This window comes from Alishewanella longhuensis, from assembly GCF_014653435.1.
GTDB lineage: Bacteria > Pseudomonadota > Gammaproteobacteria > Enterobacterales > Alteromonadaceae > Alishewanella > Alishewanella longhuensis.
In genome coordinates, this window is record NZ_BNAO01000001.1 from 405931 (window position 1) to 449929 (window position 43999).

Below are 43999 nucleotides of genomic sequence, written 5' to 3' on the forward strand. Positions count from 1 at the left end.
AAACAGCCGCTCGGCACTGACGGGTTTTAACAGATAATCCACTACCTCCAGTTCAAAGCCTTCCAGTGCATACTCTTTGTGGGCGCTGATAATAATCACTGCGGGTCTGTTGTGCAGCACCCGCAACAGTTCGATGCCCGTCAGCGCTGGCATATTAATATCCAGCAGTAATAAATCCACCTGTTGCTGTGCCAGATAACGTAACGCTGCAGTGGCATTGTAGCAGCCAGGCAGCAGGGCAATATCATCGCAGCCTTGCAGATGATGTTTAATGACCTGATGCGCTAGTGGCTCATCATCAATGATGAGTGTCTTTAACACGGCTCCAGCTCCAGCGTTAACTCGGCACACCATAAACCCGCTTGTGGTTGTGCACTAAAACGGTGTTTACCGCTATACAGCAGACTAAGCCGTCGGCGCAGATTATCCAGCCCGATACCCGGCGGGCGCTGCCCGGTTGCCTCTGGCACGCTATTAATGCAGCGCATCTGCAGCCAGCCTTTTTCCACGCTGATGCTTAGTGCGATGCTGCAATGCGACTGGCTTGGCTCCACGCCATGTTTCACGGCATTTTCCAGTACGGTGATGAGCAATAATGGCGCGATCTGCCATTGTTCTGGCTGCGTTGGCCAGACAACGTCAAGCTGGCATTTATCACCGCTGCGAATGGCTTGCAGCGCGAGAAAGTCCTGCAAATACTGCATTTCCTGCGCCAGGCTTACCCGCGCATTTTGCCCTTCGTACACGGTATAACGCAGTAAGTTTGCCAATTGTAGCACCAGTGTTGGCGCTTGCGCCGAGCCAGCCAGGGTCAGGGCATATAAGTTATTTAGTGTATTAAATAAAAAGTGCGGATTAACCTGTTGCTGTAACAGTTGCAGCTCAGTTTGACTTTGCCGCTGTGCCACTTCAGCCAGCGCATTTTCTTGTTGCTGGCGCTCAAACGCCAGAATAACCGGCGTGCTGACAGCCAAAACCACAAAACAAAAGCGAAAATTATCCGCGGCAAAAATGTTGTAATCCTGCGAGGGCAGGAAAGTAAATTCCGGGATATTCATCGGTAAGCATAACACGATAGCAGACAGCAGCGGCGTCAGCAGAATGATGCCGATCAGGCAGCCTGCCATATAAGCAAACACGCCACTGCGCGCCAATACCTGGCGGATCAGCAGATAACGGTTGAGCCAGCAGATCAGCAAAATACAGCTGCCCATTAGCAAAAACTGCCATAGGTAGCTTAGGAAATACTCAAAATTCACGATAACCGTATGGCTGTTAATAACGGCCTGCAGCGGCTGATTGCGCACCGGGTCGTCGGTAGAGGCGAAGATACCCGCCATCACCACCGCCCATACACTCATCAGCAGCAGCAACACCGAATTTAACGAAAACAAGCGGGAAATCAGTTGAAAACCCGCACTGGCATTGCGCTGCGCTAACCAGCGACTCAGGCCATAACCGCTACTGGCCAGCAGTAACAGTAGCCAACCCTGCACCGAGAATAATGCCGAAACAGCGTAAGCCTGCCACTGCTCAGCCAGCCAAAACAAGCATAGCGGGTACAACACAAAACCCGCGACCCAAATCAGGCCTGCCCAGTAACGACTGCGCAGATTGGTAGCGCAGGCAGCGACACGCGCGGCAAAATAATGCGCCAGCAGCAGCGGCGAGCTTTCTGCCAACAATTGCAGCACTATGCGTAAAAATTCCGCGGTACTTTGACTCTGCCAGGAAAAGTGCCGGATAGCCGCTTCCAGCAACAGCGCCGCCAACAACGGCAGTTGGTTGCCGGCTAGGGGGTTAAACCTGAGTTTAGCTTTAGCGAAAGCTGGGTTAAGCATGGTGTTTTCCTGCCAGAGTTTTGCATAGCATGGCGCAAAGTGTCTGAGGTGTCAGCCAGTGAATGACGAAGTTAGCGCTTTTACGGACCAAAGTAAATTTGCACGCCCTAAGCCATTAGCGTCTTTTATCATCGCAATCAGTCACTTTGTCATTGCTTGATTGTAGCGAAGCGGTGCCCGGTCTAGCCTGAGGGATATTTTTTAAACAGGAACCGCTTATGCTGACAATCAACCAACTTTCAGTTACTTACGCAGATGGCACCCGGGCACTACAGGATATCAACCTGCAGTTGCCTGCCGGTATGGTCGGCTTATTGGGCCCTAATGGCGCTGGCAAATCAACACTGATGCGCACTCTGGCTACACTACAAACACCCGATAGCGGCCAGATACACTTTGCCGATCTGGATGTACTACAACAACCAGATAGTCTGCGTCAGCAACTGGGTTACCTACCCCAGTATTTCGGGGTTTATCCACATATGAGCTGTATTGCTTTATTGCGGCATATGGCGGTATTAAAAGGCATTCATAATAAAGCCGAGCAACAACAACAGATTGACTCCCTGCTGCAGCTGACCAACCTGAGCGCAGTGGCAAAAAAACAGGTCGCTAGCTTTTCCGGTGGTATGCGCCAGCGCTTTGGTATTGCTCAGGCTCTGCTGGGTAACCCGCGATTATTGATTATGGATGAACCCACCGCTGGGCTGGATCCGGCCGAGCGCGAGCGCTTACACGCCTTACTGGTCACTCTCAGCCAACAAAAACTGATCCTGCTATCGACTCATATCGTGGAAGACATTGAAAATCTGTGCCCCTTTGTCGCGCTAATCAATCAAGGGCAGATTGTGCAAAGCGGCCCAGTATCAAGCCTGCTTGCACCGCTACAAGGTCGGATCTGGCAAAGCCCGCTGCGACCGGAAGATAGCAGTATCCTGCTCAGTGAAAGCTACCGCTTTGGGACGCCGACCTACCGGCTGTTAAGCCAACAACAGCCCTGTGCCGCAGCCGAGCCGGTAGCGGCGACCCTGCAAGATCGCTATTTCTTTGAGCTGACAGCTAAGGCGGTTAACCATGTTGCTGCTTAAACTGCTGCATAATGAGCGCCGCTATTTGCAACGCCAACCTTTGGTGTGGTTGGCGCTAATACTACTGCCAATAGCGGCCTATATTTTTGCTACCGGTGTTACTGGCATGGACACCCTTGCCGACAAACGACTGCAAGCGTTACAGATGACCCTACTGATGTGCTACCTACCGTTGCTGTGCGGCGCACTGGCACCTTTGGTGTTGCTGCGCGATCACAACCACGATATGACGGAGCTGGTCCACAGCACACCACTTAAGCCGTCACAGCGCTTGCTGGCCCGGGTTGCTATATTAGCATTATGCTGTGCCGGATTAATGCTGATAGGCTTTTCTGTCATTTATTATCTGCTGTGCCGGCATTTTGGTTTTCAGGCCTCACTTCTGCTGCTACACCTGTGGGACTTTGCTTTTATGGCCTTACCCGCCTGTGCCTTTTATGCCATGCTGGCCGCTTGCTTGACGCAGCGTTTCTGCAGCAATGTGGTGCTGTACGCCATATTTGCCAGTGTGTGGCTACTGTATCTGGTATTGGCCAGTATGACCGGCGCTCCCATGTTAGCCGGCAGCACTATTAGCAGCGATCTGCTGTTTAATGTTATGCGTCTGCTAGACCCATTTGGCAATACCGCGCTGCTAGCCCTGTATCAGCATAATCCGCCGCAACTTTACGGCGACAGCATTTTTTATTTGAATCGACTCCTTTATTGCCTGCTGAGTGTCGGGCTGTTTTATCTTAGCCTACGGTTAAAACCCTATCAGCACAGCGTCAAACCGCTGCCAGACGACAGTAGCCATAAGCTGGTGCAAAAACAGCCTTATCGCCCGGTTACCCCTAAAGCTGTCGGCGCGCTGCAACTGTGGCAGCTATGCCGGATGGCGCTGCTTGGCGTGCTAAGACAGCGGCTAAACCAATTTATCCTGTTGGGCTGGACTTTACTGCTGGGCAACGAAGTGCTGTCGGGCATTCACTATGCCGAGCCGCTGGCGGTGCTAAGCCCTACCAGCCTAGATGCAATTAATCGCATTGCCGATGATGTGCTGCCCTTTCTTGGTTGTTTGTTAACCCTGTTCTGGAGCTACCAGCTTAACTGGCGTAACCGCCATAGCGCCATGGCCGAGCTGATTGCCGCTGCGCCCGTGCGCTCTGGCATACTGCTGGCGGGCAATATGCTGGCATTAACCGCGCTGATTCTGTTACTTATACTGCTAAGTGCCCTGGCTTGCCTGTCGGCAGAATGGCTGGCCAGCAGTGAAATTAACCTCCGTCTTTACCCCGAGGTGCTGGGCAAGGTCGCGCTGTCATTAACCTTACTTGGCGCCCTGTTTAGCGTGTTTCATACCATTTGCCGCTCGCCGCTAACGGCTGCAGTCTGGTGTGTTGGCATCTTGCTACTGAAATATACCCCACTAAGCGGCAAATTAGGCTTAACCCATACTATGTGGAATATCGCCGGCTCTCCGCTGCAACCAGCCGATGCTTTCTGGGGCTTTGAGCAAAGCCAGTCGGTATTCTGGCCCTTTATGGTGTTCTGGTTGTTATTGGTCATTAGCTTACTGTGGCTGGCGGCACCTTGGTCGCACCGCAGCGGCAGTTTTACTAACCCCAAACGCTGGAGACTAGATTTGAGCAGCAGCCTACTGCTGACACTGGCGTTAATAAGCGGCGTGCATTTGCACCTTAATATCAGCGCCGAACGGCCACTTATGAGCTCAGATCTGCGGGAACAATGGCGGGCCAATTACGAACAACGCTATGCCAGTTGGGGCAGCGTTGCCCAGCCGACTATCAGCCATATTGTCGCGCAAGTGGATATCTATCCACAGCAGGGCGAGGCAGTTTTCTCGTTAGATTACACACTGCAAAATCGCACAGCTGAGCCGGTCAGCAAATTGCTGGTAGGCAATTACTCGGCTACCACTATTGATGAGCTTCGCCTGTCGGTGCCACATAGTATTGAGGTAGATCAGCAGCTGGGCCAATATACATTGACGTTAACCCAGCCACTGACACCCGGCGACACAGTGCAAATGCACAGTAAACTACACTTTATACAACCCAGACACTGGCCGGCAGTGTTACCACAACTGGTTAAACCCTCCTTTAGTTATCTGCGTGGCATACCGCTGTTACCTACTATCGGTTTTCAAGCTGAATACCTGCTGCGTGATACAGAACTTCGCCAGCAATATGGTCTGGCCTCACTGGAGCTGGCTAAGCCTTCTCAGCTATTTGCGACAGCGCACGGCAACACGCCCGCTCATCCGCAGGCAACAGCACAGTACGATTGGCTCAGCCTGCACTCGGTGGTGTCGACCGATGCCGGGCAAACGCCACTGGCCCAAGGTGAGCTATTAAGGCAATGGCAACAGCACGGGCGGCAATACGCCGAGTACCAAACCCGCGGGCCCATCCGTAACGCAGTGGCATGGTATTCGGTTACCGGGGAGACACTCAGCCGGCAACACGGCACTACCCGTCTTACGCTATACAGCCCGTTAATAAATGCTGCAGCTGAGCTGAATATGCAGGCAATGCAAGATACGCTGGACTGGATGACGCAACATATCGCGCCCTATCGCGGCACACAACTCAGTTTGCTGGCGATGCCCGATATGGACACAACCGGCTACGCCCTGCCACAGATAATCATGATCAATCATCGGGTCGGTTTTCGTGCTGAACCTGCAGCAGATGCTGGCTTTGATCAGCGCTATCGGCGTGCTGTGCATGAAACCGCACATCAATGGTTTGGCCACGATATTGGTAATGGCGTACTGGCAGACAGCGCCTTCTTAGTTGAGTCGCTGGCAAAATATATCGAGCTGGTGCTGATAGAGCAACGCTATGGCACCAAGGCGATGCAAGCGTTGGTAGAGTATGAGCGAGAGCGCTACGCGTTAGCGGTTAGGCGCAGCACTCAACCACTGTCAGCTCTGGTCGATGCGACGGCAAGCCATGATCTCTATTCCCGCGCTACCCTGGTTTTTGCCATCTTGCGTCAGCAATTGGGTGATGCCGTCATCAGCCAGGCGCTGCAGCAGTTGTGGCAACAGCACGCTTATCCAAAAACACCCGCCACTTCCATGGATTTTGTGCGGGCGCTACAGGCGCAGGTTAAGCCAGCACAGCAACAACTAATACAAGAGCTATTACTGGGTACTAACAACGCCCTATTGTTACCTTAAATATTATCTAAGGAAAAGAAGATGATAAATACTATAACCAGATTAATAGCTTGTGCTCTACCTATCTGTTTCACTGCAATTGCCCAGGCAGCATCCGCAGAAACTAATTATGGCGAGCTGGAGCAAGCTTACTATCACCGACAATATAGTTTGCTTGCCAGTAAACTTAACACCTTGGATGCTAAAGATGTGCGAATAGAAATTCTTGAAGTTGCGCTCGCTGTGGCCACCAATCAACAAGACAAAGAAGCGCAACTGGAAGCCTTGGTAGCGCGTCATCCCGACACCGCGCAAGTACGCTATGTTGCCGGTAAGCTTTGGTACCAAATAAAACAGCAGTCAAGCCTTTTTAATAAACTTGGGCTGGTGGATAAATCCAACGAAAACTATATTATTGCGGCGAAATTAGAACCTGAAAATCCGCAATATCTGGTTGAGGCCGCAAAAGCACTTGCGATTAAAAGTGGCTTTTTTGATACGAAAAAGCAAGCATCTAAAGCCATTGTCGACAAGCTGGCTCAACTTGATCAACGCAGTTACTACCTGGCATTGATGGATTACCTGCAGAATACGCAAAATGCAGCGGACGCGAAAAAAACGGTCACTATTATCCGCGCTGAGTTTAATGATGATGTGGTGTTGTTAAATCGTGCGGCAAATTTATTGTGGACCTTTGCCGAAAAACCTCAAGCTCAGCAATTGTTTGTGGCTAGTTGTAAAGTAAAAACGCTGGCGATAGCACAGTTCCCGCAGTGGCGTGAGGCTTGTCTGTCTGCTGCCTATCTAGCATTACAAGATTATGGCGACAAACAGCAAGCTCTTGAGGCGTTAGCTTTATTGCTCAGCGAAGATAAAGTAAAAGATGAGCAATACGTCGAGTATTTAATGCTTTATGCCGAGCTTAATAAAGCGATGGCAGATAAAGACGCTGCTATAAGGAGTTACCAACAAGCGTTAGCGTTAACGACCACAGGCTCAACCCAAAAAGAGATCCGCACTAAATTGAAAAGGTTAACTAATTAAATCTTATACAATTCCTCTTGCCATAGTTGAGGTATTCATCAGCTTTGGCAAGAGTAGACGTCGCCTTTGCTAACATTGTGTCCTGCATGACCTTTATCGTTGGGCTCTGTACTCTGCGGGCGTCAGGCCGGTGCTGCTTTTAAAAGCTTTGTAGAAAGATGAGCGGGCATTGAAGCCGACGGCCATAGCAATACTCAGCACACTGTCTTCGGTTTGCTGCAGTTGTTGTTTTGCTGCGACAATTCGCGCTTCGTTAATATAGTCATAGAAGGATTGCTGCAAAGTTTGATTTAGCGTCTGCGATAAATACTGTGCTGAGACGCCAAGATGCTCTGCCAGTTTGTATAAGGTGAGTGCCGGATCCAGATAGAGTGCCTCGTCATATACCGCGGTTCGCACTTTGTTGGCAATGCGCTGTGCCTGCGCCTCACCTAAAGCCGAGCGTTGATATTTATCTGTCGCCGCTGCAACAGGCGTCTCAAAAGGCGTGGTTTCATTTGGCGCTTTATAACATTCCGTAAACCCCGGCAGCTGATTTAAGCCACAGGAACACAGCAACCACACCAAGATCAGTGCCAATAGCAGCACCCCAGTTTCGTTTAACCACGGCGAACCCATCGCGTCTTCTATCAATAACACCAGCACCGCATAACCCCAACTTAACACAAGTATCGCCATCAGGCCGTTTAGCCAGTACAGGCTTTTCCCGGCATCCGCTGCAAATACCTGATGCAGTTTATCTCTGTACTGTTTTAACAGCAGGGTAATACGTACCAGATAAAACAGGCTTAAACCCAGCCACAATAAGGTTGCTAGTAAAAAGCCGATAGCAGTGAGTAAAACTTGCCCTTGCAAGTCGGCTTCGTCAGCGAAGAATAATGCCTGCTGCTGAGTTTCCGGCAGGGTGTAAATAAGTAATGCCAAGGGAATAGCAATCAGCTGTGGCCAATAACCTTTGCTGTAGCGCCACTGCCAATGCCATGGCTCAACGGCGCTAAGCGCTTGCGCATATAAGTACAAACTCACTGGCAGTGCAAAAAAAGTGATGGGTAACGCGGCGATATACAGAAAAATGCCTGCAGGAAACAGCTGAAAAACCGCAGGGCCGCTGATAATTACTGCCATGCTCGCCAGCGCGATAAGCAGTGGCAGCAAAAAGCGCTGCTGTGCTACCCGTAGCAGCAGTAACTGTAGTGTTAGTAACAGCATACCCAGTGCCAAGAGGCTTAAGAGCAGTTCAGTCATATTATTAATCTGCATTTTTACATAGTCCCAGTTTACGGCCTTTTTGTGGTGGGTAACAGCAAAAAGCTGTCCGCGCTTATCGTCACGGACGACATAAAAGTTTTAATTACATAGCCTTAGATAAGCTGTCTCCTGCAAATGGTGGGAGGCGCTTAACAGTGAATGTCAGAAGAGCAAATGCAGAGGAGATTTTATGCGCGACAAGACAATAGCAAGTCCAGCAATACTTCAAGCCGGTGGCGTGGCCGCCTTCGGTATGGCGTTTTGCTATATTAGTGTGGCGGTCATTTTCTTTGGCCTGATCACGCTGCCGCCAGATTTAGACAGCCTGGGCCGGCTACAGTATTTTTTGCAGCAGCAATATCTGTGGGGCGCCATCGGTTATGGTATTGGTTATCTGGTCTTTGGGGTACTGCTGGCAATCTTGTTACAGGCGCTACGTCAGGCGATAGCCGAACCGCAATCTGCTCTTGCCGGTTTAGCGGAGCGCTTTGGTAATGTCTGGCTGGTGCTGATGATGGCATCTGGCATGGTGGCATTATTAAGTATGGAAATGACATTACGCTTGCTCGACACCAACACTGAGCAGGCATTGGCACTGCATAACACCTATCAATTGCTTACCAATGCGCTGGGTGGTGGCATCGAACTAGTAGGAGGGCTTTGGGCATTATTGCTAAGTATGGCAGGGCTTAAGCACAATGTGTTTTCTAAGTCGTTATATAGTTTAGGTATTATTGTTGGCAGCCTGGGTATTGCTACTGTGCTCCATACCCTGCCATACCTGAAAGACGCCTTTGGTATAACGCAGTTTATTTGGTTTATCTGGCTGGGCGTGACGTTACTGCGACTGGCGCGTGAGCTATAAGTTTGAGTGAGTTTGAGCTGCGCCTGTGGCATTGTGTTCTAAGTACACAGGCGCAATCAAGCCGTATGGTTAATGCAGCTTCAACTTGGGCCGCACGGCCCGGTTCATTTTTTCCACCAGCACCAGCAACATGCCTTTCCACCAGCCATGAATGGCAATTTGGTGCATGCGGTATAGCGACATGTACACAAAGCGCGCCAGCTTGCCTTCAATAAACATGCTGTTGCCGGTCAGGTTGCCCATTAGGTTACCGACGGTACTGTAGCGGCTTAAATTGACCAGTGAGCCGTGGTCTTTGTAGACAAAAGCTTTGAGCGGTTTTTGCCGGCGTTGCCGCAAAATATTCTGTCCCACCAGACTGGCCATTTGATGGGCCGACTGTGCGCGCGGAGGCACCCAACTGCCATCCTGCTGTTGGAAGCCGCAACAATCACCCAGTACATAAATGGCTTCCTGTTTTTTGGCTTTGAGCTCTGGCGTGACCAGAATTTGCTGCAAGCGGTTCAGCTCAAAAATGCCAAGTCGGGCGATAAAATCGGGTGCTTTCACTCCTGCCGCCCAGACCATCATCTCGGCGGTGAGTAGCTTACCATCTGCCGTGATAAAACCCTCTGCATTGGCAGCACTGACTTTGGTGTCTTCCCGTACTTGCACCCCGAGCAAACTGAGTTCTTTACGCACCGCATCGGCAATGCGCTTGGGCAGCGCGGGCAAAATACTAGGGCCAGCTTCCAGCAAGTGAATGTTGAGTTTTTTAGCACTCATGCCGGATAAACCGTAGCGTTTGGCCAGAGCTGCTACATGGTAAAGCTCGGCAGCCAATTCGACCCCGGTAGCACCGCCGCCGACAATGGCAATATTGAGCGCCCGCTCATCGTTTTGTTGGCTGAAGCGGACAAAGTTGTTCATTAAAGCGCGGTGAAAACGCAGTGCTTGCGGGGCTGAATCCAGAAAATAACAGTGCTGGCTTACCCCTGGGGTGTTAAAGTCATTGCTGACACTGCCAATGGCCAGCACGAGGGTATCGTAGGGCAGGGACCTTTCGGCAACCAGCAAGTCCCCTTCATCGGTATAGATGGCCGCTAGCTTGATGGTTTTTCGCTCGGCATCTAAGCCAATCAATTCGCCATGCTGGAAGTGGTAATGATGCCGTGCAGCGTGGGCACTGTAAATCACGCCGTCGGTGTCGGTATCCAGCGAACCACTGGCTACTTCATGCAGCAAAGGCTTCCAGATATGACGGGTGTTCTTATCCACCAGGGTGATCCGTGCTTTGCCAGATTTCCCCAGCGTTTTCCCCAGCTTGGTTGCTAGTTCAAGTCCGCCGGCGCCGCCTCCAACAATCAAGATAGTTTGCATGGTGATACTCCATTTTTTTAAACATGATAATTCCTTCTGAGGCGGCCTTTGTGATTGGCGTAGGTGGCAGCAGCTAATGCCTTATAATAAACTTTTCATGTTGGTAACACTATGTTTTTAAAAAACAGCAGCTGTGTTTCGAGCGGAAAATGTGCGCTGGCGGGAGCGGTCGGTTGTTTGCTCAAGTGGCGATTGTAAGTCCCCTTGGTGATTAGAACTGAATCGCAACACAAGAACCAACAGTCTACCCTTGGTTAGCGGTTAAGCTACTTTCTATAGTATTAGTATTGTGCTTAAAATCCTATTATTTTAGGACTTTAATGCAGGTATTGCTATACATGACATATAATCCTTTTTTTTTAGGATTATATGTCATGTATAGCGTGTTGCTGCTATTAATCCTAACTATTTAGGATTAATATAGAGATTAGAGCGACAATGTTTAAGACAGCTATCGAGGTGGATGTATGGCGAAACGGGTTATGCCAACTGATAAACCGAATATTCAACAACCAGTAACGTTGGCTTCGTTAAGTCAGTTAGTGCGATACAAACGTACTACTTTGGGGGTGTCTATAGCTGACGCCGCTCTATTATTTGGGCTATCCAAGCAGACATATCAAAATATTGAAAAAGGTGCGGGTAATGTTCGAGCTGAGAATTTATTTACTGTGCTGGCGTTATGGGGCATAGAGCTACAGGTAAAAGCAGCGGAAGACAATAATGACTGGCTCTGATAACCTGCCCAAACTAAACGTCTATGCCAATTCTAGTCTGGTTGGCGAGCTGATATTCCTTTCACCAGGCAAGTGCCAGTTTCATTATGCAGCCAGCTGGTTAGCGCAAGGCTTTGCCATCTCGCCGCATATAGGTTTTCAGCAAACAGTATCATCTGAAACCTTGATCAACTTCCTGAAAAACCTGCTCCCAGAAGGCGATGCTTTAAGTAGTTTGCTGAGTTACGAACGCTTATCCAAAGAACATGTGTTTGCCATACTAAAAACCATTGGGGCTGAAACCGCCGGCGCTCTATCGTTTCATAACAGCCAGCCTGCAGATGCCGTTAGCAAACTTCGGCCAATTACGGACGCAGAACTGGCTGAGCGCCTTAGCAGCCAGGACACGAGTCAGCTGGTGTACTGGGACGGTAAGTTCCGGCTATCCGTTGCCGGTGTGCAAAACAAGCTAAACGTATATGTTGATGAAAACCAGCAGCTATCGCTGGCCGACGGCAACTACTCCAGCACACATATTGTAAAATTCTCTGCTGCCAACTATTGCAGTATCGTCGTGAATGAGTTGTTTTGTATGCGGCTGGCTGCAGCAGTTGGCATTGATGTAGCCGAAGTACAACAAAGGCATTTTGGTGGTCACCATGCTCTGCTGGTTACCCGATTTGACCGCAAACGTTCTGAACATGGCATCAGCAAACACCATATGATTGACGCTTGCCAGGCATTAGATTTGCCTCCTGAGTATAAGTACGAACGCCAGTTTGGCGATGATCGCGACGTTGCCAATATCAGAGATGGCGTAAGCCTGAGTAAGCTCATTTCATTTGCCCGCCTTACTGCAGTGCCATTGCTAACTATCCAAAAAATGCTCGACTGGTTACTGTTTAATCTGATTATTGGCAACAGTGATGCTCACGGTAAAAACATCAGCTTTTTTGTTGGCCGCAACGGCATTAGCCTTAGCCCCTTTTATGATTTAGTTTCCATACTGCATGAAGCGCAACAACACCGTCAACTTAACACTGATTTGGCAATGGCAGTTGGCGACAACTTCGATATCAATACTATCACTGCGTACGACTTACTGACATTTGCAGACGAGGTTGGCCTCAAACCGGCTCTGATTAAGCGTCGTCTGGATTCACTGGCTATACGCTGCCAAAATCTGGCCAACCGGCTGGATTTTAGTACAGACCAACTTACTGCCGAACAGCAAGCTCATATAAAAAACTTAACCCAGCTCACTTTGCAACGCTGTGACTACTTTCTACAACAAAGCCGCCAGTTTAACGCTGTTTTACGGTCAGCTTTTTAGAGCAGAGCGCTACCTGCAGTGGCAAAGTCGATACACAGAATAAGAACAGCAGATTAGCGAATTGAAATGGGCTTAAGCCGCATACTCTGCATATTTTGCTGTCTTAGCCCTACGAGTTGCTGGCACAGCAATTGTTGGTAGGGTAAAAACGCGGCAGCGACCGTGTGCTCCGAAATCCCTGCAATAAAGCTCAGCTGCGTGTTTGGTAGCATGGCGGTGCTGGCTTGTTGTTGCAGTGTTGTCAGTTCTGGCAACAGTATGGCGCTGTAGTCTTCGTTTAAGGCGATACTGACGCCTTTGGCATCAAAGTCGCCAAAGTACAAAATGGGTTTGTTCTGCTGAAAGCAGAATGTTTTCAGGGCTTTACAACCTTTGCTATATAACTTGTCGCCACGATAAATAATCAGCGGCTGCTGGTACAGCAGTGCCAGGTTAAAGCGTTCAAGCTGATAAAAACAGTCCAGGTTTTCTACTACTAATAAAGCATCATAGTTGCTAAGGGGTAACTGTTGCCAATCGATATCCGTAAAGGTAATGGTTGGTAAGGCAGTGGATTGAATGGGGTTATTAAGCTTAACTAACACCCTATGCTGGCGCGGGCTTGGGCCAAGGCTTTTTAGCTCTTGCTGGTGAACAAGGGCATTATCTAAGCGGCTCTGTTGCTGAATCTCATCCTGAAAACAGGCCTGTTGTAATTGCCGCTGTGTGGCGGCAATGGCTTTTAGCAGCGGCAGATCAAAACTAAATTGTGGTAATTGCAGGCTGTTAGCGGGCACTAACTCATGTTCTGTGCACCAGCGCAGCACGTCCTGCACAGATTTAGTATGCGTTTTTACCCGCTCGCTGCCACTGGCATTAAGCCGCTGTTGCAGTTGCTGCAAGTAGCGTAGCGCCTGCGCAGTGAGCGGCGGGTAATGCATTAGGCCGCCTGTAAACCAATACTAATATCGCGTATCAGCAGCAAGCTATTAAAATCACTGGCTGGCGCTTCTTCGCGCAGAATGGCAAACATTTGCTTTTCGTCAACCGGCAAGGCTTGGTATTCGGCGATAATCTGATAGAGCCAGATTTCGCTATCCCATTCCAGTGCCTGCTGCTCCAGATAGCTTAGCGCACTGAGTTTACCGCCTTGATCAATCACCCGCAGGTAGAAATTCTCCACATCGGTTTTTAGGGCCTGTTGCCGCGCAGCTATTTCCTCATCCTGCAGTAAGGCACTAAAGTTGGCGCTTTGCGTGTCTAACAAGGTTACGGCTGCAGGGCGCGGTAGTGACCGCACCAGTTCGGCTAATACCTGGCGCTCGCTGGCTTTATCCAGGGCGATGGCGGCGTGCGGTTTAATGGCGGCAGACTGATTAAAGAGCTCTGGCACCTCACTGCGATTCGGGTAATCTGCCGGTTGGTATTTCGGGTGCTGGCGCAAAAACGCTGCCATATTGGCAATTAACAGAGAGCGGGATTGCTGCTGGCGGAATTTAGCTAATAGCTCAACCAGCCGTTTTTGCACCTCTAATAAACTACTGTGATGCGAGCTTAGCTGGCTTTGCAGCTGACTTACCAACAGTTTGCGTAAATGGTTATTACCTTCAGATAGCTCAATTAACTCGGTAAAGTCGAGTAAATCCAAGCCATCTAGCAAGCGGCGTAATTGCTTTTGCGCCCGTTCGTTTTCCCGAATTTTATCATCCAGGCTGCTGACAAAGCCAAAGTCGCTGTTCAGCCGGTGCCATAGGCTGTCGATGGCCTCTTCAAACTGGCCGCTTAAATCATGCACATGTTCGGTCAGGCGTTGCAGCTGCAATTCGGCCACGCTGTAATCGCCCTTATACTGGGCATCGCGATAGGCTTGGACCCGGTTACGAATTTGCTCCAGCTTTTCGGCCACGTCAGCGTTAATCTGCCGGCGGTTTTCATCGGCCACCATACTGGCAATCAGCTCGCTGACTAACGGCCGCAGTGCCAGTGGCTGCTGTTCATCTGGCCGCCATAAAATCCGGGCGGCAATTAACTTTTTTAGCGCCCCTTCGCTAAAGGCACTTTCATCAATAAAGCCATCTAAGTACCCCTGCATCAACTGCTTATGATGCTTACCCAATAAGGCTAAGCGTTCTGCGCCTATGGTAAAGAGGTTAGAGGCGGTGGCAGTGTCTAACGGCGCCATCAGAGCAGCGCCTCCTGCGTGGGGGTGTCGTCAACCGGCAGATGCTCCTCGTCGCGGATAAAGCGAATCACATCAATTAAATAATCAATTTTACCGGTCACAATATAGTATTGGCGCTCAGCATGGGGTTGCAGCAAATAACCATGCTCTTTTAAGCGCCGGAAAATTTGCTTAACCTGGCTATCGAGCTGCTCGCTTTGGCTGTTAAAAAAGCGATCGCTAGCGAGTTGGCTTAAGCGCTGGCGCAAGCTTTGGTTATCTTCAGTGCGTAGCACAAATTCTTGCAGTTTAATGGTATCGCCAGCGGTTAAGGCGCTATCGCGGCCCATGGTTTCTTGCACCAGTTGCAACCATTCCAGCAAGGGCAATAAGGATTGTACTGTTAGGGCAAACTGGCTGCTTAACTGCTCCCGCGCGTCTTTGTTCAGTTCGTGATAACCCAAAAAGTACACACTGTGATCATCATTGCTGACTAACCGCCGATTCAGCGGCCGCAGATAATGGTTAATATCCTGCTGGGTTTGCTCCAAACTTAAATGCCGATAGGCATCTTCTTCGGTAATCTTACAAATAAAATCACCGGCCAGCAGGCGCTCGAGTAAAGGTCCGTGTTGTAACATCAGCTTGCCTCCTGCTGTTTCTGGGCTAAGCGCTCGGCTAAGCGACTGACTTTAGGTTGAATGCGTTTGAGCTGGCGCTTGGTAGGATCTTGCTGGCTGGGCTCAATTAAATAGCGATGCTGGAACAGCATTAATACATCTGACTCTGGGTTCGGGAAGGCACCGACAATCACAATATTATTGCTGCTACAGGCCGTAAATAGCTTTTCGACGTTGTGATAGGCGAGCGTACCAATTTCATCGATGGGCCAGTGAATGGTGACTTTGGCTTCGCCACGCAGTAAGCGGGTAAAGGCCAGTAAGTACTTACATAAAATCAGGTAAGCCATACCGTGGCTGGACGATTCCAGCAATTGCCGATCGTTTTTAATCACCAGCTCGGAGCCACCTTCACTTAGATGCAGCTCTAAGCGCAGCAGCGATTCAATAGTGTATTGCTCATCGGCGCGCAATAAATCGACCACATCGGCCAGTGCATTCAGGTATTGCTCTGAGGGTAGGGCTTTACCCGAGGCGCCCCAATCATCATACAGCTTGGCAAAATGTTTGAGTGGTTGCCAGAAACCCAGCTCATCAATGGTAGATAAGATGCGTACTTCCGAGCGGCTAATGCCTTCCAGCACTAAATCGTCGGCTACGGCTTCGCTTAAGCGGCGGCTTTGCAGCGCAATACGGCGGTTAATATCACTAAATACGGTGAAGAATTTCTTCAGATCGCCACCGATATTTTCACCCATTTCCAGTAATTGTTGCTGCTGGCCTTTTAGGATCTCCAGCAGGTTTTGCAGAATCGGCAATTGCTGGCGTTTACCGGCGTAGTCTGGCAACTTGCGTTTTTCGTGCTCTAAGCGATCTAAAAACTCCGGGCCGGCATCTTTACTCAGCACGCTTTCAAATTGCTCTAACGCCAGTTTTAAGGCGCTGTCCAGTTTGCTGCGTTGCTCTAAGGCTTCATTGGCGCGGGATAGCCGTTCAATGCTATCGGCCGAGCTTTGCAAGGTCGCGGGGGTAACGCTGGCCAGATGTAGCTCCAACAGCTTGGCGAGCACCGGTTTTAATTGCAGCAGCAATTGCTCGGCTTGGGTCATTAGCTCTTGTTGCTGACGTTTTTGTTCTTCCAGCTTTTTCTGCTGGTTGCTGTAATCGGTTTTTAATTGCTCCAGCGCCTGCTTAATGCTGCGTTGCTGTTGTTTCAGCTCGGTTTCTTGTGCCAGCAATTGTGGCCGCAGTTGTTGCCAATCCAGCGAGATAAACTTCTGCCAGGCCGTTAGTTCGTCTTGGCGGTTTTCGGTGGCTTTAATCTCGGTTTTTAACTGATCTTGCTTCTGTTTTAACTCGGTTAAGCGCCGTGGATCAATGCCTTTGGCTGATAGCTCTTCGTTAAAGGCTTGCTGCAGCTCTTTAATTTGGTTTTTATTGTCTTCGCGTTTGTGTTCTAACTGGCGTTCTAACTCATCAATTTGCTCATCAAATACCTGTAGCTCGGCCTGCCAGTCGGTTTTCAGCTCCATTTTTTGGTTATTGTGATCGTCTTTTAACGCCTGCAAGTCTTGCTGTTGCTGCTGTTTGAGCTTGTCCAGCTGCTGTTGCTGGCTACTGAGTTCACTGCGCACACTGCTCTGGCGCTGTTTAATTAGCTCGCGCTGCTGCGCCTGTAAGCGGTTGCGGGCATCGCGGGCATACTCAATATTTTGCTCCGACTGGGTAAATTGCCACTCAGCTTGTTCTACTTGCGCCCGAATTAGCTCGGCTTGTTCAAAACGTTCTTTTAACAGCTTTTCTGCCTGGGCTTTGTTGGTTGTTGCTTGCTGTGATTGTTGCTCGGCAGCATGAATACGATGGCGGATCGCTGCTTCATCTTGCGCATAGTCCGGTGTATCAATGGCGCTAAGCTCTAGCGTTAAACCATAGACACTGTTGGTCAGATCTAAAAGCTGAGGCTGTAAATCCTGCCGCTCTAGTAACCGCTCGTCTAGCACCTTACCCAGCTTTTGCTCCCAGCCATTGTAGTGCAGGCGCAAATAGTGACGCAGGCTACCTTGCTCGGGCGTTAGCTGGCGATGTAACTGCTGTAACTGTTGCTCGGCACTGTGCAAGGCTTTACGGCTTTGCTCTAACTGTTGGTCGGCTTGCTCGCGCGCTTGCCGCGCTTGTTGATACTGCTGCTGCAATTGTTGCAGCTGCCGTGCTTGTTGCTGCGCTTGTTGCTGCGCTTGCTCTAAGCGTAGCTCTGCCGCACGCAGCTCATCGTGTTCTACTTCGGTTAGTGGCGAGCTGGTGAGCTGACTTTGCAATACCGCAATAGCGCTGCTTAATTGGGTTAGCTGCTCGGCAAACTGTTGTTGCGCTTGCTGTAGGCGGCTTTGAAAGGCTTGTTCTAATAACGCTAGTTTGCCGTCTTGCTGCTCGCGGGTGGCGTCTTTTTGTTGCTGTAATTGCCGTGCTTTGGCGCGGTGTTGCTCGCTTAAGCGGTTAAAGGCTTCGGCCAGTTTGGCTTTGCGCTGCTCTAGCTGACGCTCTAAATCGCCATGTTGCTCTACCATCAGTTGGTACTGTTCCAACACTTCCTGCAAGGTTTCACGCCACAGTGGCAAGGCATCGGTATCGCGCTGCAGTTTCGGCATATCTTTGGCGTCATAGTCGTCAAAGCGTTGCTGCAGTTGATCTAAGCGCGCGCTGGTTTCGTGTAAATCGGCTTCGGCTTTACTGAGTTTGCCATTTTGCTCTAATTGCTGGGCGTTATACTGCTCTTTTAACGCCAATAATTGGCCGCGCAGGGTGTTTACCTGTTGTTCGGCATCGGCTTTTTTCAGCTTTTGACTGCTTTCGTCTTGTTGCAGCAAGGGTAGTAAGGCGGCCAATTGCGCTTCGGCGCCATCTAATTGCAGGGCTAATTGCTTTAAGCGTTCAAAATCCTGCTGCAGTTTGTCCAAGCGCATCGATTGGCGCATTTGCTGGATCCACTCTCGCGCTTTGGTGTTTTTCACTTTAGTGGTGGGCAAGGTAACGCCATCTTCTTCAAAAATGGCGGCCAGCATGGCTTTTAGCGTGTCCATTTTGCCTTCTTTGGCATGGACGGCACTGACCAGTTTTTCAATATGCCGTAGTTTATGGCCGCTGCTGACTAAACTAAAGGTCGCGGCTAAGCGGCGTAGTTTGACGCTATCGGCATTATTGCCACGCAGGGCGGCGGCATCGTTTTGAATAATACTGCGGTATTCGCTGGTGGCACTGACTTTGGCTGACACTTGCACATCGGGGCGGGCGCGCATCGCAGCGGCCCAATCGCTATAGCTTAGGGCTTTTACGCCTTCACTACTTTGCGTTAAGTAAAAATCGCTTTGATAAGGCGCCGCCACAAAGCGATAATCCACGCCACCTTCGCTTTTGCGCGTTAATACGACCTGACAGACATCACCGCCTTCGCGTTGATATTCGTAAATGAGGTAGCTGTTGGAAAACGGCAGATAAAACTCATCGAATTTCTTACGTGTTTTCGGCACTACGCGGTTGGGCTGCTCGCCATAAAATACGGGCACTAAACGTTGTAACGTGGTTTTGCCCGAGGCATTGGTACCACAAATATTGGTATGCTGATCCAGCTGTAATTCGACCACACCCGGCAGGTGGGTATGGATAAGCACAATACGGAGTAATTGAGACATAGCGCATCCTGTCGGCGGCGCTAAGAGGCAGCACCGCTATCTTCTATTTTCTGCGGCTTATTATCCATGGAATGGCTGAAAATGCCAGTTGCAAATGTGGTAGGTGCAACTGGCAGTATTGGTTAGTAATGCAGTTTATTGATTAGAATGGAGCGCCTTCGCCTGATCGGGCTCTGGGCGTTTACTTAACCGCCGCCACAACCATTCCATCGGACCTTGCTGGAAATAGCGCGTGTAGAGTTGACTAAACAGCAATTGGGCGCCAATCATCATTATGGCTATGCTTAGCAACTGCAATCTATCTAAAGTCGCGAACCAGTCTGGCTTGATGACTCGGAATAGCAGCACCATTACTAGCGTTTGGCTTAAGTAAAGGGTCAACGCTAAGCGGCCACAGGGTGCTAGACATTGCTGTAGCCCGGGTGAGTGCCGGAATTTAATCAACAGACTGGCAAAGCTTAATGCCATCATCACCTCAGCGATATAAGCCCAAGGCAGTATGCCACTAAGCGTTAGCATATAGTGACTTATGCTATCTAACCAGATGACAGTGCCGCTTAAGAGTAAGCTACCGCAAAACAGCAAGGCGATTTGCTTAGTGTTATAACCTAGCTCAAACCAATGGGTTTTATAAAGCGCAATACCTAGCAGCATGAGCGCCGAGGTATACCATAAAATACCCAAAACAAAAGCTAGCGCCATAAATGCACTTAACTGAAGATTTTCTATGACTTGCGGTAAGTAAGATCCAGTCCAAATGGCGATCTGTTGCGCTACCATCTCAGCGTTAGCAAGCTCCACTTCTCTAGCAACAGCAGAGAATAAATACATTAAGCTGATTAAAGTAGGGAAAATCATACCAATGCAGAAAAAGCGGATGGCCTTGCGCCAAAGCTCAGCAGCAGTAAGCTGAAAATAACCGCGTTTCAACAAAAAAAGCCCAGTTAATGCATACCAAAGCAAAACATCACCAAACCAAATTAGCCAGCCGTGAATTAGCCCTAATAGCAGCAGCCAATATAGGCGGCGCTTGAGATAGTCGGCACCGTACTTTTCTGCGATTAAATATAAGCCCACACCAAATAAGATACTAAACAGGCTGATAAAACGACCTTTAATAAAGAGCGTTTGAATATTGTAAAGCAAGGTGTCGGTGCTGCTTGGCGCAATTTCTGTCCATTGCAGACTGTGGGCATAATCGGGTGGGAAGGCAAAGGCGAAGATATTCATTAGTAATAACGCTAATACTGCCAGGCCGCGGATCATATCCAATTGTTGCATCCGTTGCATGTTAACTCCTGATAAATGTTTAAATAATGTTTCTTTTAGGTATCCACAATAGCATGGTGTTGATAAATCACAATGGCTTAAACAAGGTGTTGTGTGGGGAATTGCATAAAAGGGTAGTGTGATTAAGCCGTGTTTTCCGGCGCGGTAATCTGGATAGCGCCGGCACTGATGTTTTGCAATTGCTGGGTAAAGGTATCACTGCTTTCAGCTGGCAGTAACAGCTTTAGCAACACAGTTTGCTGATAGTCTGCGCTTAGCAGTTCGCCGCCATATTGCGCCAGTAGTTGGCGGATGCGGGCCTCAAAGGCAAAGTCGGTGTTGATACTAAGCTGCACTTTGGGGCTTAGCGTAACAAGGGTGGCCAACTGACTGGCTTGTGATACTGCAGCCGAATAAGCCCGTACCAAGCCGCCTGCACCAAGTTTAATACCACCAAAATAGCGCACCACTACGGCCAGGCTATTGCCCAGCTCTCGCTCAGTTAACACATGTAGCATAGGCTTACCGGCGGTACCGTTTGGCTCGCCATCGTCGCTAAAGGCTTGAGTTTGCGGTTGCCGGGTATTGCCAATAATATAGGCCCAGCAAACATGGGCGGCATCTTTATAGCGCTCACGATAATGCTGCACCCATTGCATCGCCTGCTCGCGGTCCGTCACCGGCTGCAAAAAGGTTAAAAACTCACTGTTTTTTTCCGTAAGGCTATGTGCTACCGAGGCGGCTAGTACTGTATAGGAGCTCATCGGTGATCATTCAAGCTTTATTGAGAAATAGGCAGGTATTATAAACATAAAAAACCGGCAGCTGCGCAAAGCTACCGGTTTTGTTCGATAATAACTAAACTCAAGCTATCTAATTTGTCTCAATATACTTAATGGCTCTGTCCAATACCTCGTCTTTACCTGCCTTGATGCCCGCAATTGTTGGTAACACTTCTATATCGGGTACTATGCCAATACGTTGCGTAGGAGTTTTGTCTGGGTAAAAAACGCCGATGCCAGATAACACAGTGGAATTGCCACCAGGCAACAGAATCTCTGAAACATTACCGTCGGCACCTGCCGTGGTGCTGCCAATAACTTTGGCTTTAGGCGCACCGCGAAACGCCATAGTGGTATATTCCGCCTGGCTTTGTGTTTGTTCGTTGATCAGAATAGCTATTTTACCGTTATAGTATCTGGGGTTTACCTTACCAACACTAACGGGTGCGTTCCAATTGAACTGGCCAGGATTACTCGGGTGCATTTTGGTAAAGCGTGCAAAAGCATAAGGTCGTGGATAGAGATATTCACTTAAACTAAAGACCACAAACTGCGACGGATAGTTACGAATATCAATAATTAATCCCTTAGTATCAGAGAATTGCCGCATCATTTTATCAAGATTTACTCCAGCAATTTTATCTAAACGGATATAACCGATATCTGGCGTAATTCGCTGATAAGCGGTAGAACCATGCTCATGATAATAACGTTGACGCTCAATCGCATTTAAAGCAACTAAAGGCAGTTGGAGTTGTATAGCTTGTTTGTCACGCTGTACTTGCACAGTTAATTGTTCGCTGTTGGCACGGAGTAACCACCTGGCCCAATTTCGCAGGCGGGTTGGCTCGTTGGATGCAGCAGCAAGTGGCCGCAGATACTCTAATCTTTCGCTGATGGCTTTGTTGTCAATCTGCGTGATTATATCGCCGACTTTAATAGGTAAATCTTCCTGATAAACTTTGTAAACCACGGCTTGTTGCTCGACAAAGCGCACATCAACTGGTGCAATATTATTTCCGATATATTGCCGTAACAGACTAAGATCTGCGGCACCGAATTGGCTATGCGTATCATGTATCGCATAAACCACTTTTGCTAATGCCAATTGATAATCCAGCTCCGACTTAGCTAAAACGACTGTGGGAATGGCATCTAGCAAAACTTGCTCCCAAGGTTGCTCTGCTAAATCACGATAGGGCGAGTAATAGTGAATAATATTCCATAATCTAAATAAGGCCAGTAATCTAAACCCCGAATCCTCAGCGCTTATGCCTAAGTACGGTTTTTCATTGAATATCGGATTACCCACGCCTGGCGCGGGCTTAACCCAATAGTGTAAGGTGGGGAGCTCTGCGGCAAAAATATTAGCCAGCTGCTCGTTTAGTTCGCCCGATAGTCCCCAACTAAGCCAAAATTGTGCGGGGTGTACCAAAGCAGCCCCGTTGCTTTGTTTACACTTAGTACAGGGTGTTAGCTTACCAAGTTGACTGATCCATGTAACCAGTAGTTGGTCTCTCTCGGTATTAGATGCAGACAACAACTTAGGAATGAGCCGGAACAGCTCCGCATCCATACTGATATTGCCCTTGGCAGACTCAGGGTGGTAATACTTAACAAAGCCCCATACCTTAGCTAGTATCGCCAGATGCTGTTGTTGTGTAGTGGAAAGCTGGCTGATTCGAATGCCCGAATCTTGCTCAAATTGGTGGAGTTCATTGGCAAAAAAGGTACGTCTGGGGGCTTTTTCAAGAGGCACACCATCCAGTGTTAGGCTTAAGTCAGCAAAATAAGCTTCACCGGTACCATCTAACATAGCACCGAAAGCTATACGGTCAACACTAGATGAAACATCGATGGGCAGTTCAACCTGTTGCCATGCTTGGCTGCCGGTAATGAGTTTGTCTTGCATGTTATTGATTGCCAACATGCTTTCACCACCATCCAATCGGATCCAGAGCCTGGCACCACCATCAGCACTAACCTGGTCTGTTTTAATCCAGCCGCTCAACGTGAGCGTTTTTCCGACAAAGTCAAATGGCATGCCCTGCATAGCAAAGGTATAGTTCGCTGATGTATCGGCAGTGCGGCTTAAACGCAGGCTTTGACCGGTTTTCAAAGGGTGCGCAGTGTTAATAACACCTTGTTCAGAGCCTTCAATATACCAGCCTGTTGGCATTTGCTCGGTGGTCTGTGAGAAATCAAGATTTAATGAGGACGCTTTTGCCGTAACAACTTCTGAAACAAATAACAGCGATGCGATTAGCAGCAGACGAATAACAAATCCTGTCATGGGGTATCCCCTTTAGCAAGCGGTACAGATTTTTTGAGTTATTGTTAAGCATCACCATAAAATAATGTTTTTAGGATTGCAATAATGTTTTACCTGTAAACTAATTGTTTTATCTTGCTATGCTGTGGGTGAGGATACTCAGCACAGCAAGAGTGTATTTGTAGCCCTCGTCTAGTTCTTTGTAAGTTTCGCCGGATCTAACAATTGCGCTAGTTCATCACGGCTAATATCGGTTTGCTCGGCGGCAACATCTAAAATAGGGCGTTGCTGCTGATAGGCCAGCTTGGCAATAGCGGCGGCTTTGTCGTAACCAATACGGCTATTTAATGCGGTAACCAGGATAGGGTTTTGCGCCAAGCTTTTCGCAATATTCTGCTCGTTTACTGTAAAGCTGTTAACGGCCTGATTCGCTAATGCCCGGCAGCTACCACTGAGCAAACTTATGGCTTGCAGCAGGTTATCGGCCACCAAGGGTAGCATTACATTAAGCTCAAAATTCCCTGATTGTGCGGCAATACTTATAGCGGTATCGCAGCCAAACACCTGAGCGCAGGCCATGGCAACGGCTTCCGGTATTACCGGATTCACCTTGCCCGGCATAATAGAAGAGCCGGGCTGTAACGCGGCTAAACTAATTTCCGCTAAGCCCGATAAAGGGCCTGAGTTCATCCAGCGCAAGTCGTTTGCTATCTTCAATAACGCTGCAGCAAGTGTTTTTAAGCTACCCGAGAGGGCTAGGGCGCCGTCTTGTGAGCTTAAATTAAAAAAGAAGTCTTTGCTTGGGCTTAGCGTTAAGCCCGTCTGGGCGCTAAGTTGGGTGGCAAAACGGTGAGCAAATTCAGGATGGGCATTAATGCCTGAGCCCACCGCTGTGCCACCCTGTGCTAACTGGCTTAATAGCGGAATGTGTTGTTTTATCAGGATCTGTGCATGACTAAGCTGGCTGTGCCAGCCACCTAACACCTGCGCAAAAGTGACCGGCATCGCATCCATTAAATGGGTACGACCGGTTTTCACGATATGACCAATAGCGGCAGATTTAACATCAAGCGCCTGCTGTAATTCCGTTAATGCTGGCAGTAGCTGGTGTTGTAACGCGAGTAAACTGCTTAATTGAATGGCAGTAGGAATGGTATCGTTGCTGCTTTGCCCAAGGTTAACATGATCATTAGGATGCACTTTATGGCCACTGAGTTTAGTGGCTAAGGTGGCCAGCACTTCATTAACATTCATATTACTGCTGGTGCCAGAACCGGTTTGGTAAACACTTACCGGAAACTGGCTAAAATCTGGCGTATTTAATAGCTGCTCTGCCGCCTGGGTAATCGCTTTTGCCTCTGCTTCAGGCAATAAGTGCAAATTGGCATTGGTTAACGCGGCGGCTTTTTTAATCTGCAGTAAGGCCTGAATAAAACCTACCGGCATTGGCTTGTTGCTAATTTGGAAATTCTGCACTGCGCGCTGCGTTTGTGCCTGATACAGTGCCTCGGCTGGTACCTGTAGCTCACCCATGGAATCACGTTCGATACGATATTGCATACTTACTCCTGGCAGTAAAAAATTTGATTAAGGCTGGCCTGCAGCGCAAGTTGCCGTTTTTGGCCGTTGCGCTGCACAGTATAAAGCTGGTTTAACGCCAGCATGGGGCGATAGAGCTGATCCAGGCAACATTGATAAACTGGCTGCTGAGCTTTATGAAACATGGCGGCACGCGCCAGGTTAAACAAGCCCTGACGTAAACACCATTCTTGTAATAACAGATTATTACTTTGTTGTAATTGTGCGGCGATACGGCAGCAACTGGCGGTATAGTCGGCAATCAGGCGTGGATAATGTTGCTTGGGGTCAAAAGGGGCCAGTAACTGTTTCTCTAGTCGAAACAACGTATGCCAGGGCGAAGTGGTTGTGGTCATAAAACCTCCGGAACTTTATGTAAATGATAATAGTTATCATTATTGCAAAGTCAAGGGTTAATAGTAATGTTGTTGTGATGACTGCTAATACAGCATCAAGTCGCAAAGCGAACCAAGGGGGGAGTTAAAAGGGGCTAGCGGTAGAGCGATAACAAATTGACTGAGCAAGAAGGTAAATCAGGGGGCCAACGCCCCCATATTAAACGTAACAGCGGTAATAGGTTATTCTGCAGCAGGGATAATATAGCTAATATGCTGATAAAACCTTACCAGCAGATCTTGCCGCTCGCCGGGTATTTCCAGCTGACGGGCAAAGCTGCGCAGTGCCTCTTCGACCTGATTCATAAAGCGGCCATAGCCAAACTCGGTATTGTCGTCTTTATCAGCCACAATAATAAAATGTGCGCTCTCAACCAGTTTGTCGGCTTGCCAGAAGCTCAGCAGTTGCGGCTCGCTGCAATCTGGGTTAAAGCTTACCTTTTGTAGCTCGCGGTTATTTTCGACTTTATCCCATTTACTACTGCGTACCACCGGTGTTAAACCATTAGCAACCACTGCGAGCTTATCCAGCTTTTTGCCAGCGCACGCCGCGGTAAAGCGTTGCTCTAACTGTTGATACAGTAAACTGAAGTCGGTGGCATCCGCCGTTAAAAAATGCTGCTTGAGCTGGCGGGTCAGTGGCAGTGTTACCGTGACATAAGTAATTTCGCTATGTTCGTCTGGCAGTGTGCACTGCCGGGCTTTATAGCGCGGGTACAAGCCACGTAGTTTATAACCATAGCTTTCTTTAAGGCCTTTGGCTTTGGCAAATAAATCATAGGATAACTGCTGATGATCGCGCAATTTGATGGCAGGCCTACCCGGCAACTGCTGCTGCCAGGCCGTTAAAAGTTGCACCACTTTACTGTGGAATAGCGCTGCCTGCGAGCGTAACTCTTCGCCTGTTGCCAGGAACACCACTCTAAGCTTACGCGCTTGATAGTCTGGTGTAGTGAATATGCCCTGACCTTCATGGTACTTAGGATTGTAGAAAAACAGAATTTGCTTTTCAGTTTGCAGGCTATAGGCTTCTTCATGAAAGCGTACTACCGGTAATTTATCATTAGCAATCAGCTGTACATTGCGAAGTTCATGCTGCGTCATTAACGCAAATAGCTGCTGCGCCAACTGCTGATAGCAGTCTGCCGCAGAGGCAAAGCCGGCATAGAAAGCAGCATCAGGCTTGATTTCGGCTAATAAATACTGATTAGAACGGGCATTAGTAGGAATATACACGCGATGTGGATTATGACTGGCCATAGCACCTCCGAGACAAGTAATTGCTGCGCAGTCTACTGATAACAGCGCGGCGTTTTATTGTTCTGGATTAAGGTTTTGGCCGATTTGATAACGTGTTAAGGCTCGTTTAGTTCCTGATGGTGCTTGCCAAAAACGGGGATGGTAATATGCCACTTAATGGCCGCTAAACGTAACAATAGCAAGCCTAACATCCCTGCCACCATGGCATAAAATTGCGGCACGGCCAGGGCTAATAAGCTGGTGTAAATAATACCGCCAAAGATACAGGTTACTGCATAGAGCTCGCCACGAAATACCATAGGGATTTCCCGGCACAACACATCGCGAATCATGCCGCCGCAAACGCCACTCATGGTGCCCAGTAAGATAGCCACCATACTGGAGGTGTCATGATCCAGGGCTTTTTGCGTGCCCATAATGACAAAAAATGCCAGGCCAAAGGCATCCGCAATTTGCAGGGTGTTATTGGGGATGGTGAGGCGGTTGCGCACCAGCAGAATGGTGCCAATGGCGGCGATAAAAATGGCGTAAAAATAGGTATTGTTATTCATCCAGATCACCGGTACATCCAGGATCAAATCGCGCAGGGTGCCCCCGCCGATGGCGGTTACGCTGGCTAACACGATAACGCCAAAGCCGTCCATATGATTGCGCCAGGCTGCCAGCGTGCCGGAGATCGCAAACACCGCTATACCTGCTAAATCAAACCAATGAATATATTCCAACATCTGCCAAAATTTCCGACGCCGATTACAAAATTATCTGCTTGAACAATAGCACCTTACGCCTGAGTGGCATACAACTCCAGCCAAAAAAACCTGCAGACGCTAATGATCTGACTGAGAATTCAATTGCACTAAGCAATGATAACTATTATTATTCGCGTAATTGTTGTGGGTAAATGGCAAGCGCCATTAGCTAATTTGGCTTATCAAAAATGACTTATCTGAGGAGTTTGTAATGTTGTTTCGTCGTGCCTGTCTGGTATCTGCTGTAAGCGCTGCTATTGCTGTTGCTAGCCCGGTTTGGGCAAATGAAGAACTTGCTGATGATAGTGATATCGAAGTTATTGTGGTGAGCGCCGCCGGTTTTGAACAGCGTTTAGTTGATGCGCCAGCCAGTATCAGTGTGGTTACGGCAGCCGAGTTACAACAAAAAAGCTTTACCAATATCGCTGAAGCCCTCTCATCGATTCCAGGCGTGGATGTGCGTAACGGTGTAGGTAAAACTGGTGGTTTAAATATTCAGATCCGTGGCTTACCCTCAGATTATACCCTTATTCTCATTGATGGTCGCCGGCAAAATACCTCGGGGAACATTGGCCCGAATGGTTTTAACGAGTTTTCTACCAGCTTTTTACCGCCGCTATCTGCTATCGAGCGCATTGAAGTGATCCGTGGGCCAATGTCCACCCTGTATGGTTCAGACGCTATGGGTGGGGTGGTGAATATTATTACCAAAGCCGTAGCGACTGAATGGGGCGGTAATGTGTCGGCAGATCATCTGCTGCAGGAAGATCGTGATGCGGCTGATGCGACCACCATTAACCTGGGGGTAAGTGGGCCTTTAGCAGAAGGCTTAGGCTTACAACTACGTGGCCGCTTTTTTGATCGGGCTAGCTCAGAGCGCATGAACCCAAATGGCACTGGACGGGATCCACGGCCAGCTGAAGGCAATAACTATGCGGTTGGTGGCAAGCTTACCTATCAGTTAAACGAACAACATAGAATTTGGCTGGATGTAGACAGTGCCCGGCAAAAATATAGCAATGCCGATGGCCGCTTAGGGACCTTAGACACCTACCGCCCTGATGGCTCACCGTTGCGTATTGCCGGCTATGAAGATGAACTGCGTTTTTACCGCGAGCAGCAAGTAATAGGTCATCGCGCATACTTAGCGGCAGGGACCTGGGATTCCTCACTAAGCAAAGTGGTATCTGAACAAGAAGGCCGTACCTTACCTGCTGGTAACGCCCCTGACTTTGGTTATATCGCTATTGGTGGTGAAGCGCGTACGTTAGAAAATACCGATATTGTTTTCGACACCCGCTTTGTGATGCCACTGGCGAATCACTTATTATCAGTAGGCTTTGAGTATAAAGATGCTGAAGTGATCGATGGTGCCGCCGGGCAAGGTAATGCCTTTAAGCAAGACTCACGTTCAGTTTATGCCGAAGATGAATGGTCACTGCGCGACGATTTACGTCTGACCTTAGGTGGCCGTTATGAAGATCATAGCGCCTTTGGTGGCCACTTTACGCCACGGGCTTACCTTGTGTGGAATACCACCGAGCAATGGACGCTCAAAACCGGTGTGAGTACTGGCTATAAAGTGCCATCGCCGAATGCCTTACATGATGGTGTAACAGGCTTTACTGCTCAGGGCGCTTCAGTCACCTTGGGTTCACCAAATTTAAAACCGGAAGAAACCACCAACTATGAAGTGAGTGTCAACTATAACAACCATGACAATCTAACGGTTACCGCAACGGCCTTTTTTAACGAATTTAAAAATAAATTTGCCACAGGCCCCAGTGTACCAAACTGCTTGTATTCTGATGCCAATACCCCGTTAAATCGTCCGGGCTGTATGACAGTGGGTAACTTTAGTGCACAAAGTGACTTTAGCCAGCAAATTAACCTGGATAAAGCGGAAAGCCGGGGGATTGAGCTAACCACAAACTACAAGTTTACCGACACCTTATCCGCCAAAGCGACTTACACCTGGATGGATACCGAGGTAAAGAGTGGCGCCGATGCTGGCACTTATTTGGTTAATAACCCGAAAAACCAGCTAACTGCTAGCGCTACCTGGCAGCTAACGGATAAGTTCAGTAGCTGGTTAGAAGCCGAGTATAAGAGTGATAGTAAACGTTTTGCGACCTATCCGACTTCGGGCCAGAACCTGGCGATAGCCAATGCCACAGACAACCTGTTAAAGGGCTATAGCGTGTTTAACTTAGGTGCCAGTTATCGCTTGCAGGATAATTTGCGATTAAACGCAGTTATTTACAATCTGCAAGACAAAGACTTTGCCGAGAGCCGCCCTTATGAGTGGAATGGCAATACTGAATATGCTTATCTGTATTCACATACTACCAGCGCTATTGGTGGCACCTATATTGATGGTCGTCGCTTATGGGTATCAGTGTCTTACGATTTTTAAACGCCATTCGACAACGGCTTGCAACCTGTTCCCGCAGAGGTATGCCTTTAGCGGAGCCTATTACCGCTTGACGTGATTATCAGCGATAAACCTGCAATTACCATTGCAGGTTTTTTTATTTCTGCCGGAACTGTTATGCTTTAGCGCTCTCTGAGTTTACAACCAGGTGCAACTGACGCTTTGTATTCACTGTCGGTTGTATTGCTCTTGTCTTTATTCTTCAGGTTTTTTATGCAAAAAAAAGTGCTGTTAGGCGGAATTATCGGGATAGTGATTGCGGCGGGTGTCGGGGTTTATCACTATGTAAATTATAAAGCAGGTGCCCTGATCGCCGAACAAATACAGGTTATTAATGAATCCTATGCGGTTATGGCGACCGAAGGCTTAATGCCAGGTGTGGCGCTAAGCTATAAGCGTATTAGTGCAAATTATTGGCGTAATGATTATCGTATTTATGATCTGGCGGTAAATGTAGCAGGTTTGGGGGTGCTATTGGATGTTGCCGCCATTCAGGTGAAAGGGTTTAAACCGGGCACCTTGGCAGATCAAGGCGAGGTGAGTATCGACGGGGTAAAGCTGGCGCAAGGTATGCAGCTTTTATTACCGCCAGCACTGGCGGAATTGAGTAAAGATTTAGCACTGAGTACGCACTATCAATACCAGTATCAGCCCACCAATGGTCAGTTATTGCTGACACAACAATTGGCATTTGGTGAGCAATTTAAACTCGACTATCAATTCACGTTGCAACAGATGCAGCCGTTATGGCAATTCGCCCGTAATTTAACCGAGATGGATGCAGAGGCGCAGCAAAGTTACAGCCAGTCTGCCGCCTATAGTAACAGCCTTAGTGACGCGCTGGCGCTAGGCAAGCTGCAGCGGGGCAGCATTGAAATAAGTAATAGCGGCTTTCTACAAGCACTGCACAGTGCGCTGGAAGCCACAGAGCAAACGGCAGAATTAAGCAACTTAAAACCGCAACTGGAGCAATACCTTAATAGCAATACGGCGTTGCCCGAGGCTGTTTTGTCTGCATTACAAGCTTTTGTGGCAGAACCTCGCTATATCAAACTCGCCTTTCAGCTGACGGAACCACTGAGCTTTGCGCAATTACAGGATGAAAGTGTGCTGGCGCAGTGGCAAACGCCTGAGCAACTGATAGAGTTTACTAATTTGCAGTTAACCGTTAATCCGTAACCAGCAGCAGAGGTGGCCTTTGTATAATCTGGATAACACATCACCGCTGCGGCTGGTACAAATTAGCGACACCCATTTGCATGGGCCGGAACAGGGCCAACTGCTAGGGATCAATACTTTACACAGTATGCAGTGTGTACTGGATATTGTGCGGCAGGAGCGGGCGCACATCGACACGCTTTTGGTTAGCGGCGATCTCTCACAGGACGGCACTGTACGTTCTTACCAACATTTGCAGCAAGCGCTGGCAGGGTTTGCTTGTCCGGCATTTTGGTTAAATGGCAACCATGACAACGCAGAGGTGATGCAACACGTTGCTGCAAATACGCCGGCCTTACTGCAGGTGGTACGCGCTACGCACTGGCAACTTGTTTTACTCAACTCGCAGGTAGCAGGGGCGGTTTTTGGTTATTTGCAGGCGGAGCAACTGCAGCTGTTGGAGGATACCTTAGCCGAGCGACCGGATCTGCATACACTGGTGTGCTTGCATCATCATCCGCTGCCGATGGGCAGCGCCTGGATGGATAAAATTGGGTTACAAAATGCTGATGCGCTAGCGGCGGTTATTAAACGCCATAGTCATGTGCGCGCAGTGTTGTGGGGGCATGTGCACCAGGAGAGTGACCGCACCGTTGATGGCGTGCGTTATTTATCCTCACCGTCAACCTGCGTGCAATTTTTACCCGGCTCGGCAGATTTTGCGTTAGATCAGCAGGCTCCAGGTTATCGTTGGCTGGACTTGCACGCCGATGGCCGCATCGATACCGGCGTTAGCCGGGTGCAAGGCATCGTATTTAACGTTGATTTAGCCAGTCAGGGATATTAGAGGTCACTGCCAGCCTGGGATCTTCGTTAAATCAACAGGATCAATTTGCTCGGGGCTTAAGAATTGCTCTGCAAATTGTAAATACACCTTTTGCTGCAGAAATACCCGGAATAAATCGGCATCGATATGCTGATCTTTGGCCATAAAGCCAAGAATGCGCAAGGACTCTGACAACGTTTTGGCTTTTTTATAGGGGCGGTCACTGGCTGTGAGAGCCTCAAAAATATCTGCTATTGCCATAATGCGCGCTTGCACCGACATCTGCTCTTTCTTTAAGCCGCGTGGATAACCGGTGCCATCCATTTTTTCATGATGTCCGCCCGCATATTCCGGCACATTTTTCAGATGTTTGGGGAAAGGCAGCGACTCCAGCATATCGATAGTAATATCGATGTGACGATTGATAATACGTCTTTCCTCGTCGTTGAGCGTGCCTCGTGCTACGCACATATTGGTGACCTCAGCCGCAGTAAGTACGGACTGCAGTTGCCCACCAAGGCTTATCTGATAGCGAGCGGCGATATCATGTACCCGCTGCTGTAAATCTTGCGACATAAACTCGCCACCGATGTTGCAAGTGCGCAAGAACGCTAAATCATCCCGTAGCTGCGTTAATTGCGCTGCCTTGCTAGCCTGATCTAATTGTGAATCGAGCTCAATATCCCGCGCGGCAATTTCAAAGCGGGCCGCCACCAGTTCGATATTGTCATGTAAACCATGTAACTTGGTGGCTTTGTCCATGATATGTTCTGGTGTAGCGATTTTACCGCAATCGTGCAGCCAACCCGCCACTGACAACTCATGTTTATCAGCTGCGCTCATCGTAAAATCGGCCAGAGGGCCAGTGGTCACCTGGCTACAGGCTTCTGCTAATAGCATCGTCAGCACCGGCACTCGTCGACAATGGCCGCCAGTATAGGGTGACTTCTCATCAATGGCCTTAGCAAGTAAACGTGACAGCGCATCAAACAAGTTCTCTAACTCTTGCACTAATTGTTTGTTGGTAATTACCATAGCGGCCAATGAGGCCAGGGCTATGACTTGGCGTTGAATGGTTAAAGAGAAAGCTTGCGGCTGGCCGTTGCTATCTAAACAATTTATCAGCTGTAATACACCTACGACCTCCGATTGATGATCTAATAACGGCACTGTTAGCATCGACTGCGTGTGATAGCCCATTTGTTGATCAAATTGACGTGCTTTTTGCTGATTGATTAGCGCGCTCTGGTACACGTCATCAATAATGATCGGCTGCCGCTGATTCGCTGCTAAGGCAACCACCGCGCCCTCGTTGGCTTTACCATCAATGAAGAGGGGGATCGGCGCTTGTTGTGGGCTCTGATCCGATGTACCGCCTTGGTGTAATTGCAATCGATGATTAATTAAGGTCGCGAATTCTAACTGCTGGCCGTTGCAGCGGTAGATAGTGCCCCCTTCTGCCGCGCTAAGTTTTTGAGCACTTTGCAGAATTTGCTCCAGTAGCTGAGTGGTGTCACTTTGCCGTGCTAATGCCAGACCAATCTTTACAAAGTGTTCCAGCTGTTCAATATTTTCCATCAGTCAGGACCCTATATCCAAATTTCAGCTATGGTGATAAGTATAGTCAGAGTTTAATCAGTTGGAGTTAAACCCCGTTGGCAAATAATAGATCTGGGCATGCTATAACCTCGCCGCAAACAGCCATTGGCCTAGCCATAATATTGCTGTTGATGGCGATATTAAGCCACTATTTTGGCTATCTACAAGCTTTACGTTGGTACAGTCTCGATTTAAGTAACCGTTGGCATGCGGCTTCTGCCGGGCAACCACATCCTGATATATTACTGATTGATATTGATGATGTCTCGTTAACCAGCTTAGCGCCAGAGTTAGGCTCCTGGCCCTGGCCGCGCAGTGTTTATGCTTATTTAATTGAAGGTTTACAGCCATATCAGGTACAAAGCTGGGTTATCGATGTATTGCTAACTGAGGCCGATAAAGACCGGCCCGACGACGATGCCTTTTGGATAGAAACGGCCAGCCGGCAACCGAATTTGTTTTTAAGTGCCGTGATATTACCTGCCGGCCAAGGTGAGGCGATACCCGCGGCCGCTTTACCTGCGGGATTGGCGCTACAAAAGGGCGCGGCCGAACAAAGGATCACTGCTCTCTGGCCGCTGGGTTTTCACGCTTTACCAGAGCGGGTCGGAATGATTAATGCGGTGCCTGATGAGGATGGTATTTTTCGCCGTTACCCCCTGCGACATAGTTTAGCTGCGTTGGAGGCATCAGCGCACAAAAGGCAAGATAACGCAGCGGGTGAGCAGTGGGTTTTTGCTGCTATGCCTTGGCGGGTGGCGGGTGCTGATCAGGGTAGGACTTTACCCCAGCAGCAAGAATTATGGTTGACCTTCCAGGGGACAGAAGCCGTACCTTATCCCAGTATCAGCTTTGTTAAAGCTTTCCAGCTCGCCTTGGCACCACAGGCCGAATATGCTGAAGTGTTCCGGAATAAAATTCTGATTGTCGGATCTAGCGCTGTAGGCTTGGCCGATCTAAAAAATACCGCTATAGCGCCGCAGCAGCCCGGTATGGTGTTATTGGCCACAGCCATTGATAATTTATTACAGCAAAATGCCTTGCACCGGCAATCCGATAGTTGGTTGTTGTTATTATTATGCTGGCAGCTGGCTGGTTTACTATTACTTTATAAAAAGCAAACGGGCTTTGGTCGTTTTTGTATCAGTAGCGCCGGTTGGACTTTACTTAATGGTTTGTTGCTACTGACAAGTTTGCCGGTCTTTATGCAAATAGGGTGGTTATTTGCGTCAGGTCCAATCTGGTTGTGGTTGTTATTAAGCTTTGCCGGTTTTAATACTCTAGCTGCCTTACGTGAATATTTGCAACGTCAACATACTACTCGCCTGTTTGGGCGTTTTCTCGATCCGAGAGTGGTGGCTTCCTTAGTGGGGCAAAACCAGATAGGGGCCGCAGAAAAATGTCAAATTACCGTCCTTTTTACCGATATCCGTGGCTTTACCAGTTTAAGTGAACAACTGGACGCCACTGAAGTGATGGCGCTACTTAACCGCTATTTCGCCATGCAGGTGAATACGTTGTTTGAGTACAATGCCACCCTGGATAAGTTTATTGGTGACGCCATTATGGCATTTTGGGGCGCGCCGCTGACACAGCCTAATCAGGCAGATTTGGCGCTGCAAGCCGCCACCGCTATGGTGGAGAATTTACAACAATTTAAAGCGAGTTTACCCGCTGCCTTGCGGCAATTTGATATTGGCATTGGCATTCACACCGGTGAGGCGGTAGTGGGTATGTTAGGCACTGAGCAGCGGCTAGAATATACCGCCATTGGCGACACGGTAAATATTGCCAGTCGGTTGGAGTCGGTTAGCAAAACCTACGGCCGAGTGCTATGCTCAGAGCAAACCCGCCAGGCGTTAACAGCTGAATACCCACTGTATTCAGTGGGCGCAGTGCAGCTGAAAGGACGCCAGGCCAGTATTCAAATTTATCGATTAGGAGACTAACGATGCAAGTCCATTTTCTGGCGTGGTTGCTACTGCTATCCCCAGTGGCATTGGCCGACACCAACGCTACCGTGAAACAGGCCACTCCTTTGCTTGCTCAGCCAGTGGCAGATGCCGCTGAGTTGGCTCGCCTTGCTGCCGAGCAACCTGTTGCAGTGCTGGAGCGACAAGGCGGCTGGTATCAGGTTGCAGTGCCAGAACAAGCAACGGGCTGGCTACGCCTTTTTCAACTGCAATTTGTAAAGGAGCGCTACCAGCCTGACAATGTTCCTTTGCGTGAACTTACGGGATTGATGAGAGGCAGTCACCAACAAGTTACCAGCAGTACCGGCGTTCGTGGCCTGGATAAAGTAGCTATCACCAACGCTAAACCCGATTTTGAGCAATTAGTGTTGTTGCAAAGTTTCCAGCAACCGGCAGAGCAGGCTCAGACGTTTGCCAAAGCTGCCAACTTGAAAACAGACAGCAGTATCAAAGTGCAGGAGCGTAAAAAATGAAACTGAATGCATTATGGTTAGTGTTGGCATGCAGCTGTCTGGCAAGCTGTAAAATGACTGCAGGTAATATTGATTTTGGGGCGCTGAGCAAAGTAGGTAGCAGTCTGACGCAACTGGGCTCTATCGATGAACCGCAAGAACTGGCATTAGGGGATGATTTTGCTGCCATGTTATTAGGTGCCAGTAAACTGCATCCCAATAAAGCATTACAGAGCTATGTCAACAATGTTGGCCGCTATCTGGCTTCCTATTCAGATAGGCCTGACTTGCCCTGGACTTTTGGGGTGCTGGATACACCGGATCTCAATGCCTTTGCTATTCCTGGAGGCTACGTCTTTGTTACCTCTGGTTTATTAGCGAATTTAAATTCAGAGGCTGAATTGGCAGTGGTGCTGGCGCATGAAATTGCACATGTTACTGAACGCCATCAGCTAGCACAGCTTGAGCGTGATAACTCGATGAATTTTTTGAGTAGTCTGGCGACCACAGTGGTGAGCTATCAGGAACAGCGTAAACCGGGATCGGGTTTAAACAATTATCGAAACCGGCAAATTGCCGACAGTGTGCTAAATGCCGGGCAGCAACTCTTTACCAAAGGTCTTAGCCGCGACGATGAATTAGCTGCTGATACCCTGGCTGTTCGGTTAGCTGCGCGCGCCGGCTATGATCCTTATGCCTTAGCCGCTGTTATGCAGAAACTGGATAGTATGCAGGGAAACAGTAGTGCAATCAGTTTACTGTTGGCTACCCATCCAGCACCGGCTGATCGGTTGACTAATATAGAGCAACAATTACAAAAGTTGGAAAAACAGCACCCAGATACCCGCTCGGTAAGGCTTGATTTGCCAGAGCGTTATCAGGCGGCGCTGCGGCGCAAATAACGCCAGCAGCTCTGCCTGGTTGCATATAGGTTGCGAGGTATTAGCCTAACCAGGGCATGCTGGCTTTACGTTGCTGTTCATAGGCAGTAATTTGTGAGGCCAGTTGCTCGCTGGAGCCGATAAAATCTAAGCCTGACAATAAGCGCTGTTTAATATCGGCATCGATATTAAAGCCCATAGCGGCGTTATTACCGAACATAATCTCCTGACTGGCCAGATCGATTTGCCAGTGTTGCGACCCCTGGGCACAGCGGTTAAACAGCAATTCAATATTGGTTTTGCTGAGCTGAATTAATAACATGCCGTTATTGACGCTGTTGTTAAAGAAAATATCGGCAAAGCTTTCGGCAATAATCACCTGAAAACCATACTGTTGTAAGGCCCAGGGCGCGTGTTCACGGCTCGAACCGCAACCAAAGTTGGCGCGGGTTAGCAAAATAGAGGCGCCTTGATACTGCGGGTAATTCAGCACAAACTCTGGATTAGGGCTGCCATCGGCTAAATAGCGCCAATCGTAAAACAGCGCCTCGGCAAAGCCATCGCGGCTGACTGAGGTTAAAAACTGTTTTGGAATGATCTGGTCCGTATCCACATTGTTTTTATCCAGTGGGCAAATTAACCCTGAGGTGAAAATAGTGCTCATGCCCAGTCTCCTTTGGCGATATTGACAAACTTGCCAGCAATAGCCGCGGCGGCGGCCATAGCAGGACTCACTAAGTGCGTGCGGGCACCACGGCCCTGACGGCCTTCAAAGTTACGGTTACTGGTGGATGCACAGCGCTCTTCTGCTGCCACGCGATCATCATTCATGCCCAAACACATGGAGCAGCCTGGCTCGCGCCATTCAAAACCGGCATTTTTAAAAATATCGGCTAAGCCTTCGGCTTCAGCCTGACGTTTTACAATGCCTGAACCTGGCACCACTAAAGCACGAACACCTGCCGCGACTTTTTTAGTGCCGACTACGCTTGCAGCAGCGCGCAAATCTTCAATACGACTATTGGTACAGCTACCAATAAACACCACATCGACTTTGCAATCCGTTAGTTTCTGACCTGCCGTTAAGCCCATATACTGCAGGGCGCGCTCGGCAGCATGGCGTTTAGTTTCATCGCTAAAGCTTTCTGGCGCTGGCACGGGCGTATCCACAGCAATCACTTGCTCTGGGCTGGTGCCCCAGGTCACTTGTGGCGCAATAGTGCTGGCATCAATCACCACAGTTTTATCAAATACCGCATCGCTATCAGACTGCAGGCTTTGCCAATAGCTTACGGCAGCAGACCAATGCTCAGCGCCTGGCGCATGGGCTTTACCTTCTAAATAGGCAAAGGTGATTTCATCCGGAGCAATTAAGCCGGCCTTCGCGCCCATTTCAATGCTCATATTGCACAGCGTCATGCGGCTTTCCATACTTAAAGCACGAATGGTTTCGCCACAAAACTCGGCCACATAACCATTACCACCGGCAGTGCCTAGCTCGCCAATGACCGCCATAATCACATCTTTGGCGGTGACATGCGGTGATAGCTCACCGTTAATTTCGACCTTTAAGGTTTTGGCTTGTTGCTGCGGCAAGGTTTGCGTCGCCAGTACGTGTTCTACTTCTGAGGTGCCGATACCAAAAGCCAGCGCACCAAAGGCACCATGGGTAGAGGTATGCGAATCGCCACAAACAATAATCATGCCCGGTTGGGTTAAACCTTGCTCGGGGCCAATCACATGCACTATGCCCTGATCCGGGTGGGTTAAATCTAAAATCGGGATTTGGCTCTCGGCACAGTTTTCGGCCAAGGCTTCTAATTGCTTACGCGAAGTTTCGCCGGCGGCATCTAAGCTGCGGCGCTGCGTTGACACGTTATGATCCATGGTGGCGAAGGTCAGGTCAGTGCGGCGCACTTTACGCCCAGCTAAACGTAAGCCGGAAAACGCCTGCGGTGACGTTACCTCATGAATTAAATGTCGGTCGACATACAATAAATCGGTGCTGGGGTTTAACTTACCCACCACATGGCTTTGATAAATTTTTTGGTATAAGGTCTGGCCCATTTAATTGCTCTCCTGGCGTAAGGTTGCCACTATGGCTGCGCCAACGGCAGCGGTGCCGTAAGTCGATTTCGGGTTAATGTCACGGGTAACAATATGCTGCTCCAGGCAGTGCTGTACGGCTTGCTCAATGGCTTGCGCCGCCGCTTCTTCGCCAAAGCTGTAACGCAGCATTAAGGCGGCACTTAAAATTTGCGCGATGGGGTTGGCAATGCCTTTGCCTGCAATATCCGGGGCACTGCCGCCGGCTGGCTCATACAAACCAAAACCGCTGCCGTTTAAGCTGGCAGAAGGCAATAAGCCTAACGAGCCGGCAATGGCGGCAATTTCATCTGATAAAATATCGCCAAATAAGTTATCGCACAGCAACACATCAAATTGCTGCGGGCTACGGATCAGCTGCATGGCGGCGTTGTCGATATACATATGTTCCAGTGCGACATCTGGGAATTCTTTGGCAATTTGCTCTACGGTTTCGCGCCATAAAATACTGGTTTGTAGCACGTTCGCTTTATCAATAGAGGTGACTTTTTTACTGCGCTTTTGCGCCGCAGCAAAGGCCACCCGGGCAATGCGGCTAATTTCAGCCACGCTGTAACGCTGGGTATCAAAGGCGGCGTCTTCGCTGCGGCCCTTTTCACCAAAATAAATACCGCCGGTTAGCTCACGTACGCACAGTACATCCATGCCTAAGCTGCTGACGCGTGGGTGCAGCGGCGATAAATCAGCAAAGGCCGGGTAAATCTGGCCTGGGCGCAAATTACAAAACAAATCAAAGGTTTTACGCAGCGGTAATAAAGAACCGCGCTCAGGTTGTTTATCGGGTGCTAAACCGGTCCACTTCGGGCCTCCGACTGAACCAAATAAAATGGCATCGCTGTTTTTACACAGCGCTAAGGTTTCGTCGGGTAAGGGTTCGCCGGTGGCATCTAATGCCGCGCCGCCAACCAGTGCTGGCGTTAGGGTTAAACCAAACTGAAATTTATCGGCGACGACTTCTAATACCTTGATGGCTTCGGCCATTACTTCCGGGCCTATGCCGTCACCGGCTAATACCGCTACGTTATAATGCTTTGTCATTGTTCACCTGCTGCTTTTTTAATCTGGTTATCGCCGTTACGGGCTTGTTTATGGGCGCTTATGGTTTGTGCGCGCTGGATCATATTTAGTACATGCACATAGGCTAGCACCGAAGCGCGGACGATATCTGTGGCCAGGCCTGCACCGTGGAAACGACGGCCTTCGTGTTCAGCAATAATATCCACCTGGCCTAGGGCATCTTCGCCACTGCCTTTGGCTTGTAGGTTAAAGTCGACCATTCGAATGTTGAATTTGCTAATGCGCTGAATGGCCTGAAAGGCGGCTTCTACCGGGCCATTGCCGGTGCAAGCTTCAGTAAAGACGGTGCCGCCACAATTTAAGCCGATAGTGGCGCTGGCCACATGGCCGGTATGGGTAGCCGAGCTTAAAAACTCCAGCTTGTAGTATTCATCCTGCTCTTGCAGGTTTTGGAAAAACACTAAGGCTTCTAAATCATAATCAAACACCCGGCCTTTTTGATCGGCCAGTGCCACAAAGCTTTTGTACACGGCTTCTAAGTCGTAATCGTCTTTGGTGTAGCCCAATTCGGCTAAACGATGCTGAATAACGTGGCGGCCGGAGCGCGAGGTCAGGTTTAATTCGTTCTGACGAATCCCCACCTGCTCAGGTGACATAATTTCATAGGTGTTTTGCGCTTTTAATACACCATCCTGATGAATGCCGGAGCTATGGGCAAAGGCGTTTTCGCCAACAATCGCCTTATTCGGCTGGATAGGCATATTACAAATTTGGCTAACCAAGTGGCTACTGCGGTAAATCTCGGTGGTTTTGATATCAGTGTAAAGTGGCGCCAACACATCTTTGCGGGTGTTGATAATCATCGCCACTTCTTCCAGTGAACAGTTACCGGCACGCTCGCCAATACCATTAACGGTACATTCAATTTGCCGGGCACCGGCCTGAATGGCGCTGATGCTATTGGCCACCGCTAAGCCTAAATCGTTATGGCAGTGCACACTTAAGCGGGCTTTATCAATATTGGGCACCTTGTTTCTTAAGGTGTGGATAATGGCTGCAAATTCATTCGGGATGGTGTAACCCACGGTATCTGGAATATTGATGGTGGTGGCACCGGCAGCAATAGCACGCTCGACAATCCAGCATAAATCATCAATCGGGGTGCGGCCGGCATCTTCACAGGAAAACTCAATATCGTCGGTATAGCGGCTGGCCAGTTTAATCGCCGCTACCGCTTGGTCTGAAGCTTCTGCCAAGGTTTTGCGTAACTTATATTGTAAATGCAGCGGCGAGGTAGCAATAAAGGTATGAATGCGGCGGCGTTCGGCGTCTTTTAAGGCTTCGCCACAGGCTTCGATATCGGCACTGACGGCGCGGGCTAAGCCACAAATAATGGGGCCTTTTACTTCGCGGGCGATGCGCTGCACCGAGTCAAAGTCGCCGGGGCTGGACACCGGGAAACCGACTTCCATTACATCGACATTTAAGCGGGCTATGGCATGCGCCAATTGGATTTTTTGCTTTTGGCTTAAGCTGGCGCGTAGCGCCTGCTCGCCGTCTCGCAAGGTGGTATCAAAAATCCAGATTTTATTATCAGCACTCATTACGCGTTCCTTTTCCAGTTATCTTTGGCGTACTACATGCCGGGACCAACAAAAAACCCCGGCCTTGGGCACGGGGTTTTTTGTTTATCGGTAGTGGGATTTCACCAATAAGCACGGCCCCGCGCAGCGCAGAGGAGCACGAGGAGGAGGCTATTAAAGCGAATCATTACCGAAGAAATCATTTACTGCCTGTGTAAGTTAATTGCAGAACGACACTAGTAATAGCATGGTTATTTTTCCAGCGCAACAGTATAGATGGCTAAATGGATAAAAAAAGCAAAATTAGCCCTTCCCGGTCTTGGCTATTTACAAATAATAGGTAAATTCGCTAGCGGCTACACAGAAGCATTGCACCGGCCAGCAGCTCCCGCTAGATTAGCCCATCTGCTACTTTTTATTATTTTCGCTGTTAAGGATCTGCTTTGTGAATGCTAAACGGTTTCTCTCTACCCTAACGTTGTTGTCTGTAACCTTACTTAGTGCCTGCGGCAAAGCGCCAGAGCCGCCAATCAGCAATGACTTTTCGCCTTTGGCTGAACACTATGTGCGTCTGGTCTTGGCTTTGGGCGAGCATGATGGCAGTTATGTTGATGCTTACTATGGCCCGGCAGAATGGCCTGAGCAGGTTAAGCAATCGGAAAAGTCGGCGGCAGATATTGCCAGTGCCGCCCGTACCTTACAAGCACAGGTGACCGCAGAACAGCTGTCTGATCCTATGTTGCGTTTACGCCAACATTATTTAGCTAAACAATTAACCGCCCTGATCAGCCATGCGGATACATTAGCCAGTGGCAGCCGAGCGGGTTTTGAGCAGCAGGCACAGGCGTTATACGATACCTTGCCACCGCAACACGCTTTAAGCAGCTTTGAACCTATTCTGCAACAGCTGGAACAACTGGTGCCGGGCGAGGGCAATCTGACCGAGCGAGTAGTGGCCTATCGTCAGCAATTTGTGATCCCGCAAGATAAACTACAGCCGGTGTTTGAGCAGGCGATTAGCGAGTGTAAAGCGCGCAGTGCCAGCCATTTAGCCTTACCGGCGCACGAAAGCTTTACCCTGGAGTTTGTACAGGATAAACCCTGGAGTGGCTATAACTGGTTTAAAGGTAACGCCTTTAGCTTAATTCAAATTAACACCGAACGTCCCATCGATATTTCCCGTGCAGTGGATCTGGGCTGTCACGAAGGCTATCCGGGCCATCACGCCTACAATGCCTTGCTAGAACAGCACCTTAGCAAAGACTTAGGTTGGGTAGAGTTTAGTGTGTACCCGCTATTTAGTCCGCAATCGCTAATTGCCGAAGGCACCGCTAACTATGGTATTGAAATGGCGTTTCCGGGCGAGCAAAAGTTAGCGTATGAGCGTGATGTGCTGTATCCCTTAGCGGGCTTAGATGCCAGCAAGGCTGCCGACTATGATCGCTTCTTAAAACTGTTGGCGCAATTAAGTTATGCCGGTAATGAAACGGCCCGGCTGTATTTAAATAATGAAATTGATGCCGAGCAATTTGTGGCATTACAGCAGCAATATTTATTACAAAGTGAAGCTGAAGCCCGGCAGCGGCTGCGCTTTGTTGAGGCTTATGGCGCCTATGTAATAAATTACAACTGGGGTAAGGATTTAGTCAAAGCTTATATCGAACAAGCCAGCACTGAAGATGAGCGCTGGCAGCGGTTTATGACGCTACTGACCACTCCGCGTTTACCTTCCTCAATGGATTGGTAAGCAGAATAATTAGGGCTTTGCTGCTTGAACGCAGCAAAGCAAACCCAATATAACTGTCGTCTTTGTTATTACAGCCAATCCCGCTGCGACAATAGTGATGACGGTGCGAGCCAAACAAATTTTTGTATGTAGGAAGAAAAATGGAACGTTATTTTGAGCGCTTGATGTATGCCACTCGCTGGATTATGGCGCCTATTTATTTAGGGCTAAGCCTGTGTTTACTGGCGCTGGGTATTAAATTTTTTCAGGAAGTATTTCACTTTATTCCACTGATTTTTAGCATGAAGGAAGTGGAGCTGATTTTAATCACGCTAAGCCTGATTGATATTGCTCTGGTTGGTGGTCTTATCGTAATGGTGATGTTTTCGGGGTATGAGAACTTTGTCTCCCGGCTCGATTTACATGGCCACGATGACAAACTCGGTTGGTTAGGCAAACTTGACTCTAACTCACTCAAAAACAAAGTAGCAGCCTCGATAGTGGCGATTTCCTCTATTCACCTGTTAAAGGTATTTATGAATACCGAATCTATCCCCAATGACAAAATAATGTGGTACTTGCTGATTCATATCACTTTTGTTATCTCGGCCTTTGCTATGGGCTTTTTAGATAAGATTTTGCGTGAAAAACCAGCAAGCAATACAATTATTGCAGCAGAGGGTAAGAAATAGCTTGCAATAGGGCATTAGCTTTAATAAGATGCGCGCCGTTCTGCTAGTGCTTTTGCACCCAAGATGCCCGGGTGGTGAAATCGGTAGACACAAGGGATTTAAAATCCCTCGGGGGAAACCCCGTGCCGGTTCAAGTCCGGC

General features: G+C 48.9%; 34 protein-coding genes. 14 read left to right on the forward strand and 20 right to left on the reverse strand.

Features of this window, described 5'->3' with window-relative positions:
* Nucleotides 1-321, reverse strand: a 321-nt coding sequence (locus IE163_RS17715; protein ID WP_229833395.1) for a LytR/AlgR family response regulator transcription factor, incomplete at its 3' end; no start/stop codon positions are given.
* The gene (locus IE163_RS01705) at nucleotides 315-1841 is read right to left on the reverse strand and encodes a sensor histidine kinase (RefSeq protein WP_189429482.1); all 1527 of its coding nucleotides are present in this window, start codon (nucleotides 1839-1841) and stop codon (nucleotides 315-317) included. The genes IE163_RS17715 and IE163_RS01705, both read right to left, overlap by 7 nt.
* Before the next feature lie 218 nt (nucleotides 1842-2059).
* Between IE163_RS01705 and IE163_RS01710 the strand changes: the two genes are divergently transcribed.
* The 3 genes from IE163_RS01710 to IE163_RS01720 are packed head-to-tail and all read left to right on the forward strand — an operon-like array spanning nucleotide 2060 to nucleotide 7139.
* Entirely contained in the window at nucleotides 2060-2929 is an 870-nt protein-coding gene (locus IE163_RS01710; RefSeq protein WP_189429484.1) for an ABC transporter ATP-binding protein, read from the forward strand.
* Nucleotides 2916-6116 (forward strand): M1 family aminopeptidase, encoded by a 3201-nt coding sequence (locus tag IE163_RS01715; protein WP_189429486.1) that lies wholly within the window; start codon nucleotides 2916-2918, stop codon nucleotides 6114-6116. Before IE163_RS01710 ends, IE163_RS01715 begins: the two co-directional genes overlap by 14 nt.
* Before the next feature lie 21 nt (nucleotides 6117-6137).
* Entirely contained in the window at nucleotides 6138-7139 is a 1002-nt protein-coding gene (locus IE163_RS01720; RefSeq protein WP_189429488.1) for a tetratricopeptide repeat protein, read from the forward strand.
* 93 nt (nucleotides 7140-7232) lie between these two features.
* On the opposite strand, the gene IE163_RS01725 is transcribed toward IE163_RS01720, so the two are convergent.
* Nucleotides 7233-8384 (reverse strand): helix-turn-helix transcriptional regulator, encoded by a 1152-nt coding sequence (locus IE163_RS01725; RefSeq protein ID WP_189429490.1) that lies wholly within the window; start codon nucleotides 8382-8384, stop codon nucleotides 7233-7235.
* A gap of 193 nt (nucleotides 8385-8577) precedes the next feature.
* Here IE163_RS01725 and IE163_RS01730 point away from each other — a divergent pair, with 193 nt between their 5' ends.
* Complete coding sequence (locus IE163_RS01730) at nucleotides 8578-9252, forward strand: hypothetical protein (protein ID WP_189429492.1); 675 nt, start codon at nucleotides 8578-8580, stop codon at nucleotides 9250-9252.
* A 69-nt stretch (nucleotides 9253-9321) separates the two neighbouring features.
* On the opposite strand, the gene IE163_RS01735 is transcribed toward IE163_RS01730, so the two are convergent.
* Complete coding sequence (locus IE163_RS01735) at nucleotides 9322-10611, reverse strand: NAD(P)/FAD-dependent oxidoreductase (RefSeq protein ID WP_189429494.1); 1290 nt, start codon at nucleotides 10609-10611, stop codon at nucleotides 9322-9324.
* A 467-nt stretch (nucleotides 10612-11078) separates the two neighbouring features.
* On the opposite strand from IE163_RS01735, the gene IE163_RS01740 reads away from it, so the two are divergent.
* Both IE163_RS01740 and IE163_RS01745 read left to right on the forward strand, forming a co-directional pair.
* Nucleotides 11079-11348, forward strand: a complete 270-nt coding sequence (locus tag IE163_RS01740; RefSeq protein WP_189429496.1) for a helix-turn-helix domain-containing protein — start codon at nucleotides 11079-11081, stop codon at nucleotides 11346-11348.
* Entirely contained in the window at nucleotides 11335-12660 is a 1326-nt protein-coding gene (locus tag IE163_RS01745; RefSeq protein WP_189429498.1) for a HipA domain-containing protein, read from the forward strand. The genes IE163_RS01740 and IE163_RS01745 overlap by 14 nt, the downstream gene beginning before the upstream one ends.
* A 53-nt stretch (nucleotides 12661-12713) precedes the next feature.
* On the opposite strand, the gene IE163_RS01750 is transcribed toward IE163_RS01745, so the two are convergent.
* The 11 genes from IE163_RS01750 to IE163_RS01800 all read right to left on the reverse strand — a co-directional run bounded on the left by IE163_RS01750 (nucleotide 12714) and on the right by IE163_RS01800 (nucleotide 27390).
* Nucleotides 12714-13580 (reverse strand): DUF7281 domain-containing protein, encoded by an 867-nt coding sequence (locus IE163_RS01750; protein WP_189429501.1) that lies wholly within the window; start codon nucleotides 13578-13580, stop codon nucleotides 12714-12716.
* Nucleotides 13580-14821, reverse strand: coding sequence for a hypothetical protein (locus tag IE163_RS01755; protein WP_189429504.1), 1242 nt, complete (start codon nucleotides 14819-14821; stop codon nucleotides 13580-13582). The genes IE163_RS01750 and IE163_RS01755 overlap by 1 nt, the downstream gene beginning before the upstream one ends.
* On the reverse strand, nucleotides 14821-15441 hold the full coding sequence (locus IE163_RS01760; RefSeq protein WP_189429506.1) for a condensin complex protein MksE: 621 nt from the start codon (nucleotides 15439-15441) through the stop codon (nucleotides 14821-14823). The genes IE163_RS01755 and IE163_RS01760 overlap by 1 nt, the downstream gene beginning before the upstream one ends.
* Complete coding sequence (locus IE163_RS01765; RefSeq protein WP_189429508.1) at nucleotides 15441-19106, reverse strand: ATP-binding protein; 3666 nt, start codon at nucleotides 19104-19106, stop codon at nucleotides 15441-15443. Before IE163_RS01765 ends, IE163_RS01760 begins: the two co-directional genes overlap by 1 nt.
* A gap of 135 nt (nucleotides 19107-19241) precedes the next feature.
* Nucleotides 19242-20396 (reverse strand): DUF418 domain-containing protein, encoded by a 1155-nt coding sequence (locus tag IE163_RS01770; protein ID WP_189429510.1) that lies wholly within the window; start codon nucleotides 20394-20396, stop codon nucleotides 19242-19244.
* Nucleotides 20397-20518: 122 nt separating this feature from the next.
* Entirely contained in the window at nucleotides 20519-21139 is a 621-nt protein-coding gene (locus IE163_RS01775) for a YigZ family protein (protein ID WP_189429512.1), read from the reverse strand.
* Nucleotides 21140-21248: 109 nt separating this feature from the next.
* Nucleotides 21249-23450, reverse strand: coding sequence for a S41 family peptidase (locus tag IE163_RS01780; protein ID WP_189429515.1), 2202 nt, complete (start codon nucleotides 23448-23450; stop codon nucleotides 21249-21251).
* A 171-nt stretch (nucleotides 23451-23621) separates the two neighbouring features.
* Nucleotides 23622-24989, reverse strand: a complete 1368-nt coding sequence (locus tag IE163_RS01785) for a class II fumarate hydratase (protein ID WP_189429517.1) — start codon at nucleotides 24987-24989, stop codon at nucleotides 23622-23624.
* A 2-nt stretch (nucleotides 24990-24991) separates the two neighbouring features.
* Nucleotides 24992-25363 (reverse strand): hypothetical protein, encoded by a 372-nt coding sequence (locus tag IE163_RS01790; protein ID WP_189429519.1) that lies wholly within the window; start codon nucleotides 25361-25363, stop codon nucleotides 24992-24994.
* A 222-nt stretch (nucleotides 25364-25585) separates the two neighbouring features.
* The gene (locus tag IE163_RS01795) at nucleotides 25586-26662 is read right to left on the reverse strand and encodes a DUF3083 family protein (protein ID WP_189429521.1); all 1077 of its coding nucleotides are present in this window, start codon (nucleotides 26660-26662) and stop codon (nucleotides 25586-25588) included.
* A gap of 95 nt (nucleotides 26663-26757) precedes the next feature.
* Nucleotides 26758-27390, reverse strand: a complete 633-nt coding sequence (locus IE163_RS01800) for a trimeric intracellular cation channel family protein (RefSeq protein ID WP_189429523.1) — start codon at nucleotides 27388-27390, stop codon at nucleotides 26758-26760.
* 232 nt (nucleotides 27391-27622) lie between these two features.
* Here IE163_RS01800 and IE163_RS01805 point away from each other — a divergent pair, with 232 nt between their 5' ends.
* The 3 genes from IE163_RS01805 (at nucleotide 27623) to cpdA (ending at nucleotide 31850) form a co-directional block, all read left to right on the forward strand.
* Entirely contained in the window at nucleotides 27623-29827 is a 2205-nt protein-coding gene (locus tag IE163_RS01805) for a TonB-dependent receptor domain-containing protein (protein WP_189429525.1), read from the forward strand.
* Between the two features lie 231 nt (nucleotides 29828-30058).
* Nucleotides 30059-31024, forward strand: coding sequence for an aq_1923 C-terminal domain (locus IE163_RS01810; protein WP_189429527.1), 966 nt, complete (start codon nucleotides 30059-30061; stop codon nucleotides 31022-31024).
* Nucleotides 31025-31043: 19 nt separating this feature from the next.
* The gene (cpdA, locus tag IE163_RS01815; RefSeq protein ID WP_229833396.1) at nucleotides 31044-31850 is read left to right on the forward strand and encodes a 3',5'-cyclic-AMP phosphodiesterase; all 807 of its coding nucleotides are present in this window, start codon (nucleotides 31044-31046) and stop codon (nucleotides 31848-31850) included.
* Nucleotides 31851-31853: 3 nt separating this feature from the next.
* Here cpdA and IE163_RS01820 read toward each other — a convergent pair whose 3' ends face one another.
* Nucleotides 31854-33407: an HD domain-containing phosphohydrolase gene (locus IE163_RS01820; protein ID WP_189429535.1), complete on the reverse strand. Its 1554-nt coding sequence runs from the start codon at nucleotides 33405-33407 to the stop codon at nucleotides 31854-31856.
* A 77-nt stretch (nucleotides 33408-33484) separates the two neighbouring features.
* Between IE163_RS01820 and IE163_RS01825 the strand changes: the two genes are divergently transcribed.
* Genes IE163_RS01825 through IE163_RS01835 form a run of 3 tightly spaced genes read left to right on the forward strand, consistent with a single transcriptional unit; the run spans nucleotide 33485 to nucleotide 36755 of the window.
* A complete protein-coding gene (locus IE163_RS01825; RefSeq protein ID WP_189429537.1) occupies nucleotides 33485-35377 on the forward strand; it encodes an adenylate/guanylate cyclase domain-containing protein in 1893 nt (630 codons plus the stop codon).
* Between the two features lie 2 nt (nucleotides 35378-35379).
* On the forward strand, nucleotides 35380-35874 hold the full coding sequence (locus IE163_RS01830; RefSeq protein WP_189429539.1) for an SH3 domain-containing protein: 495 nt from the start codon (nucleotides 35380-35382) through the stop codon (nucleotides 35872-35874).
* Nucleotides 35871-36755 carry a M48 family metallopeptidase gene (locus IE163_RS01835; protein WP_189429541.1) on the forward strand — a complete coding sequence of 295 codons (885 nt, stop codon included), beginning with the start codon at nucleotides 35871-35873 and terminating at the stop codon, nucleotides 36753-36755. Before IE163_RS01830 ends, IE163_RS01835 begins: the two co-directional genes overlap by 4 nt.
* 40 nt (nucleotides 36756-36795) lie before the next feature.
* Here the strand turns inward: IE163_RS01835 and leuD are convergent, their stop codons facing one another.
* Genes leuD through leuA form a run of 4 tightly spaced genes read right to left on the reverse strand, consistent with a single transcriptional unit; the run spans nucleotide 36796 to nucleotide 41461 of the window.
* Nucleotides 36796-37398 carry a 3-isopropylmalate dehydratase small subunit gene (gene leuD / locus IE163_RS01840; protein ID WP_189429543.1) on the reverse strand — a complete coding sequence of 201 codons (603 nt, stop codon included), beginning with the start codon at nucleotides 37396-37398 and terminating at the stop codon, nucleotides 36796-36798.
* Nucleotides 37395-38801 carry a 3-isopropylmalate dehydratase large subunit gene (gene leuC, locus IE163_RS01845; RefSeq protein WP_189429545.1) on the reverse strand — a complete coding sequence of 469 codons (1407 nt, stop codon included), beginning with the start codon at nucleotides 38799-38801 and terminating at the stop codon, nucleotides 37395-37397. Before leuC ends, leuD begins: the two co-directional genes overlap by 4 nt.
* Nucleotides 38802-39878, reverse strand: a complete 1077-nt coding sequence (leuB, locus tag IE163_RS01850; protein WP_189429547.1) for a 3-isopropylmalate dehydrogenase — start codon at nucleotides 39876-39878, stop codon at nucleotides 38802-38804.
* Entirely contained in the window at nucleotides 39875-41461 is a 1587-nt protein-coding gene (leuA, locus tag IE163_RS01855; protein ID WP_189429549.1) for a 2-isopropylmalate synthase, read from the reverse strand. Before leuA ends, leuB begins: the two co-directional genes overlap by 4 nt.
* Before the next feature lie 424 nt (nucleotides 41462-41885).
* Here leuA and IE163_RS01860 point away from each other — a divergent pair, with 424 nt between their 5' ends.
* Nucleotides 41886-43187, forward strand: coding sequence for a hypothetical protein (locus IE163_RS01860; RefSeq protein ID WP_189429550.1), 1302 nt, complete (start codon nucleotides 41886-41888; stop codon nucleotides 43185-43187).
* A 140-nt stretch (nucleotides 43188-43327) separates the two neighbouring features.
* The gene (locus tag IE163_RS01865) at nucleotides 43328-43858 is read left to right on the forward strand and encodes a TIGR00645 family protein (RefSeq protein WP_189429552.1); all 531 of its coding nucleotides are present in this window, start codon (nucleotides 43328-43330) and stop codon (nucleotides 43856-43858) included.
* Nucleotides 43859-43999 lie beyond the last annotated feature (141 nt).

Excerpts from the sequence above, each read along its gene's own strand:
- IE163_RS01705 (WP_189429482.1), bottom strand. The coding sequence starts at position 1,841 with ATGCTTAACCCAGCTTTCGCTAAAGCTAAACTCAGGTTTAACCCCCTA.
- IE163_RS01710 (WP_189429484.1), top strand. The coding sequence starts at position 2,060 with ATGCTGACAATCAACCAACTTTCAGTTACTTACGCAGATGGCACCCGG.
- IE163_RS01715 (WP_189429486.1), top strand. The coding sequence starts at position 2,916 with ATGTTGCTGCTTAAACTGCTGCATAATGAGCGCCGCTATTTGCAACGC.
- IE163_RS01720 (WP_189429488.1), top strand. The coding sequence starts at position 6,138 with ATGATAAATACTATAACCAGATTAATAGCTTGTGCTCTACCTATCTGT.
- IE163_RS01725 (WP_189429490.1), bottom strand. The coding sequence starts at position 8,384 with ATGACTGAACTGCTCTTAAGCCTCTTGGCACTGGGTATGCTGTTACTA.
- IE163_RS01730 (WP_189429492.1), top strand. The coding sequence starts at position 8,578 with ATGCGCGACAAGACAATAGCAAGTCCAGCAATACTTCAAGCCGGTGGC.
- IE163_RS01735 (WP_189429494.1), bottom strand. The coding sequence starts at position 10,611 with ATGCAAACTATCTTGATTGTTGGAGGCGGCGCCGGCGGACTTGAACTA.
- IE163_RS01740 (WP_189429496.1), top strand. The coding sequence starts at position 11,079 with ATGGCGAAACGGGTTATGCCAACTGATAAACCGAATATTCAACAACCA.
- IE163_RS01745 (WP_189429498.1), top strand. The coding sequence starts at position 11,335 with ATGACTGGCTCTGATAACCTGCCCAAACTAAACGTCTATGCCAATTCT.
- IE163_RS01750 (WP_189429501.1), bottom strand. The coding sequence starts at position 13,580 with ATGCATTACCCGCCGCTCACTGCGCAGGCGCTACGCTACTTGCAGCAA.
- IE163_RS01755 (WP_189429504.1), bottom strand. The coding sequence starts at position 14,821 with ATGGCGCCGTTAGACACTGCCACCGCCTCTAACCTCTTTACCATAGGC.
- IE163_RS01760 (WP_189429506.1), bottom strand. The coding sequence starts at position 15,441 with ATGTTACAACACGGACCTTTACTCGAGCGCCTGCTGGCCGGTGATTTT.
- IE163_RS01765 (WP_189429508.1), bottom strand. The coding sequence starts at position 19,106 with ATGTCTCAATTACTCCGTATTGTGCTTATCCATACCCACCTGCCGGGT.
- IE163_RS01770 (WP_189429510.1), bottom strand. The coding sequence starts at position 20,396 with ATGCAACGGATGCAACAATTGGATATGATCCGCGGCCTGGCAGTATTA.
- IE163_RS01775 (WP_189429512.1), bottom strand. The coding sequence starts at position 21,139 with ATGAGCTCCTATACAGTACTAGCCGCCTCGGTAGCACATAGCCTTACG.
- IE163_RS01780 (WP_189429515.1), bottom strand. The coding sequence starts at position 23,450 with ATGACAGGATTTGTTATTCGTCTGCTGCTAATCGCATCGCTGTTATTT.
- IE163_RS01785 (WP_189429517.1), bottom strand. The coding sequence starts at position 24,989 with ATGCAATATCGTATCGAACGTGATTCCATGGGTGAGCTACAGGTACCA.
- IE163_RS01790 (WP_189429519.1), bottom strand. The coding sequence starts at position 25,363 with ATGACCACAACCACTTCGCCCTGGCATACGTTGTTTCGACTAGAGAAA.
- IE163_RS01795 (WP_189429521.1), bottom strand. The coding sequence starts at position 26,662 with ATGGCCAGTCATAATCCACATCGCGTGTATATTCCTACTAATGCCCGT.
- IE163_RS01800 (WP_189429523.1), bottom strand. The coding sequence starts at position 27,390 with ATGTTGGAATATATTCATTGGTTTGATTTAGCAGGTATAGCGGTGTTT.
- IE163_RS01805 (WP_189429525.1), top strand. The coding sequence starts at position 27,623 with ATGTTGTTTCGTCGTGCCTGTCTGGTATCTGCTGTAAGCGCTGCTATT.
- IE163_RS01810 (WP_189429527.1), top strand. The coding sequence starts at position 30,059 with ATGCAAAAAAAAGTGCTGTTAGGCGGAATTATCGGGATAGTGATTGCG.
- IE163_RS01820 (WP_189429535.1), bottom strand. The coding sequence starts at position 33,407 with ATGGAAAATATTGAACAGCTGGAACACTTTGTAAAGATTGGTCTGGCA.
- IE163_RS01830 (WP_189429539.1), top strand. The coding sequence starts at position 35,380 with ATGCAAGTCCATTTTCTGGCGTGGTTGCTACTGCTATCCCCAGTGGCA.
- IE163_RS01835 (WP_189429541.1), top strand. The coding sequence starts at position 35,871 with ATGAAACTGAATGCATTATGGTTAGTGTTGGCATGCAGCTGTCTGGCA.
- leuD (WP_189429543.1), bottom strand. The coding sequence starts at position 37,398 with ATGAGCACTATTTTCACCTCAGGGTTAATTTGCCCACTGGATAAAAAC.
- leuC (WP_189429545.1), bottom strand. The coding sequence starts at position 38,801 with ATGGGCCAGACCTTATACCAAAAAATTTATCAAAGCCATGTGGTGGGT.
- leuB (WP_189429547.1), bottom strand. The coding sequence starts at position 39,878 with ATGACAAAGCATTATAACGTAGCGGTATTAGCCGGTGACGGCATAGGC.
- leuA (WP_189429549.1), bottom strand. The coding sequence starts at position 41,461 with ATGAGTGCTGATAATAAAATCTGGATTTTTGATACCACCTTGCGAGAC.
- IE163_RS01865 (WP_189429552.1), top strand. The coding sequence starts at position 43,328 with ATGGAACGTTATTTTGAGCGCTTGATGTATGCCACTCGCTGGATTATG.